Raw genomic sequence first — 57,671 nt, forward strand, 5'->3', positions numbered from 1 at the left:
CAACCGGACCATGAACCTGGGACTGGCGCTGCAGGTGCTGGCCCTGTCAATGCTGTTACTCCCTGCCGCGCTGCTGACGGTACCGTGGGTCATGGCTGCCCAGGCACTGTCGGGAATTGCCAAGGACCTGAACAAGATGAGTGCCAAGAGCGCCATCAAATTGCTGGTTCCGGACGCAGCACAGGGGACCCTGTACAAGTGGGTGGCCCTGCTGACGGGTTCCAAGAACGCACTGAAGGGTGCAGGCTTTTTCCTCGGGGCACTGCTACTGGGCTCCCTGGGTTTTACCGCAGCAGTGGGAACAATGGCCGCTGCCCTGTTTATAGTCTGGATACTGAGTATCTTTTTCCTGAAAGCTGATCTCGGCCGGGCAAAGCAGAAGGCGAAGTTTCGCGAGATATTGTCCAAGAGCCGCGCTATCAACCGCCTGGCCGCAGCGCGGCTTTTCCTGTTCGGAGCGCGCGATGTCTGGTTTGTGATTGCCCTGCCCCTCTACCTGGGTTCCCGGTTTGGATGGGATCACTGGCGTATCGGCGGTTTCCTGGCCCTGTGGATTATCGGCTACGGCCTGGTCCAGTCGCTGGCACCACGATTTACCGGCACGGCGGCGAGCGGCGCCAGAGCGAATCGCGTCGCGGCGATGTGGGCCCTGGTGCTGGCGGCCGTCACCGCCAGTATCCCGCTGGCCCTGCAGGCAGGTATCGCACCGCAAAGCGCACTGGTGTCGGGGCTGCTGCTCTTCGGCGCGCTGTTTGCGGTGAACTCCTCTCTCCACAGCTACCTGATTGTGCGCTATGCCCGCAGCGACGGCGTGTCACTGGATGTCGGCTTTTACTATATGGCCAATGCCATGGGTCGCCTCACGGGGACGCTGCTTTCGGGCTGGGTCTTCCAGGTATCCGGCATGGCCGCCTGCCTCTGGATTTCGGTAGGCTTTATCCTTCTGGCTGCATTATTCGCGTGGCTTATTCCTACCCCTGAGGGGCCCGTTTCCTCATAGGAGGGACAAGGCCCCGCAGCGCTGGCTGGGCTGGCAACGACACCGGCAGGACCTTCTCTGCAGCAACTCCCCCGGCCTCAGGCGTCCCCCAGCCAGCGTTCCAATGTCTCGCGGAGGGGTTCCTTGCTCAGGGGCTTGGTAAGGAAATCATCCATACCTGCTGCAAGGCAGCGCCCCTCGAATTGCTCTTCCGTGGTGCTTGTCAGGGCAACGATCGGAAGGCGGTCGTCGGGCGTATGCTCCGACTCCCAGTGGCGCAGCTGATCGATGATCTGGGCACTATGGGCGGTGTTTTGCTGGCAGTCCACCAGCAACAGGTCGAATCCCTTTTCTTGTAGCAGTTCCATGGCTTCCTCTACCGAGGAGGCTACATCCACCCGGTATCCCAGTGCGTTCAGCATTTCCTCGGTGACGCCCTGGTGCTGGCGGGATTCCTCGATCAAAAGCAACGAACGTTGGCGGGGATGGGCACTGACCGTGGAAACAATGCGCCGGCTGGCCTTTTTTGCGCCGCCAAACAGGCGGCTGATCAGCGCATCGTGCAGCTCCTTGCGGGTAACAGGCCGGCCGATGTATTCGGCATTGGGCAGCGACTGCAGCAGGGGTGCGAAATCAGCCTTGTGCCCCGGGGCCCCCAGGCAGACCAGTCGCGTGGACTCAACCTCGCCTTCGATCCCGCTGAAAGACCCGGCCACTTCGGTCAGCAGCTGCCGGTCCCCCATCGCCGGTGCCAACAGGAGCAATTGCTGCCTTTCCACCGCGCGCTGCACGGCTTCCGCTACCTCGGTCCGGTTGTCTGGCGAAAACCTGAGGCAGTCCACCTCCATGCCGAACGAGCGCAGCTGCTGCACGAGCCCCGAAACGAACAGCCCTTTCTGGTGCAACACAACTACTTCGCAATCCTGCAGGCGCCGGTCCGGGGTCAGGTAAACCCGCTGGTTGGGCTCCATCCCGAACTTGACCACCACTTCGTAGCGGTTGCCCTCCGGTGTTGAGTTGACCTGCAGATAGCCACCCATGGCCTCCGCCAGGCCCTTGGCAATGGAGAGCCCGAGACCGCTGGTTACCTGGTTGGTATCCAGGCGGGCAAAGGCACCAAAGAGTTCACTTTCATCGGGGAGGATCTCGCCCTGGCCGTCGTCATTCAGGTGAATGTTCATCTGGCCCTCGACGCTGGTGATGGGTGAGAAACTCACCTTGCCCCAGAGCTCTCCGCTCTGGGCGATCGCCGTGGCTGAGTCCACCAGGTTACGGATCATCTGCGCCGTCTTCCGGTTGTCGCCGATTACCATGACCGGGAGGTTATCATCGACCTGGAAATTGAACTCCAGCCCCTGGCGATGCGCGGTCTTGGCTGCAAACTTGAACGACTTCTCGATTGTCTTTACCAGGTTGAACGACCCCTGTCGTAACCGGATATCCTTCCGCGCCACGCGGGTGAAGAGGCCGACATTGTCCACCAGCTTGAGCTGCTGGCTTCCGGCGTTCTTCGCCAGTCTCACCCATTCGCGCTGGCGCTCGCTCAGCTCATCGGCCTCCAGCAGTGCCAGCGCACCGAGCGAATCCGACAACTGGCTGCGAAATTCCTGACCGATATTGGCGACGAACTCGTTCGTGAGTTCCACCGCTGCTTCGGAATGCTTGCGGGCAGCGGCCAGGTTGCTCGCACGCTGCTGTAACTCCTGCATCGCCGAAAGGCGGTCCCAGTAGTTCTGGGACTCCCGCTGGGCCTGGTGGGCCGTCAACCAGATAAAGGCGAAGGTCAGCGCCCCATAGATAGTGCCCAGGACTTCGCCAGAAAGTACGGCCTTGATTGCCGCCGGTACCAGGCTGGCAGAGACAAACCAGATCAGGAAGCGGTGGTAGGGTGCAAACACCGAGGCAACGCTCGAGCAGAACACCACGGTGTAAAGCCAGAGGAAATGGGTCACCGGGGCAAAGCCGAGCAGCCACTCATGGCAGAGAAGGATCACGCCCCACCAGGCTGCGGCGAGCGTGGACACGAAGAAATAGCGGCGCCGCCAGCGCGCGGGCCCGGTGGCGTACAGGTGCTGGAACCGGAACACGAAGTAGCCACGCACCAGTGTGACCAAGACCAGCCCCACGCCGAGCGTCAGCAGCAGGCGGGGTGCCTGCATGCGAAGGTCGCTCAGCGCTGCAGCGACTGAGAATGCCAATAAAGTCAGCAGCATTCCCCGGCGACTGTACTTGGCAATTCGCGTGTCGGTGGCCCGACACACCCGCCGGTCTTTCTGCACTTTAAGTTCTGGGCGATCAAAAATTGGCATTATGCCCTTCCCTGCAAAACCCCGGCCAATCGCTTGCGCGCATGAAGCATCCCCTAGCCGACACCCATCACTTCCACCAGCACCGTCTTGATAATGAAGCCGAGCAGTCCCAGCCCAAGGGCGAGGAACAAAATGAAAGTACCGAAGCGACCGGCCTTCGACTCTTTCGCCAGGTCCCAGACGATAAACAGCATAAAGAGGATCAGGCCTCCAATACCCAGCCAGAGCGAATACTCTTCAAATTGCGCAAACGTCATGGGAAACCACGGATCAAAATTTGGCGCGCATTTTACAGTTATCGGGAAGCTGCTGCGAGTCCTTTACCACGCTGCCCGCGAGATTCCACGGTGCGGGGCACTCGCGGGCACTTCACGCTCCCTGATAGTAGTCGCCGTCCTCTGCGCGGGTACCGCACTTCAGGCGCCGCACTTCCCGGTCCCGGTAGCGGCTGTCGTGCCAGCAGCGCGGCAACGGCTCCCCGGAAAGAAAGCTGAGCTGGGTCTTGTCGAAGACCTCGGGGTCCTGGACCTCCTCCCCCCACAGGAAACGGCCAACTACCGTAAGCTCGTAGGGATTGGCGAGTGTCACTATGTCGGCGACCTCGACCAGGTGATTGGTGGATGTTTCTCGAAACAGCATTTTGGCACCCTATTCATCGCCTCTACCGCAAGTATAGGGGCATTCCACGCCAGCACAGGGGGGAGCCGCGGAAAATTCGCAAACGCTGGAAGCCAGAAGCCTTTCGCTTTATTCGAATTAAGGGCACAAAACCCATGGCTGGCGACCCAAAAAATAGAACTGCTGCATCTGGTAGCGCTCTACGGGATCGAATTGAATATCTTCACCCCCGAATTGCTAGCCCTCCAGCGTGAGGCGTGCGGACACCATCCCCTCTTCCGGCAACGCATCCAGGTTGACGGTCTGGATGATAAAGCGCTGTTCGATCAGGGTATTGAACCACGGCTGGAGATCCTCATAGCGCGCGCGCTCGATCCACAGGCGAATACGGTCCTGTCCCTCGGGCTCGAAGCGCTTGATGGTAATCCCGTGCCTGTCGGCCGCCGCGGTCACTCGCTGCAGCAGCGTGCCCTCCGATTCCCGGGTACCGGCGCCAGAGACAGGATCGATGCGCTCCAGTACCGGTCGCTGGGACTCGATCCAGGAAACCAGCTCGCGGGAGGCCTCTGCTTCCGCGCGGGCCCCATCGAAAAAGTGCTTGGCGGGCAGGAACAGCCCATAGACAAGGAACAGCCCTCCCAGGAACAGGGACAGCGCCCCCAGCGCGCGCTGGTCATTGCCCGGCAGCGCCTGCCACCAGCGCTGGAATTGCTCTAGATTATCTTTCATGCGTCACACTGCTTGACAAGTGAATCAGCCGGCGCCGTTTCAGCGCAGGCGTATCCGGCCGGATACCCCGTCCTCGAGTTCGTTGGCCCCAAGTAATTCCGCGCTGTACTCACCGGAGGAAAGGCGCCCGACAAAACCATCCAGTTCATTCAGGCTGGCCGCCTGCAACTGGATTACCATCTCACCCCTGTTGCCGTCGAAACGCAGGGACTGCAGCTTAAGGTTCTCCCCGCGTTGCTCCTCCCAGGCCCGGCTCAGAGCAGTCACCTGGCGGGCGAACCCGGCCCCACCGGAGCCGGCCTGGTTCAGGTACCCCTGGATCTGGCGCCTGATATCGACGCCAGCCCGGGCGCCGGGAAACAGCTCGGCAAACAGGGCCCGGGCTTCCTGCTCGTGCCGGCTCGCCTGCCAGCTGTAATAACTGCCCGCAGCGATGAACACCAGCAATTGCAGGACAAAGCAGGCCGCGGCGACCTGTGCCGGCTTGACCCACCAGCGCCCCTCTTCAGTCCCACTGGTAAGGCGATAGTCACCGCTGAGCAGGTTGACCAGGGCCGGTATGCGCAACCGTTCGAGCAGGGCATCAGGCGCCCTGCCCGGCAGCTGTTGCAGGTCCTCGCCAAAGAGGGACTCGAGCTCCGCAACTGCCATCCGGTCGTCCTCGCCCGCACCGAGGAGGGAAAGCCTCGCGGATTCATCCACCGCCTCTTCCTCACCGGTGGCATCTGCCGCTCCCAGCGAGCCCAGCAGTGGCTGCAGGTGCTGGCGGCGCACGGTAAGGCCGTAGCCCTCTGCGCGCCAGATATGGGCGTGTTCACCATCGAGCCACAGGGCTGAGTCGTCCCCCAGCAGCTCGAGAAGCTGGTATTCCGGCAACATTGCAACGACGGGCCACTGAAGCCGCATCAGTTCGTTGTACAGCGCCCGCATCTTGTCATGGCGAATCGCATACACCGAGCAGAGATCGCCCCTGCGTGGCTGGCAGGCAAAATGCAGCTCCTCCACATCCTCCGCCAGCCGTTCCTCGACCATGTAGCCGACTGCGGTGCTCTGCTTGCGTGCAGCCCGCGGGATAGCCTCCACTCCGCTCCAGACCCAGCTGCCGGGCAGGAGAAGTACTGCCCTGGTGCCAGCGAAGTCTGCTTTCAGGGCCTCGCTGCCCTGCGGAGAGAGTCGGGGTTCCGCGCCGGCTGGTGCAAACGCCCGCGAAAACTCCTCATCAACGGCCACCGGCCGCCAGCCGCTGGCCGTCCAGCAGGCCAGGCTCACCGTTCCGGTGCCGTCGGGCGCCTCCTGCAGGCGCAAGAGTGCCACCCTTTCCGACTGCCCTTCCCGGGCGACTGACACATCACTCACGCTTTCAGTCATAACTAGTTGTTTTTGTTGTCTTTTCCATTAACTTCAGTCTCTACCTCAAGTAGCTCCCGCAGGTGACTGCCGGCAAACATCCGGCGCTGACGCTGGATCAACCGGGCTTCGCCGCGCCCTTCGTCCAGCTGGAAATGCGCCTCCCAATACTGCCGGTGGTCTGCCTGCGGACCAAGTTGCACGGCAATCTGGGCCACGAAATACTGGCTGTGGAAAACCAGGCCCGCTACCCCTTCCAGGCCAAAGGGGGCCAGCTGGGAGCGTTCGCTGAATACGCCGTCGGACTCACGGAACGCCTCGACCTGGGCCACCTGGGCGGAGGGCGCCATGGCCTGCAGCAGCTCCACCGGGGCAAAATTCACGTTGATCATGGTACCCGGTTCGGGCAGCGCGCATAGATATGGGCGCAACGCCTTCCAGTCCTCGGCCTCCATCCCCTGCACTGCCGAGAGCTCCGAGATATCCGTAATCGGTATGTCGGGGGTACGATGGGCAATTTCGCGCCCGAGATAGCCATTGTCCTCGGTACCCGGCGCCACCGGTGTGTCGCCGCTGTCGATCCAGTCCAGCATCGCCGCGGCCAGATCGGCCTTGCCGCTCACGTTGCGCACAAGGCGCTCGAAGATCGCCCGCTGCTCCGCCGGGGGCTGGGCGGCACCGGCCAGGTTATTTACATTAAAACAAGAATTTAAGTCCTTGATTTTAATGCGCATCTTGCCATTGTCCGGGTTGAACTGCAGCGCCTCCGCAGCCCAGCTGTCGAGCCGGGAATCGGCCGACGGTGTCTGGTCCCGATCCTGCTGGTGATCCCGTTCCAGCGCAATTTTCGCCCAGGCTTCCGCACCCTGCACGAACTCAGCCATCTGGGTATTCGCAAGCAGGGCGCCCGTACGGGAAATGGCGATGCGGTTGCGGGTAATGGCGTGGCTCACCGCTGCGATGGCGATCACCATCACCAGCAGTACCGTGATCAGCGCAACACCGCGCTCTGCCCCTGGCGACTTACGAGGCATCGGCGTCCTCCCGGCGACCGCCGTCCTCCGCCGGGGCCTCGCGGTCTCGCTCGCTGTCTTCCGCACCGGTATCGCCGGGCTCCGGGTCCGGCTCACTGTCGGCATCCGTGCCCCCGCCTGCACTGGCGGACAGGCCGGCTACCGGCGCCTCTGGTAGTGCATATACCCTTCGCAGCTCACCTGCCCCGAGGGTCGTGATCCTTATTTCCACTGCCCGGGGCAACCTGCTGTCGGGGGCGCCGGTGGTGGTGGCGGTACCGACGGGTGGCCACTGGTCGAGCCACGCCTCAGTGTCGCCATCGTAATAGCGGAACGCCAGGTTCTCGATGCCGTCGAGCAGTGGCTCGGCGACAGCCTCCGAGTCGGGTGCGCGGTCCAGCACACGCCAGCGACTGCGGAGCAGCAGGCCACCGGCCTCCTCGCCGGAGATGGCTTCCGGCTGCTCGGGGAAACCGAGGCTGTAGCCGAGTCGCTGCAGCTCACCGCGGGGATCGCCGGTGAGATTGGCGGCGCCCAGGCGGGTGAACTCGATTTCGTCCGCGTCGCCGCGCATCGCCGGCTCGAATCCTGTATAGCCATTTTTGACCGGGCGCGCTGTCACCTGGCGGAAGTCGTCGTCGATGCGATACATCGCCATCGACAGGCTGCGCATCCGTTCAGCCCTGGCGGCCAGCGCACTGTCGGTAGCCTGGAAGGAATCCAGCAGTGCGAAGGAGCCAATGCTGATGATCGTCACCAGCACCAGGACCACCATTACTTCTATCAGCGTGAAGCCCCGGGCCAGTGCCATCTGGGGGCGACGTGATCCGATCATCACTGGCGGCCCTCTTCCCTGCCCCTGGATGGGTTATCCCCTGGTTGCGCCCCGGCCGCCCGTGCAGCCTGTGCCGCCCAGGCATCGAGGGTGAGACTGGGCGACTCGGCGTCGGGGGCCGCCACCTCGATGACGATATGGCGCAGGCGCTCTTCGCTGGTGCTCTCCACCCGGGCCGTGACCAGCCACTCGCGCGGCCCCTCCGATACCCGCTCGCTCTTTTCTCCCAGGGGCGGCCACTCCTTACGCAGCCGAATTTCTGCCAGTGCCTGCTGTGCCACCCAGTTGGCCGCCAGTCGCTCTTCCATCAATGCCTGCTGGCGCACACTGTCCTGCATGGTCTTGAGGACACTCGCTGCGATCACGCCGAAAATAACCAGCGCCACCAGCACTTCCACGAGCGTGAAACCACGCTCCCTGTGCATACCGCTAGAATTCATCGGACTGCCATTCGAGTTCAAGCCCGCGCAGCGAGCTGTAGGAGATGGTGGCGGCGCGGGCAGAATCGCCGTCTTCCACGAGGACCATTGCCATTTCCACCGGCAAGACCTCGCCGCTGGAAAGGGCGACAAACTGGGGAATCTCATCCTGGCCCTCTTTCCCGTCCCCGGGCGAGAATGCCGACGCTCCGGCGCCCGGCATCTCGGGCTCCTCGAGCACTTCCAGGCGGATGTTGTCGGGCAACCTGTGCTCGGCAAAACGCCTCGCAGCCGACCCGGTGCCCACGGAGTCGAGCCCCTGCCAGCGCAGGGTTTCGGGGTCGAAACGCATCACGGTGTAACCATGCCGCTCGACGCGCACGCCGTAGTGGGCCTTGTCGATTACCGCCCTGTCCGCCACCAGGCGCAGCAGGCCGGCAAACCGCTGCACCTCGCCCGCCCACACGCGATCACCAGCGCCACCGAGCGAGAGCACCGCCATGCCGGCCAGGGTGGCGATGATCACGATCACCACCAGCAGCTCGATCAGGGTGAAGCCCCGACTGTGGGAAAGGCGGCTGCGCATGAAGGCTTGCCCGGAGCCCCTCGGGCCGATCAGAGGTCGCTGACGGAGATATCGGCGGCCTCGCCTTCGCCACCGGGCTTGCCATCGGCACCCAGGCTGTACAGGTCATAGGGGCCCTCGGTACCCGGGCTGATGTACTGGTATTCATTGCCCCAGGGGTCCTTTGCCTCCCGCTTCAGGTAAGGCTGTGTCCAGTTCTTGGCCTCCGGGAAACCGGACGGCTTGCTCACCAGCGCCTGCAGTCCCTGCTCCGAACTCGGGTAGACGAAATTGTCCATCCGATACATGTCCAGCGCCGTCTCGATCGCGCGCAAGTCGGTAACAGCCGCCTTGACCCGGGCTTCTCCCGTGCGCCCCATGATATTCGGCACCACGAGCGCTCCCAGCACGCCGAGGATCACGATCACCACCATGATTTCAATCAGCGTAAAGCCGCCGTTTCTAGCCATTGTTCTCATCTTACTCACCCTCTAGATTCGCCGGTCCGTTCGCGCAAGGCGCGACAGCTCCCGGTCGTTATACCACCATCTGGTTCATGCTCATGATCGGCATCATGATGGCCATGACAATAAACAGCACGATTCCGGCCATCACCAGCAACATTGCCGGCTCGAACAGGCTTACGAATGCCGTCACCGCACCCTGCAGATCCTGCTCCTGGGATTCGGCCGCCCGCCCGAGCATCTCGTCCAGCGTACCGGACGACTCCCCGCTGGCGATCATGTACACCATCATCGGCGGGAAGTATTCCACCTCCTCCAGCGCGCGCCGGAGGCTGCCTCCCTCGCGCACGAATTTCTGCGCACTCTTCAGGCGCTCCTTGAGGAACTCATTGCTCATCACGCCGCTGGCGATACCCATCGCCTGTACCAGCGGCACGCTGCTGCCGGTCAGGATGGCCAGGGTACCTACATAGCGGGCGCTCTGGCTGCCGCGCACCAGCCACCCGACCAGGGGTAACTCCAGCAGGCGGCGGTGGAACCGGTAACGAATGGCCGGGCGCCGCAACAGGGCAATCGCAATACCCACCAGCGCCGCCAGGGCGGGCGGTACCAGCCAGCCCCAGGCAGAGATAAAGTCGCTCATGGCCACCAGTATGCGCGTCGGCAACGGCAGCACCTGGCCGGTGCCGGTAAATACCTCGATGACATCCGGCACCACGTAAACCATCAGGCCCGTCACCACCAGCACGCAGATGAATACCAACACGATCGGATAGATCAGGGCCAGCTGCACCTTCTGGCGGAATTTCTGCTGGTTCTCGGTGTAATCCCCGAGCCGCTCAAGTACCGCGTCCAGGTGCCCGGAGTGCTCGCCGGCCTCCACTGTTGCCCGGTAGAGGCCGGGAAATGCGCGGGGGAAACTGCCCAGTGCCTGGGCGAAGCTGTGCCCCTCGAGTACCTTGCCACGGACTGCAAGCACTATTCGGCGGATCTTGTGGTTGCGCGTCTGGTTGGCGATAGCTCCCAGTGATTCCTCCAGCGGGATGCCGGCGCGCAGCAGGGTCGCCAGCTGGCGGGTGAGCAGCGCAAGATGCTTGATACTCAACCCAGGGCTGCCGGACAGGAGGCGTCCGCCCTCCGATGCCGGACCAGCTGCCGGCTCTACTTCCAGTGGTACCAGCCCGCGTGCCCGCAACTGCTGGCGGGCCGCTCGCGCACTGTCGGCCTCAAGAGTACCCCGGTTCTTGCGACCGGCATCGGTCAGGGCGATATATTGAAAGGCGGCCACGTCAGGACTCCTGGGTTACCCGCAGAACTTCTTCCAGTGAAGTGACCCCGGCGAGCACCTTGGCGATCCCGTCCTCGCGGATGCTGGAAGCCACCTTGCGCGCCTCTGTCACCAGGGCACTCTCGGAGGCACGATCGTGAATCAGCTGCCGCATGGTCTCGTTGACCGGCACCAGCTCGTAAATGCCGACGCGCCCCACATAACCGCTGTGGTTGCAACTGTCGCAGCCAGCAGGACGATAAATGGTCGTATCACGGTTTTCATCGACGCCTAGCAGGCGACACTCGCCAGCATCGGCCAGGTGGGGCTGTCGGCACTCCTGGCACAGCACCCGCACCAGCCGCTGCGCCAGCACCCCGATCAGGCTGGAGGAGAGCAGGAACGGCTCGATACCCATATCCACCAGCCGGGTTACGGCGCCGAGCGCGGTATTGGTATGCAGCGTCGACAGAACCAGGTGGCCGGTCAGGCTCGCCTGGATGGCAATCTGCATGGTTTCCAGGTCACGGATTTCACCCACCATGACCACATCAGGGTCCTGGCGCAGGATCGCCCGCAGTCCGCGGGCGAAGGTCATATCGGCCTTGGTATTGACCTGGGTCTGGCCGACTCCCTCGAGGTTGTATTCGACCGGGTCTTCTACCGTGAGGATATTCTTCTCGCGGTTGTTGATGCTGCCGAGGCCCGCGTAAAGAGTGGTGGTCTTGCCCGAGCCGGTCGGCCCCGTAACCAGCAGGATACCGTGGGGGCGCCCGAGCAGCTCTGTCATCACCGCCAGGTCGTGCTCGGCCATGCCCAGCTGGCGCAGGTCCATCTTGCCTGCCTGCTTGTCCAGCAGGCGCATCACAACCCGCTCACCGGCGCTGGAAGGCATGGTGGAAACGCGGACGTCCACCTCCCGCCCGGCCATCAGTAACGAGATCCGGCCGTCCTGGGGTACCCGTTTCTCGGCGATATCCAGCTTCGCCATTACCTTGATACGGGACACCAGCAAGGGCGCAAGGGCGCGGCGGGGCTCCAGCACCTCGCGCAATACGCCGTCCACCCGGAAGCGTACCACCAGGCGTTTTTCGAACGTCTCGATATGGATATCCGAAGCCCCCTGCTTCAGGGACTCGGCAAAAATGGCGTTGATCAGCTTGACGATGGGCGCGTCGTCTTCCTGCTCCAGCAGGTCCTCGGTCTCGGGCAGCGCATCCACGACTGCCGCCAGGTCCAGCTCGTCACCGAGCCCCTCTACATCCGAGAGGTTGCCGCCCTCCCGGTTCTCATACAGGCGCTGCAGCGCCGCCTGGAAATCGCTCTCGGGGACCGCCTCGATATCCACGGTCGCCCCGGTGATCCGCTGCACCTCAGCGAGTACGGACGGGTTCAGCGGTGCCACATACTGGCATCGGGGGCAGCCATCCACGTCGACCAGCAGCACCCGGTGGCGCTTGGCGAAAGCGTAGGGAAGGCGCCGGGTCGACGCAGCCATGGATACCGCTCCGGCTGTCATTTTTCCGCCTCGATCTCTTCCGCTTCCAGCACTTTCACCGGCGCCGCATCGGAATCGTCATAGGAGCCGGTGGGCGGCAGCAGGTCCGGCAGGACGTCGCCGCGGTGCCAGTCCCAGATGTAGCTGGTGTTATCCCTGATGCCGAGTTGCTTGCGCTGCAGGTCCAGGTAGCGCCTGCGGGTTTCCTCGTAGCCGGCGCGGCGGGTGGTGAGGATCTTCGGGCGCAGGAACACCATCAGGTTGGTCTTGGTGACATCCTTGAAGCTGGAGCGGAACAGGCGACCGATACCGGGGATATCACCCAGCAGCGGCACTTTCTCCTTCCGCTCGGTGACCTGGTCCTCGATCAGGCCGCCGAGCACCAGCATGGCGCCGTCGTCGATCAGCACCCGCGTGCGGATTTCCCGCTTGCTGGTCACGATATCAGCCGCACCCTCGCTGGTCGGCAGGACATTCTCGACCTTCTGCTCGATATCCAGGGTGACCGAGTTGTTGTTGTTTACCCGGGGTGTCACCTTGAGCGTGGTGCCGATGTCCTGGCGTTGAATGGTGGTGAACGGGTCATTGTTGCTGCCCGACAGCAGCTGCTCGCCGGTAATGAACGGCACGTTCTGGCCCACCAGGATCTCGGCTTCCTCATTATCGAGGGCCATGATAGTAGGGGTGGAGAGGATGTTGGCGTTGGTCTCGGAGGCGATAGCGCTGATCGCGACGCGGATATCGGTACCGCTCAGGTATCCCAGGTTGAGGGCTCCGGGGGTCAGCAGGCTGGAGGGATCCAGGGAGAAGGGATTGAAACCCTCGCTGACGACGTTACCGTCGTCGTCCAGCACATCCGAGCGCGCCGCGTTGTTGCGGAAGCCCGCCACCGCGTTGTCGCCGGCCCCGGCGATCCAGCGGATGCCCAGGTCGTTACCGGTGCCCTCGGTCACCTCGACAATGATCGCCTCGATCAGCACTTGGGCACGGCGCACGTCGAGCTTGGCGATTACGCCCTTCATGGTTTCCAGCAATGACGGCGGTGCGGTCAGGACCAGTGAGTTCAGGGACTCGTTGACCTGGATGCTCACCTCCACGTCGGCGGCTTGCTGGTCCTTCTCGGTCTTCTGGATACTGCCGCTCATGCCCTCGAGAATCGGCTTGAGGTCTGCAGCATTGGCATACTGCACGTAGACCACCGCCGTATTGCCGTCTCCCTCGAGGGGCTGGTCCAGCCGCAGGATTACGTTCTTCAGTTGCTGGCGTGTAACCGGGTCACCGGTAAGCAGCACGGAGTTGGAGCGCTCGTCGACGGCGATGCGCAGCGGCTGCGCTTCGTTGGCCTGCTTGCCGCCGGATTGCAGCAATTCCGACAGGACCTGCTTCACCTCTTTGGCGGAGGCGAACTGCAGCGGTACCAGTTCGATATCGATGGCCCCGGCGCGGTCGAGCTGCCGGACGAGGCGTACGATCTGGTCGATGTTCGCGGCACGATCGGCGATGATCAGCGTATTTGTATCGGAGTATGCGGCCAGGTGCCCGGTCTGGGGGATCAACGGCCGCAACATGGCAATCAGCTGGGTGGCCGAGATGTTCTCCACCCGCACCGTGCGGACCACCAGGGATTCAGCCGGAGCCCGGGTTCTGTCGTCGGCGACGGGAATGGCCTGTTGTTTTGCCAGCGCATCCGGGACTACCTTCCAGGTCCCACCCTGCTCCACCAGGCTGAAGCCATTGACCTGCAGCACCGACATGAAAACGTCGAACGCCTCTTCGTGGGTCATGGGGTCGCCGGCGACCACCGTGACTTTCCCCTTCACATTGGGATGCACGATGATGTTCTTGCCGGTGAAATCGGCTGCCCAGTTGATCAGGTCGCGGATATCGGCGTTATCCAGCGAGAGGGTCACCCTCTCCGGGGGTTGGGCTATAGCTGACACCGCCAGCATTACCCCCAAGCATGCGGCAAGCAGCCGCCGATGAAACATCCTGATCATTGAATATCTGGCTCTTATGTAATTCGTAATGCGAAATAGCTCGTTGTTCTTATTCACTGGCTCTGCCGCTGCAGCCTGCGCTCTTTCGCCAGGCGCCGCAGCTCTTCGAGGCGTTCGCGAACCGACGCCCGCGTCTGCTCGGTATTGGTCCGGGAACGGGCAGCGGCCTCGCCCCCGCGCCGGTCCGGCGTATAGCTTGAATACCGGCGCTGTGGGACAGACGGACGCCCATCGGCATCCGGATAGGTAAGCTTTTCCATCTGCCCACCCCTTTCCAGCACAATATGGTCTACCGCTACCGAGTGCAACTTGGCGCCACCCGGAAGGGTTTCGCCCACAAATACCCGCTGGGCCGGCTTGCCGCGCTCGGCAACCAGTGCACTTGCGCGATCCTTCTGGCTGCTGTCCAGCACGCCAGACAGGACCAGGTTTAACTGGGTAATGGGGATATTGGCGAGATCGACCTCCGGCGTTTCGGCGGTTGATTCTACTGCGGCTCGCCCGAAGAAGGCCGTTGCGGGAAGACGGGCTGATTGGCGCGCCATCTCGCGGGGCGCAGTACGGTCTGCAAGCAGGGAATCCTGGGGCGCGGAGGGTATGAGCAGCTCGCCATAGGCGACCGAATTGAGCAACAGCCAGCCGCCGGCCACGGCAGCCGAGGCCAAAGTACTACGCGGAAGCGGTCCGGACGCATTGTTGCGCGCAAACAGGCCGCGAAACGGGGCGAAGACCCGGTTAACTGCCGTCATGAAATACCCTGTGAGCCAATAACGAGATCGACCTAACATTCTATTGTTGACGCCTATTGTCTTTCCTCACATCCAGAAAGGCAATGTTCCCTGATTTGGCGCCAGCTGCATCCCTTCCCCACAGGTATAACGACTGTCGGAGGAGCCTTGGTTACTGCGCGGCGGTACCTGGCTGGTATGAAGCGGAGGGCGGCCCTGGGCCGCCCTCCGAGTGAATGCCGGGCAGTATATTAAGCAGAAATTACAACTTCGTTTCCAGCTCGGGCACGGCATCGAACAGGTCAGCCACCAGGCCATAGTCAGCTACCGAGAAGATCGGCGCTTCCTCATCTTTGTTGATGGCGACGATGACCTTGGAGTCCTTCATGCCCGCCAGGTGCTGGATGGCACCGGAGATACCGACGGCTATATAGAGGTCCGGCGCGACGATCTTGCCGGTCTGGCCAACCTGCATATCGTTGGGCACGAATCCGGCATCGACAGCGGCCCGGGATGCGCCCACGGCGGCACCGAGCTTGTCCGCCAGCTTGTACAGCATCTCGAAGTTCTCGCCGTTCTGCATGCCGCGGCCACCGGAAATGACCACTTTCGCAGAAGTCAGCTCCGGGCGATCTGACTTCGCCAGCTCTTCACCAACAAAGCTGGAGATGCCCGCATCTTCGGCGATATCTACAGATTCGACGGAAGCGGAACCACCCTCGGCGGCAACGGCGTCGAAAGCAGTAGCGCGAACGGAGACCACCTTGATAGTGTCCGAGCTCTGCACGGTCGCTACCACGTTACCGGCATAAATCGGCCGCTTGAAAGTGTCAGCAGACTCGACGCCGATAATATCGGAGATCGGCTGCACATCCAGCAGGGCTGCCGCCCGCGGGAGCATGTTCTTACCGGTGGTGGTGGCCGGGGCGAGGACGTGGCTGTAGTCCTTGCCCAGGTCCGCGACCAGCTTGGCTACATTCTCTGCCAGCTGGTGCTCGTAGGCAGCATTATCGGCCACCAGGACCTTGCTCACCCCGTCAAGCTTCGCTGCAGCATCGGCCACTGCGCCACACCCGGCGCCTGCCACCAGTACGTGGATATCGCCGCCGATGGCCTTGGCCGCGGCGATGGTGTTCAGTGTCGCGCCCTTCAGTTCGGCATTGTCGTGTTCTGCAATAACAAGGATGCTCATCAGATTACCTTCGCCTCGTTTTTCAGTTTTTCCACCAGTTCCGCTACGTCGGCGACCTTGACGCCAGCCTGGCGCTCGGCCGGCGGCTCAACGTTCAGGGTCTTGAAGCGCGGGGTGATGTCGACGCCCAGCTCGGAGGGGCTGGTGGTGTCGAGGGGCTTTTTCTTCGCCTTCATGATATTCGGCAAAGAGGCGTAGCGCGGCTCGTTCAGGCGCAGGTCGGTGGTGACAATCGCCGGCAGCTTCAGCTCGACAGTCTGCAGGCCGCCATCGATCTCGCGGGTAACCTTCACGGCCCCCTCTTCTACCGCAACCTCAGAGGCAAAGGTGCCCTGCGGCATGCCGGTGAGCGCGCCAAGCATCTGGCCGGTCTGGTTGTTGTCGCCATCGATGGACTGCTTGCCCATGATGACCATCTGCGGCTCTTCTTTCTCAACGATGGCCTTCAGGCACTTGGCCACGGCCAGGGGCTGCAGCTCGTCGTCGGTCTCAACCAGGATGCCGCGGTCGGCGCCCAGTGCCAGCGCAGTGCGGATCTGTTCCTGGCACTGCTTGGGGCCCATGGAAACGGCGACGATCTCACTGACAACGCCCTTCTCCTTCAAGCGCACCGCCTCTTCCACGGCGATTTCGCAAAAGGGGTTGATCGACATTTTCACGTTGGCGGTATCGACGTCGGAACCGTCCGCCTTGGGGCGAACCTTGACGTTGTAATCCACAACGCGTTTCACAGCTACAAGAACTTTCATGGAAATCCCGTCTCGCTAATCTATTTTGGAGCCGCGACTGACAGGTCATATCGCGAACAAATACGGTTCTGGGGTCAAACAGTTGTTTGAACGCGGTGTATGTTGAGCCTTCTATTACTCAAAATCAATAGCCTGATAACCCTTCCCGCGCCTATTCATATGACTGATATCCAGCTATCGGACGCCCTCATTAAAGGGCGCAAGCCGTTGAATTCCGGCATATTTGCCACGGGAAATGAATACTCCTGCAATTGGTAGGGCTGTTGAAACACCGATATAATCGGCGCCCAATATAAGAAACCGGGCCCCCGGGCCGTTCATTTGTCGAGTGCAACCAGCGGAGGAGAGCGCCGTGGAACGCGAATCAATGGAATACGACGTAGTTATCGTGGGTGCAGGCCCGGCGGGCCTGGCAGCGGCCTGTCGTATTCGCCAGCTCAACGAAGACATCTCGGTGTGCGTGGTGGAAAAAGGCTCCGAGGTGGGTGCCCATATCCTCTCCGGCGCAGTATTCGAGCCCACCGCCCTCGACGAACTCTTTCCTGACTGGAAAGAGCGCGGCGCACCGCTGAACACCCCCGTCAAGGGCGACGACATCTATGTGATGGGCGGGGCCGAGAAGGCCACCAGGGTACCCAACCTGTTCGTGCCGAGCACGATGCACAATGAGGGTAACTACATTATCAGCCTGGGCAACCTGTGCCGCTGGCTGGCCGACCAGGCAGAAAACCTCGGTGTCGAGATCTTCCCGGGCTTTGCAGCCGCCGAAATCCTTTACAACGACGACGGCTCGGTCAAGGGCATTGCCACCGGTGACATGGGTGTCGGCGCCAACGGGGAGCACAAGGACGCCTACATGCCGGGCATGGAGCTGCACGCCAAGTACACCCTCTTCGCTGAAGGCTGTCGCGGCCACCTGGGCAAGCAGCTGATCAGCCAGTTCAAGCTCGACGAGGGCAAGGACCCGCAGCATTACGGCATCGGCATCAAGGAAATCTGGAAAGTCGCCGATGACAAGCATGAGCAGGGCCTGGTGGTTCATACCGCCGGCTGGCCACTGGACGAGAGCGGCTCCCACGGTGGTGGTTTCCTCTATCACCTGGAAGACAACCAGGTGGTAGTGGGCCTGATTACCGACCTGGCCTACAGCAACCCCCACGTCAGCCCGTTCGACGAGTTCCAGCGCTACAAGCATCACCCGGTGATCAAGCAGTACCTTGAGGGCGGCCAGCGTGTGGCCTACGGTGCGCGTGCCATCACCAAGGGTGGCTTGCAGTCCCAGCCGAAAATGACTTTCCCGGGCGGCCTGCTGATCGGCGACAACGCCGGTACCCTGAACTTCGCCAAGATCAAGGGCAACCATACCGCCATGAAGTCCGGCATGATCGCCGCCGAAACCGTGGCCGAGGCCCTTGAGGCAGATCGCTCCGGCGACGAGCTGACCGAATACAGCGAAAAATACCGGGAAAGCTGGGCTTGGAAAGAACTGCACAAGCAGCGGAACTTCGGTCCCGCACAGCACAAGTGGGGCAACATCCTTGGCTCGGCCTACGCGTTTATCGATATCAACATCTTCCAGGGCAAGCTGCCGTGGACCCTGTCCGACAGCAAGGCCGACCACGCCCAGCTGAAGCCGGCCGCGGACTGCAAGAAAATCGATTACCCCAAGCCGGACGGCGTGCTCAGCTTTGACAAGCTCTCCTCGGTGTTTATTTCCAACACCAACCACGAGGAGGACCAGCCCTGTCACCTGACGCTGAAGGACGACGAGATCCCACTGAATCATAACCTGCCAATCTATGACGAGCCGGCCCAGCGTTATTGCCCTGCCGGCGTCTATGAGGTGGTCGAGGAGGCGGGCGGCAAGCGCTTCCAGATCAACGCGCAGAATTGCGTGCACTGTAAAACCTGCGACATCAAGGATCCAACCCAGAATATCGTCTGGGTGGCACCGGAAGGTGGCGGCGGTCCCAACTACCCGAATATGTAATGGTTTCCAGGCGCCTTCGGGCGCCTTTTTTCTTCCTGCGGCCCTTCCCTTTCCCCGGCGCAAAGCCACCTGCTCGTGCCACTCCCAGCACTGGAGGAAAGCTTTTTTGCGAAAATATCACTTTCCTTAGCTTTAAAATCAACTTTATGGTTTATCGCCAGAAAGGCGAAATTTTTACACTTGTGTTGCAGCAAGGTTTCAGGCGATCGCTCCTTAAACTGCTGGAAATAATTTAGCGGCAAGCAATTCGAAGATGAGAAGCCTGCAAACCAAGACTGGAAGTGTATTGAGATAAAGCTTGGAGCTTATTTGCTATCGGCAACAAATGCCCGGCTGGGGGCCAGCAAGAAAATCAGCACGGGTAGATACAATTAAATGGGTAAAATTGAAGCTGTGAAATCAGTAGCGTCCCAGTAACACGCGTTGCCCCGCGCTCTCTATATAGAGGGCATTGGGATCCGCGGAGCCCTGCTCACCGGAAGCGGCCCAGCCAACCAGTTCATAATAGACGTCACGGGAAACCCGGGCGAAAAGCCCGTCACGCACTTCGATGTAGGGAACTGGCTGTGACGGCCGCCCAAAGGGACGCAACTCCCAGGCACGATCACTGTCCAGTGGGACAATGTCGCCCGTACTGGTGGTGAAAAGAAGCTTTTCCTCGCCTTGATCAGTACCCCGGGCGACCTGGGTGGCGAGAAAAGGGACATCCTCAACCCGGATGCGCCATTTCTCGACCGGTGTCACCAGGAAATAGTCATCCCCCTCCCGCCGGAGAATGCTGGCAAAGAGTTTCACCAGCGGTTTCCGCTGTATGGGCGTCCCCTCATGGACCCAGCTACCGTCCTTGCGGATAACCAGGTCCATATCCCCGCAGAGTTCAGGGTGCCAGTCCCCCACTGGCGGATAACCGCGAAACTCCTCCTGTAACTGCTGCAACTGCTGGAAGAGCGGCTCAGCCAAAAGAGGAACCCGTGTTGCTGCCAGAGGACTCGGGGGTATCCTCGGAACGCCGCCCGGAAATGTCACCGATGTGGACGCCCACATCCATGATGAATTCCATCAGGCCTTCCCGGTCTTCGATCACGTCGGCAAAGGAGCGCGAGTGATAGAGCTCGACAGCCCCCTGCACAAGCGCCCAATAGGCGGAATAATAGTAATAGGCCGGGACCTTCTTGAGCAGCCCCTGCTCCATGCGGCGCTCAAACACACGATTGAGCGCCGAGGCGTTGGAGTTGCGCACGGCGTGGAGCTCGGCAATCATCTCCGGTGCCAGGTTGAGGGCGATGATTTTCTCTTCCAGCCGCTGGAACAGTCGGTCCTTGGCCGGGTCCGCCATGCGTGACTCGAAGTAGGCACGGGCCGGGGCAGTAATGTCGCCCTGCTCTGCCTTCGCCAGCGCGGACTTGAGCCTGTCAGTAAGGGCCCTCTCGTAGTCCATCAGCAGGCGCATGTAGATCTCTGTCTTGGAGACGAAGTGCTTGTATATGGTGCCCTTGCCGATATCCACGCGCTCGGCAATCTGCTCTACGGTGACCTTTTCCTCGCCATGCTCGAGAAGCAGCTCAAGGGCCGCGTCCAGGATTCGCTGTTCCCGGGCGCGAAAGCGCTGAACTTTCTCCTTTGCCTTATCCATACTTCCGACCTTCGGTGCCATGCGGTTTTGAGACTGAAATTGACTATCCATTCATGAATGATAGGCAATTAGTGGTAATTGGAAAAGCACTGCGGAAAACTTTGTGTGGATTGGGCCGCTCCCGGGAAACCGACGGCCGCCGGCCCGGGCGCCCCGAGACATGTGTCAGCCCCCAGGCAATGAACCTCGCGCCAGTCCGAACAATCATGCTGATAGTTTCTGTAATGCCCCCGACAGGGCTGGTTGTTATCATGCCGCTCTGGTACGACTCCCGCCGGTGATTAATACTCAGTTACCGGGTCAACGGATTACAAAGAAAGTAAGGCACAGAATGGAAAAATTGAGCAAACTGCTGGATGTCGAGGAACTGGATAGCAACCTGTTCCGCAGCCGCCAGCATGTTGAAAATTACCGCAAGGTATTGTTTGGCGGGCAGGTTCTCGGCCAGGCCCTGATGGCCGCCACCCGGACCGTAGAGGGCCGCCTGCCGCACTCGCTCCACGCTTATTTCCTGCGCCCCGGCAGCAGTGACCTGCCGGTGATCTACGACGTGGACCCGATCCGCGACGGCGGTAGCTTCACTACCCGCCGGGTGGTCGCCAAACAGCACGGCCGGGCCATATTCAACATGTCTGCCTCGTTCCACATCCAGGAACCGGGATTCGATCATCAGGCTGACATGCCCACAGGGGACATTCCTGAGCCCGAATCCCTCAAGAACACCCAGCAGCTGGCGGAAGAGGCCGGTATGGACACCGAAGCCAATGACCAGCGACGCTACATGATCGATTTCAGGCCGGTTGATCCGGAGAGCTATTTCGATCGCGAGGTACGGGAGGCCCGATGCATGTTCTGGCTCCGGGCCGAGGGAGAGATGTCCGACGACCCGCTGGAACATCGATGTGCCCTGTCTTATGCCTCGGACATGGCCCTGTTGGGCACCGCCCTCCAGCCACACCCCATCTCCCTGTTCGACCCCCACCTGATGCCGGCCAGCCTGGACCACGCCATGTGGTTCCACCGCGACTTCCGTGCCGACGACTGGCTGCTCTACGTCACCGACAGCCCGTCCGCCAGCGGCGCCCGTGGCTTCTGTCGTGGCCAGTTGTTCACCCGTGATGGGGTGTTGGTGGCCTCCACCGCCCAGGAGGGGCTCATCCGGCAAATTAAAAAGTAAATCAATGGTTTACAAGTCGCGAGCGGCTGCTATAATGCCGCTCGCTTCATTGATGAGGCACCGCAATTCGGTGAGTAGCGCAGCCTGGTAGCGCACTTCCTTCGGGAGGAAGGGGTCGGAGGTTCGAATCCTCTCTCACCGACCAATTCCAAAAAAAAGCCCGCTCCTGCGGGCTTTTTTTATGCCTGTCCGGGCCGCCCGACGGCACCATTCCCTGACCGTACCCACAGCGATGCCGACTTGCCACCATCGCCGGGGCACCGGTACCCTCTTTTGCTGTCCAATCCCCGTGTTCAACCCCATAAAAGCAAGCACTCAACGATGTTACGACAGCTGTATACCCTGATAAGCCCGGCCATGCTCTGCCTGGCCTTCGCCGCAGCCGCGCCCACTGCATTTGCCAGCTCGTTTGACCTGCTGTATCGCGCAGAGATAAAGCCGGAGACCGGTCGTGCGCATGTGGAGATCCGCCTGGCGGGGCAGCAGCTGCCGGGCAAGCTAAAGCTGCACCTGGACCCAGACCGCCACCTGGAGCTGGAGACCGACGGTGACCTGGTGCTGGACGGGGACAAGGCGGTATGGCGGCCTGAGGGAGAGTCTGCCAGCCTCCACTACCAGTTTGTGATCGACGAACAGAAGGGCTCGGGCAGCTACGACTCCCGGGTTACCGACAAATGGGCCATCCTCCGCAGTGACAAACTGGTGCCACCGATCTCCGCCACCATGAACACAGACCTAAAAGCTGATACCAGGCTGGAGCTGGTGCTCCCGGACGGCTGGTCTTCCGCCCTGCCCTATGAGGAGATTCGGGACGAACTCTATCGGGTAAAGGACCCGGGCCGGCGATTCAAGCGCCCTAAGGGCTGGATGATCGTCGGGCAAATCGGTAGTCGCCAGGACATTATCGACGGCGTGGACACCACCGTTGCCGCCCCCCTCGGCCAGAACGTGCGCCGGCAGGACACCCTGGCTTTCCTCAACTGGACCCTGCCCGAATTGAAGAAAGTCTTCACCGGCTTCCCCGACCACCTCCTGATCATCAGTGCGGACGACCCCATGTGGCGCGGCGGCCTCTCCGGCACCCGCTCACTTTTTATGCACTCCGACCGTCCGCTGGTCAGCGGTAACAGGACCAGCAGCATGATCCACGAGCTTGTCCATGTAGCCACTGGCATCCGTGGTGATCACCAGAGCGACTGGATTGTCGAAGGCCTGGCCGAGTTTTACTCGCTGGAAATCCTGCGACGCACAGGCGGGATCAGCGAGAGGCGTTACCAGGGGGCGGTAGACGAACTGGAGGAGTGGGGCAAGGAGGCTCCCACGTTGCTGGTAAAACGCTCGTCGGGTCCGATCACAGCCCGTGCAGTTGGCATCATGCGCCAGCTGGATCGCGAAATCCGGTCTGCCAGTGGCGGCGAGGCCAGTATTGATGACGTGGCCCGGGCCCTGGCCGAAGACCGGGGCAAGGTGACGCTGGAGCGGTTCCGCAAGCTTGCCGAGGAAGCCGCCGGCCGCCCCGTGAAGGCCCTGGACAAGCACAACCTCCGCGACGCGAATCAGTGAGCAAATGACAGGCAAAAAAAAGCCCTGACGACGGGGGGGGGGGGAGAGCGTCAGGGCCAAGACCATTAGGAGTGAAACTTGGAGGATTTCATCCTTGCTACACAGCGGACGAGTGCCTTCGCGGCGCGTCCTACCGGCATTACCGAGCACCTTGGGGGGTATGTGCTAGCCAGTTATTGCAAGTATTGAACAACCCATCGGGATTGCCAGCACGCTAGGGTAAAAATTTAGAACAATTGGCAATAGATATGGCGACCATCCATAGCCAAGCTGATTAACCGCCTACGCAGATCGCCAGTTAAGGCAGATTGCCCGGTTTCCCGGCAGCACTTCAATAGTTGGTGAGACGGTGCTTGACTAATCCCGGCCAGTCCATAGAATAGCGCCTTCCTCGCGCCCCTGACGGAGCGTAAGTATAAGAAAACGCTAGGATTTTTCGGCTGTTTCCGATAGAATCCGACCCGTTTTCGCGATCCGCCAAGGCGGACGCCCTGTGGCCAGGTGGCAGAGTGGTTATGCAGTGAACTGCAACGCCAGCGCCAGCGGCCAGAAAAAGTGCCGGTGACATCGAACCGGCGGAGCGAAACCTCTGAATTCGATGATATGGCTAGGTGGCAGAGTGGTTATGCAGTGAACTGCAACTCCAGCGCCAGCGGCCAGAAAAGTGCCGGTGACATCGAACCGGCGGAGCGAAACCTCTGAATTCGATGATATGGCTAGGTGGCAGAGTGGTTATGCAGCGGACTGCAACTCCGTGTACGCCGGTTCGATTCCGACCCTAGCCTCCATTTTCCCCACACCGGCGTCACCTGTGCCGCCGGTGATCCGCGAGAGTCAGCGCCCCAGGCTCGGTTAGCGCTGGGACCATACAACTCTCGCCCCCTGCCCGGGTGGTGGAATCGGTAGACACAGGAGACTTAAAATCTCCCGGCCTTACGGCCGTGCCGGTTCAAGTCCGGCCCCGGGCACCACTTCCAGCCTTTGACTACTTTATCCTCGCCGGCAATCATCTGGCCATGCGCAACAGGCCCCCTCCCCTGTCCTGCAGCAGTTCAAATTTAGGACGTTAGCATCCCCGCTGGATTTCCTGCCGCAGCCCCTGCTCCTTGCCCCGCTCAAAATGAGATAAGTGAAAATGATTTACCTATCGATCAGAATGAGCGCCGCGCCAAAAATAAAAAAACATCCTATTTGCCTGGGCTTTTTGAACAAACCCTTGTTTTTTTAATCCGTGATGTTTACTCCGGTGCCGAGCGCCGATTAGATGGAGGCAGCGGTACTGCCACAGCAGACCCTGTTTGCCCTGAGGTCAGTAGTAGGGAAAAGACTGAACAAAATGCAAAAAAAGGGAATTGTATGCTTCGTAAACACACCATTGCGTTTTTCTCCATGCTCTCCGTTGGGAGCGCCCTCTCCGCGAACGTCCAGGCCGACCCATGGCTAGTGGTCGTGCACGGTAATGAGGTCCGACAGGAAACCCTTAACCAGATCGCCGCCGCCGGCGGCCAGGTGACCAGGAATATTTCCCAGATTGGGGTCCTGCAGGTCGAGGCGGATGAAAACTTCGGGCAGGCCGCGCGCGCCATTGCCGGGGTCAAGCATTTGAGCAGCGATTCAACCTTCCAGTTTTATCACCCCGTCACCGAGGATGGAGTCTCCCTGGAGTACGCAAGCAATCCGCCCGGCAGTGGTGATGATGATTTCTTTTTTGACCTGCAGTGGGGGCACGATGCCGTCAATGCACCGGAAGCCTGGAACAACGGCATTACCGGCAAGGGTGTGCGGGTGGCAGTGATTGATGGCGGCTACGACCTGGATCACCCGGACCTCGCTCCCAACATCTACCTGAAGGCGAGCAAGGACTTCACTGGCGAAGGCCTGGATTACAGCATCGACGACACCTTCAGCCACGGCTCCCATGTCGCCGGAACCATAGCTGCCGCGGACAATGGCTTCGGGACCATCGGCGTTGCCCCCGAGGCAACACTGATACTCCTGAAGGCACTGCGCGATGAGGGCTCAGGTTCTTTCGGCGACGTGGCTGCCGCGATTGTGCATGCGGCCGATTACGGTGCTGATGTCATCAACATGAGCCTGGGTGCTTCTTTTCCTGCGAGCGCGGAGGGTGCGGCGGCGCTGAAGGTCATGATGTCCCGGGCAACCACCTACGCGCATAATGCCGGCTCGACCATCATCACTTCAGCTGGCAATGACGCGCGCGACGGGGACAAGGACACCGACACCGTGACGCTGCCGGCAGACTCGCCGCATGTCATCTCCATTTCAGCGACTGGCCCCCGTGGCTGGGCCGCCGGAAGTGACGACCTCAATGAGCTGGCAGTCTACTCAAACTATGGCCAGTCCCTGATCGACTTCGCGGCACCCGGCGGTGACTACGAGTATTACCTGACAAATGGCACTGCCAACTGCGAGGTCGCCGGGCTGCTGCGGCCGTGCGGTGTGTTCGACTTTGTATTCAGCACTGGCAACGGCGGCTGGTACTGGTCGGTGGGCACCAGCATGGCTGCCCCGCACGCTGCCGGCGTAGCCGCCCTACAACTTCAGGCCAATGGCGGCCAATTGAAGCCAGCCCAGCTGGAGTCGGAGCTTGCCCACGAGGCCCTCGACCTGGGCAAGCCTGGCAATGACGACGACTTCGGCGGCGGCCTGGTCCAGGCACCCCGCTAATCAGGAGCCCAAAAAAAGGCCCGTGCGTCCAGCGCACGGGCCTTTTGCGTCCAGCATATCAGGCGGTTCTTCAGGATTCGCCTTCAGAACTCTCGCCGCTGTCCATCAGGGCCGGCCATGCAGCGCGGAGGTAGATAAACATCGACCAGAGCGTGAGTGCTGCCGCGGTATACAGCAATATGTAGCCCAGGGTCTCCATCAGCGGGAATTCCCGCACATCGAAGGCCAGCAATACAATGATTGCGGCCATTTGTGCGGTGGTCTTTACCTTGCCGATAAAAGAGACCGCGACACTGCTGCGCAGGCCCAATCCCGCCATCCATTCGCGGAGCGCCGAAACCGCGATCTCGCGCCCGATAATGACCGCCGCAGCAATGGTAAACCAGGCATTCTGGTGCAGGCCCACGAGCAGCACCAGCGCAGTGGCGACCATCAGCTTATCCGCGACCGGGTCCAGGAAAGCCCCGAATGGTGTGCTCTGGTTCATCTTGCGGGCAATGTACCCATCCAGCCAGTCAGTGATCGCAGCGAGGGAAAAAATAACAGCGGAAGCCAGGTAGCTCCACTTGTACGGCAGAAAGAAGACCAATACCAGAACCGGTATCAGTGCGACCCGGAAAAGGGTCAATTGATTGGCGAGTGTCATGCTTTTCCCTGTACTTATGGTGGGCGTACGTTACCAACTTGTCGGCCAAAAAGAAACTTTACGCGCCCGGCTAGCATTGCCAACAGTGCGGTCAATGACTGTGTAAAGCCGAGTATATATCCTGTGCGAGCTTGCGGCTTACCCCCTCCACGGACGCGATTTCCTGCACCGTGGCACGCTTGATCTCCTGCAAGCCGCCAAAATGACGCAACAGCGCGCGTCGCCGCGCTGGCCCGACGCCGGGAATCCCCTCCAGGGGCGACTCACGCCGTTTCTTGTCGCGGCGTTGCCGGTGGCCGGTGATGGCAAAACGGTGGGCTTCATCGCGAACCTGCTGGATCAAGTGCAGGGCCGGAGAGTCTGCGGACAGGACCAGCTCACGATCACCCGCCACCACATAGAGAGTCTCGAAACCTGCCTTACGCGTGGTCCCCTTGGCGACCCCGACAATCTGCACCCCGACCACACCCAGGGCATTGAGGCTCTCCACAGCCTGGCGCACCTGCCCCTTACCGCCATCGATCAACAGGATGTTGGGGAACTTGCCCTCCCCGCTCGATAGTCGGGTGTAGCGCCGCTTCAACGCCTGGGCCATGGCCGCATAATCGTCCCCGGCCTTGATGCCCTCAATATTGAAGCGGCGATAATCCGACTTCACCGGACCCCCGGTGTCGAAAACCACGCAGGATGCCACCGTTGCCTCGCCGCTGGAGTGGCTGATATCGAAGCATTCAAGCCGCTCGGGCAGCTGCTCGAGCTCAAGTGCTTCCTGCAGGGCCCCAAACCGGTCCTGCAGTTTTTGCTGCGCGGCCGTCCGACTGCCGAGGTTCTGCACCGCAGCCTGTTGCGCCATGGAGACCCAGGTGGCCCGGCTACCGCGGAGCCGGTAGGATATGGTTACATCGCGGCCCGCCTGCTGGCTGAGTGCCTGCTGCAGGGCCTCGTGGTCGCCGATCTCTTCTGAGGCGAGGACTTCCCGCGGTATCTCGCGCTGGCTGCCGAGGTAAAACTGGGGAATAAAGGCTGACAATAACTCGGCGTTGCTGAGACCCAGGCGCTCCTCCGGGAAAAAGCTGCGACTGCCCAAAATCCGGCCCTGGCGCACGAACAGCACATGGACACAGCAGGACCCACCCTGCGTGGCCACACCCATGACATCCGCATTGCCGCTCGCTTTCTCCGCCACCTGGTCGGCCTGCAGTCGCCTCAGGTCTGCTATCTGGTCGCGCAAGCGTGCAGCCCGTTCAAAGTCGAGATCACGCGAGGCCCGTTCCATCTGGTCGGCCAGCTCGCGCATGATCTTGTCGCTCTTGCCTGCGAGGAACATTTCAGCGTGCCGCACATCGGTGCGGTAATCGTCCTCGCTGATAAACCCCACACAGGGGGCGGTACAGCGCTCTATCTGGTATTGGAGGCAGGGGCGGGAGCGGTTACGGAAGACACTGTCTTCGCAGGAGCGGATACGGAAAGTCTTCTGCAGGAAATTGAGACTGTCACGTACGGAAGCCGCGTTTGGGTAGGGACCGAAGTACTGCCCCTTCTTACGCTTGGCGCCACGGTGCAGGGCGATGCGCGGGTAGGTATCAGTACTGGAAAGGAAGATATAGGGGTAACCCTTGTCGTCCCGCAGCATGACATTGTATGGCGGGCGCTGGGACTTGATCAGGCTCTGTTCGAGTATCAGCGCCTCGGTTTCACTGCGAGTGACTGTGACCTCGATGCTGTTGATGCGCTGGACCAGCGCCATCGTCTTGGCGGTGAGGCCGGATGCACGGAAATAGCTGGACAGGCGATTGCGCAGGTTCTTCGCCTTGCCCACGTACAGGATGCGCCCCCCTGCATCAAACATCTGGTAGACGCCGGGTTTGCGCGTGACCGATTGCAGGAAGCGCTTGCTGTCAAACGAGTGTACAGTGCCCGGGACGTCGCTATCTGTCATGGATTACGCCAATTACTTCTGAGCGGAATACATCGTGGCCCGGCCCCGCAATCGGGGGCTCAGAGCACTGCCTCGGGATCCAGGACCTGATATTTCACCGCAAGCAGGGTCAGCTCAACATCACTCTGGATACAGAGCTTTTCAAAGATGCGGTAACGGTAACTGTTGACAGTTTTCGGGCTGACCGCAAGCGTCGAGGCAATCTCCGCAACCTTGCTCCCATTGACGATCATGATCGCTGTCTGGAGCTCCCGCTCCGAAAGGTCGTCAAATGGGGAAGATTTCTCGGCCTTGCCGTTTACGTTGCGAAGCGCCAGCTTTGTAGCCATGGAGCTACTAAGGTAAACGCTTCCCGAGTGCACCGTCCTGATGGCCTTCACCATCTCTTCGAGGTCGGCACCCTTGGTGACGTAACCGGAAGCACCGGCCTGCATCAGCCGGCCGGGAAACAGGTCATCGTCCAGTGCGCTCACGGCAATAACCCGCGAATCCGGCACACGGGCCAACAACTTGCGAGTTGCCTCCATACCACCCATACCCGGCATTTTGACATCCATCAGGATGACATCCGCGGGCTGCTGGCGGACAAATGCGAGCGCCTCTTCGCCGCTGCTGGCCTGGCCAACAACTTCAATATCCGGGACGTCACTGAGCATGCGCGAAATTCCCATCCGCACAAGGTCGTGATCGTCAACCACCAAGACTCTAATCAAATTAGCTCCAACTACGGATTGTGGGGACAGCGAACTATTCCATTATTTCGGTCCCGCACACTTTTTTACGTGTTCTTGTACCCGGTGCACCAAAGCTTCCGGGCAAATCCACAGAGCCTCGAACCAAAATACCAGACAATCGCGGCAGTGCAAAGAGACTATCACCCCACAGGCACGGCGACGCCCATGACGTTGGATTCTCAACCCCGGATATAACCAAAAGACATGAAAGGTCGCCAGCACGAGGGGCTTCCGGGAACCGGTTCTATCGTGTCGTTCGCACGCTCATGATGGGAACATACGAAACGTGAGGCTGACCCGCTCCCCCAGCTGGCGCCGGCTTTTCGCTACCTGGTGCAGCCAATGGTGCTGGACAGCCCCGGACGTGAGAAGCAGGGAGCCCTTGCCCAGCGACAGTGCCAGCCGCCCTTCCCCGCTGCGGCGCTTGAAGGAGAGCCGGCGCGGCTCGCCAAGACTCAGGGTGGCGATTACCGGGTGGTCACCGAGTTCACGCTCGTCATCAGCGTGCCAGCCCATACTGTCCTCGCCCCCGCGATAATGGTTGGCCAGCACCGAATTGAAGCAAAAACCGGCTTTTGCCAGGCGCTGCCGGATACGGAATAGCTCCACAGGCCAGGGCTGCCCGACCTGCGCGAGGCCTGACCAGCGATAGGTGATTCCCGGATCGGCAACAAAGGCGTGTCGCCGCGGAATCGGGTGACTGCGCCCAAACATGCGGATACTGGGCTGCTCCCACGACAGCCGCGTAAACAGCGACTGCATCAAGGCAAGGTCCTCCCCCGGTCGCAGCCAGTCCGGAACCAGCAGCGCGCTCCCCGGAGAGAGATCCACCCACTCTTGGTCAGCAACATTAGCGGCCAGCGCCTCTGCCCTGGCCTGGAAAGCCGCCTCATCCATGGGAAGTGTCTCGGGTCCGACTGAACCACCTGCTGCCATCAGGGGTAAAAGCGGGGTTCCGGCTCCAGCTCTACTCCGAACCTGGCCCTGATGTCGTCAGCGATCTCGCGCGCCAGGCCAGTCACCTCCGCGCCGCTGCCGCGCCCGGGGTTGACCAGCACCAGCGCCTGGCGCTCATGCACACCCACCGGACCGTGCATCCTGCCGCGCCAGCCGGCGCGATCGATAAGCCAGCCCGCGGCCAGTTTCCAACGGGACCCGACCTCGTAAGCCACCAGGTCCGGGTGATGGCGCTTGAGCTTCTGGTACAACTCCGGCGACACCACCGGATTCTTGAAAAAGCTGCCGGCGTTGGGAATCGTCTGCGGATCGGGAAGCTTGCTCTGGCGCACCGCGATCACCGCATCCGCCACGTCGCGCGGGGTAAGCCCGGAAGAGTCAACCTGGTGATCCCGCAAATACTGCTGCAGTGCGGGATAGTCCACCCGGGGGTACCAGTCTTCCGGGAGCCGCAGCCGCACTTCGGTGATGATGTACTGGTCGCGCGCCCGCCCCTTGAAAACGCTGTCGCGGTAACCAAACTCACATTCGCTGGCGGAAAAGGTATGCATCTCGCCCGTGGCGACATGCAGCGCTTCCAGGCTGTGGAAGGTATCGCGGAGTTCAACTCCGTAGGCGCCGATATTCTGGATAGGCGCGGCGCCGATCCGGCCGGGAATCAGGGCGAGGTTCTCCAGCCCCCCGTAGCCGCGCTCCACCGTAGCCATCACCAGCTGGTGCCAGTTTTCCCCAGCCCCCGCGACCACCTCAACAGCGCCCTCCTGCTCATCGAGTTCCAGGTGCCGGATGTCCAGGTGAACCACCAGCCCCGGGAAATCTTCGGTCAACACGATGTTACTGCCACCCCCCAGAGGGAGCACCGGCAGGCCGCGACTGCGGGCGAATGCGACCACTTCGAGCAACTGGTCGCGACTCTCCACCCGGGCAAAGTGCGCTGCGCGGGCCGCAATGGCCAGCGTGTTGTACTGCTGCAGGTCTACATCGGCCTGGATCATGTCATTCAGCCAGGAGTTCACGCATGCGCTGGAGGTCCTCTTCCGTATCCACCCCGCCGGGAACCTCCTCGCAGGCATCTTCAACATGGATATCCTGGTCGTGGTAGAGGAAGCGGAGCTGCTCGAGGGATTCCAGGCGCTCGAGCGGTGCCTGGGGCCAGCCGACAAACTGCTTCAGCAAGCCGGCCCGGTAGGCATATATCCCGATGTGGCGACGTGGGGCAAAACCTTCGGGCAGGCGGCTGCGGTCGATGGCAAAGGCATCCCGCGGCCAGGGGACCGGCGCCCGGGAAAAGTAGCGGGCCAGGCCCGATTCGGCCGCGACCACCTTGACGATATTCGGGTTGAGGAAGTCCTCCACACTCGAGATTGGCTCCGCCAGCGTGGCCACACCCGCGCGCCGTTCCCCGGCGAGATTGGCCGCAACCTGGTTGATGACGGACGCCGGAATCAGTGGTTCATCGCCCTGCACGTTTACCAGGATGCGGTGGTCCTCCAGCCCCAGGTTGGCCGCCACCTCGTGTAGCCGGTCGGTCCCGGAGGCATGCGTGGGCGCGGTCATGCAGACCTCACCACCAAACGCGCGCACAGCCTCGGCCACGCGCATGTCATCGGTGGCGACGATGACACGCTCCGCAGCACTGTCACTCGCCCGCTCGTATACGCGCTGGATCATTGGCTTGCCGGCAATATCCGCCAGGGGCTTGCCCGGCAGGCGGCTGGAACCGTAACGGGCCGGAATCACGACATCGAACGTAACTTGATCACTCATCGGCGGAAAAATCTTGCAGGTGTTGGTGAATTCTCTGGTAAAAGTCATCTGGCAGGGAAGCCCGGACTTCCAGCGCCCACCAGTGGCTCTGCCAGAAATCGCGGCACTTGACCGCGTCCTTCATGGTCATGACCACCGGGGTCTCACCGTCGAACTGGAGCTCCTGCGGGCTGAACTGGTGGTGGTCGTCAAATGCCTGCTCCATCACCTGGTAGCGCATGTCGCGCAGCTCGCGGAAGAATCGCTGCGGGTTGCCTATCGCCGCAACCGCATGGCAGGGGCCGATTTCCGGCCCGGAAGACAGCTTCAGGGTCGAAGTCTGGTCCAGGTTGAACTGGTGCCAGCTGGCCGGCTCCAGTTTCATCGTGAAGTCTACCTGGTCACCGCACTGTTCGCGGACACCGGCCTCCGGCTCCCCGTTCGCAACCACCAGGTCCACGGACTCGAGCCGCGACGCTGGCTCGCGCAGGGGCCCCTGGGGCAGCAGCTTGCCGTTACCGAGTCCCCGATGGCCGTCAACGACGCAGATTTCCATACTGCGCCACAGTTTGTAGTGCTGCAGGCCATCGTCAGCCAGGATGACATCACACTGGTGATAATCGATCAGTGCCTGCGCTGCCTCACGCCGGTCCGGAGAGACCATGACCGGCAACCCGGTTATCAGGTGCAGCATCAATGGTTCGTCGCCGGACTCAAGAGAGTGCGACTGGGCTGTAACCTGGTAAGGGTACTCGCGGGCACGGCCACCGTGACCGCGACTGACAATGCCGGGATTCCAGCCTCGCTTGTGGAGCCAGCGGGCCAGTTCGGCCACCAGTGGCGTCTTGCCGGCGCCGCCTACAGTGATATTGCCCACCACGATGACCGGGACCGGCAGGGCCTCGGGCGGGTTGTCTTCATAGGCGCGCCGCCGGTGCCGGCTCACAACCCCATACAGGGACGACAATGGCGACATCAGCGCCAATGCCGAGCTCTTGTCATCTTCTTCCGGGTACCAGCGCTTGTTGAACCAGTCTTCCATCGACATCGGTCAGATTACCCTGCCGTCTGCTGTTGCAATAGTGTTGCGTAGCGGCCACCGCGCTCGATCAGGGACTGGTGGTCACCGCTCTCTACAATCCTGCCCTGCTCCATCACCAGGATCCTGTCAGCCCCCTCAATGGTACTGAGACGGTGCGCGATCACGAAAGTCGTGCGGTCCTTCATCACCTCGGTCAGGGCTGCCTGGATGCTTCGCTCGGACTCGTTATCGAGCGCGGAGGTGGCCTCATCGAGAATCAGCACCGGGGCATCCTTCAACAGTGCCCGCGCGATCGCAAGGCGCTGCCGCTGCCCGCCTGAGAGAATCTGTGCGTTGTCACCGAGCACCGTATCCAGGCCCTGGGGCAACTCCGCAACAAAGTCGGTGGCGTGGGCCAGCCGCACCGCCCGCTCGACCGCCTCCCGCGGACTGTCTGCCAGTTCACCGTAGGCGATATTGTTGTAGACCGTATCGTTGAAGAGGACGATATTCTGGGAAACCATACTGATCTGGCGCCGCAGTTCCTCCAGCGGCAGGTCCGCGGTATCGACGCCATCGAGCAGGATGCGACCGCTGGTCGGGTCGTAGAACCGCGCCAGCAGGCTCACCAGGGTACTCTTGCCGGAGCCGGAGGCCCCTACCAGGGCCACCGTCTGCCCGGCCGCGACGTCGATATCGATATCCGTCAATACCGCCGGCGCACCCTCGTCGTAACGAAAGCCCACGTGCTCGAAGGTGATCGCGCCCCTGACCGGTTCCGGCAGTCTGGCAACCCCTCCGGATGGCTCCCGCGGGGAGTCGAGCACCTCGAAGATACTCTCGGCGGCGGCGATTCCCTTCTGGATATCGGCATAGACCTCAGAAAGGCTGCGCACGGGTTTGGCCAGGGAGGCAGCGGCACCGATGTAGGAGGCAAATACCCCGGCGGTCATTGCCTCGACCATGCCGGGCGCCAGTGCCAGCCAGACAATGGAGGCAGTAGCCAGGCCAACCAGGATCTGGATTATTGACACGCTGCCGTTGTTTGCCACCACCAGCTTCATGAACTGTTGGCGGTTGTTGTCGCTGGCGGAGGCGAAGCGGGCATTCTCGTATACCTGCCCCCCGTACATCCGCACCACCTGGTAACCGTTGATTGCCTCCTGGGTCACATGGGTGACGTCCCCCATGCTGTTCTGGATGCGGTGGCTCAGTTTCCGGAAACGCTTGCCCACAATACGGACGATAAACGCGATCAGCGGGGCAAAAAGGAAGAAAGTTAAGGTAAGTTTCCAGTTCACCAGCAACAGGTAGGTGAGCAGGCCAATCGCGGTAAAAGACTCGCGGATCATGACCTTCATCGCCTTGGTGATGGAGTTGGTCACCTGCTCGACGTTATAGGAGACCTTGGAAATCAGGTAGGCCCCGGTGTACCGATCAAAATAGGCGCTGGGCAGCTGCCCGATTTTCCTGAACAGGTCGGTGCGCAGCTGGTGAATCACCGCCCGCGCCACATAGGCCAGGCCGTAGCTGCCTACGAAATTGCCCACGGCGCGCAGGGCAATAATCATCAGCATTGCCAGCGGCACCAGCCAGCGCGCCGTCTCCTGGGGCATGACGCCACCCGGGAAATAGGGGGCAATCCACTTTGCCAGGAACCCCCTACCCTCCTGGATCCCTGAACCCACGGCATCCAGCAGCAGCTCCGTCACCGCGATGAGGCTGACATTCATGGTGGAAAACAGCAGGAAGCCAAACACCGCCAGGGCGAAAATCGGCCAGTGCGGCAGAGCGTAGGCGAGCAGGCGGCGGTAGGTCTTGGTCCCGCTTTGCGGGACCGCGGGGGTGTTATCCATAGATACCCGTGTCATACATCTGGCAGGGATTCTGGCAGGATGGCATCGCGCCCGGCAGCGGCTCCTGGCTATCCCCGCCCACAGGGGCGCGAATGGCCGCTGGCTGCGGCCCGGCAGCCCCTGGCAGTTAATTCTCTTCCGGTTGCCGCGTGGTAATACTCAGGTGGACAAAGCCCAGCTGGCCCGCGGCATCCATTGCGCGCACCACGGCCTGGTGCTGCGCTGTGGCGTCGGCAGTGATGATAAGGGGGCGATTGTACTCGCCCGCGGAAACTTCCGACAGGGCCGATTTCAAGGTAGTCAGTTTTTTGTTGATCAGCGCCCGCCCATCTACCGAGTAGGAACCGTCTGCGTTGATCAGCACTTCGATGCTGCTCGGCGGCTGTTCGGGCTGGGCACCTGCGGCTTCGGGGAGATCCAGCTTCAGGTGGCTCTCCTTCGTAAAGGTGGTAGAGACCATGAAGAAGATCAACAGCAGGAAAACCACATCAATCAACGGTGTGAGATTGACCCCGTCCTGCTCTGTGGCTTGGCGGCGGAACTGCATTACGTGCTACCCCGCTCAGGCCGTTTCGATACGGCGGTCACTGTGCAGGGCATCCACCAGCTTTACCGCTTCCTGCTCCATGGTGACCACGATCGTATCCACGCGGCGCTGGAAGTAGCGGTGGGCCATGAGCGCGGGGATGGCCACGGTCAGGCCGGCCGCCGTGGTAATCAGCGCCTGGCTGATCCCCCCCGCCAGCACACCTGCATTGCCGGTGCCCTCCAGCATGATGGCAGTGAACACCTGGATCATGCCGACCACTGTCCCCAGCAGGCCGATCAGCGGCGCCACCGCAGCGATGGTGCCCAGGGCACCGAGGAAACGCTCCAGGTCATGCACCACTTGGCTTGCCGCCTCCTCGATGCTGTCCTTCATCACGTCCCGGCCATGGCGGGAATTGGAAAGGCCAGCGGCAAAAATGCGGCCCAGGGGACTGGAGTCGCGCAGCTCCTTGAGCCGCTCGCCGTTGATCTGGTTGTTTTTCAGCCAACTCCAGACCTCACCCAGCAGGCTCCGTGGAGCGATCCGGCGGGGATTCAGCGTCCACAGGCGTTCGATGGAAATGGCGATAACCGCAACAGAACAGAGCAGGATCGGCAGCATCAGCCAGCCGCCGGATTTTATTATGTCTAACACTTTTCTTATGTACCCGTACTGCGAAAGGTAGTCCTGCACTCTACCACAGCTGGCTGCGGCAGCTAAGCCTCACCAGCGACGTCTTTTCCTTCAGTGTGACGCGGATTACATGTCCGCGCCCAGAGGCGACAGGATTGAATCCATAAAAAAAGCCGCCGGCAGAGCCGGCGGCTTTCGATCGACACCTGACAGTCGGGGACTGTCGATGCAATCAGCGTCCGGGACGCTCCGGGCGCTCAGGCTTCGCCGGGCGCTCGGGCTTCTCCGGACGCTCGGCTTTCATCGGCTTTACCGGGCGCTCGGGCCGCTCCATCTTGACTCGCTCCGCCTTGTCGACCTTCGGTCCGGCCGTTTCGGGCTTCATGGACTTCTCGGCGCGCATGTCCTTGCCGGTCATCTTGTCTGCCTTGGCTGCGCCTGCAGTTTCCGGGCGATTGGAGTGGATGCCGCTCATGATCTCGCCGAGATTGAAACCCATCTCCTTGGCGATCTGGCCCCAGCCCATGCCCTCTTCGACGCGCATGTACAGGACTTCGTTGATCGCGTCGTCGGCAGTCATGCCTGTCTCGCCTTCCAGGGCCTCGGCAGCTGACGCCATCGCCAGCTGTTCCGCCAGGGCCAGGGTAATAGTCACATTGCCATAGCCCATGCCAACGCTGGCTTCTTCACCCTCGACACCTTCCACTTCGTCGGTGTCCGCAACATCTTCCGCGGCATCACCTTCCGCGCCGCCCTCGGCATCTTCCGGGGGAACGTAGGTGATGTCACCGCTGCGCAGGCCTTCCACATAGGACTGGGAATCCTCGCCGAGGAAATCACCGAACATGCCGGCGACGCTCTCGGAAGAAACATTGGATACAGACTCGACCACCTCGGTATCGGTGGAATCATTATCCGGCAGGTCATCGTCGGCCCACACCGCGCCCGCGAGCATTGCCGAAAGTACAGCGGGAAGTACAGCCATCTTGAAGGGAATCTTCATCGCTTTTTTTCTCCTGGTAGTAAATTTTTACCGCTTATCACCGTCTATCAGCTACCCGGGCGGTAGCTCACTTGAAGGCCGAAACCGAAATCGGGGCTGCCATCAGTGAGGCCCTTGTAGCCGTAGAGCATGCCGCTCCACTGCTCGGTCAGCTTCTGGTTGAGGTACCCGAACAACTCAGCAGAATCCTCACTGCTATCAGTGCTGGCCTGCTGGTAATCGAGGGACAATCCAAGGCTGGTCTCGGGGGCCAGTCGGTAGCCACTGCCCACTGAGGTGTACCAGACGTCGTTCAGCTCCGTTTCGGGAAGGTCACCCTTGACCTTGCGCGCCAGGGTGGCAAAGGGGGTGAAATCTCCGGCGATGGTGAACACTTCCGCTTGCAGCGTGTAATCCACCTCTCCGGTACCCAGCCCCTTTTCCTCATCGGCCGTAGGCACCTTGAACTTGCCCGACAGGTCAACGAACCAGCGCTCGCCGATCGGTTCCAGGCTATAGGTGCCGGTCAGCCAGAGGTCACCGATGCCCGCTTCCTTTACGGTCTCGACCTCGGTCTGCCCACCGCCGTTGCCCGGCCCGAAACCACCGCCGGTGCCACCGTTACCACGGCCGACAACAAAGCCACCATCGCCGCCGGGCACAACGCCACCGGGGCCCTCGATCTGCACATAAGGCAGGGAGGCCTTGAAGGTCCAGCTGGTGGACGGCTTGTAGCTTACGGTGAACGGGGTGGACACGATCTCAGTATCGGCCGTATCGCCATAGTCACCGCTGCTGTAGTCGGTACCCAGCGTGTACTTCCACTCGCCCTCAGCCAGCGCCTGGCCGGAGGAGAGCATCGCGGCCGCCATGACGGCGCGGGAAATCAGTCTTTTATTCATGCAACTACTCACCACTTGACTGCAATGCGGAACCCCTGTCTTCTCGGTGGTTTTTCAACCAGGGGGCCGCCGTTAAAATCTTGACCAAAGAGTACCAATTATTAGGTGACCACTTTTGACCAACTTCACAAAAAAAGTTCCCTGCGCCGGTTGGTGTCGCAACTGGGAAGTATTTGGCAACCGGAACGCGAATCTCCTGCCGGACCCTGGCGCACTGGCCCAGAAGGTGGTCATTTTTTGACCGACTGGAGCAGCCAGAAACGGGGAAAGCTCCTCGCGGTTTTCACTGAAGGCTCGGCGTTCACGCCATCCCAGGAGAACTCCAGTGCACCGGTATCTGCGGTATTAAAGAGTTTCGCGCCCGCCTCACGGTAACGAGCCACTACGTCGGGGTGGGGATGCCCGAAATGGTGCCGAAACCCCGCACTGAAAACCACGCTGCGGGGCCTAGCCCAGTAAACGAATCCCGGCGATGATGATGTGCGCGAGCCGTGATGGGGCGCCACAACCAGGTCCACTGGCTCAAACCCCGGGTTAGATGCCAGCAGCTGTTTTTCCACCGCAGCAGAAATATCCCCAGCCAACAGGATACGGCGCGAACGCCACTCAAGCAGTAGCACGCAACTGTGGTCGTTTTCCTCACCGCTAACCGAAGGCGCCATGGGCCAGAGGACCCTCGCAGTGAGGCCACCCCGCCCTATCTCCTGCCCCGCGAGGCAGGCGGAGGCATCCGTTGCCGGCGGCGGTTCCAGGCGGTCGGCGAGGGTCCCCGGGGCCAGCAGGGTTGCCACTGGCACACCGGCCAGCACTCCCCCCAGGCCGCCGCGGTGGTCGCGATCGCCGTGGCTCACCACCAGGGTATCCAGTGCCCCCACCCCTTCCTCCAGCAGGTACGGCACCAAAATGGCCTCCCCGGCATTCCAGCCACTGCGGGAACTGGGCCCTGCGTCGTACAGCAGGTAATCGCCATCAGCCGCCACCAACACGGCCAGGCCCTGGCCGACATCGAAAATGGTCACCTGCAGCCCGCCGCCCCACTGCCGGGCTGGGAAAGTGGCGGGGACCGCGACCAGCAGGACAAACGTCCAGCCAATATGCCGGCCGGGAACGCCACGGGGTAAAGAAAGTATCAATAGCGCGATGGCGGATAACGCGAGCCCGGCCACACCGGCGACGAAGCCCATAGGCTGCCAGGCGCCGGCGCCATCAAGGTAGCCGAGGAGAGCCATGAGCTGGTCCAGTTGCTCCCCCGCCAGCCCCACCAGGGTGATCCCGATAACGGAATCCCCGAACAAGGTACCCAGCATCAACAAAGGCAGTATGCCAAACCCGACCCACGGGATGGCGACCAGGTTCACGCCAAGTGCGATCGCACTGGCGCCCGAGAACAGGTAGAGAGATGGGACCAGCAGGCCCAGGGTCACCGCCCACTGGCCGCGGGTCATGTCTGCGAGCCAGCGCAATCCACGCCGGACAGGACCGGGCTGCTTGCCCTGCCCGACCTTCCGGCGGCCGGCAAACGCCAGCATCAGTGCCGCTACCGCAATGAACGACAGCCAGAAGCCCGGGCTGAAAATCGCCAGCGGTTGCAATGTGAGAACCACTGCCAGTGCCAGCGCATACGCCAGCCAACCGCTGAGACGCCTGCGCCAGATTAATGCGAGCAGGAAGATCGCCGTCATTACCAGCGCGCGCTGAGCCGAGAGCGGCGCCCCCGCCAACAGGGTATACAGCCCGGCTGCCGCCAGGGCGCAGGCCGCGGGCAGGCCTGCAAAACAGCGCAGGCCCGCCGCCCCCAGCCCTCGCACCAGGATTCCGCTCGCCAGCAGGAAAAAACCGGCCACCATACCCACATGCAGGCCCGATATGGCCACCAGGTGGGCCGTGCCGGTGGACCGCAGCAGCCTCTGGTCCTCCCGGGCCAGGCCGCCCCGGTCGCCGAGCAGCAGCGCCGAAACCAGCTCCAGCCGCGGTGGACCCTGTCGCTCCAGGCGCTCGCGCAAACCCTGCCGCCAGGCGGCCACTCCCCGTCGCTGTCCCAGGAGGCGGGGTTCGCCATCGGCCGGGCGCACGTAGCCCGTGGCATAGATGCCCTCGCGCAACAGCCAGCCCTCGTAATCAAACGCGTGGGGGTTGACGGTGCCCCGGGGGCGCTTCAACCGGACCGGGAGCAGCCAGGCACTGCCGCCGGTTAGTTTGCCCACCACGTCGGGTGGCGCACGGTACCAGGTCAGCAGGAGCCGCTGTCCGGCGAATGAATCAGGGACGGGCCACGCAGCCTCCCTGGCGAGAACGCGAGCGGTAAACCGCAGGTCGGCCGGGCTGGCGGGAGCGCTATCCCGGGCGCCACCGCCTCCCCGCCGTGGCAGGGACACCACCTCCACAGGCAGCAGGAAGTCGGCGCTGTGCTGCGCCATGGGCAGGCGATCCGCCAAGGCCCGGTGATTGTGCCAGAGCGCCCAGCTGGCCCCCAGCACCAGGGCGAGCGCAAGCGGCAATAGGGATCGAAGGGGGCGCAGCAGCCAGGCCAGCAGGAGCAGGCTTCCCGATGCCAGCAGCCACAGGGGCCATTGTGGAAGCTCCGGCAGGCAGCCGGTCGCGCCCACGCCGAGCGAGTATGCCCAGAGGATGCCGGCCGGCGAGCCGGGTATAAGGTGCCTGTTTCCCTCGGCAGTCGAAGCCACGCAAGATCCCTTTGCCCGCTTGATTCCCCAGGGTGAACTTTTGCCACAAGGGCTACCGGCCTGCCAACCCCTGATGACTGATCACTTTTTGAGCGCCAGACTGCCAGCTTCGGCCTCTCCCGCTGTTCTGGGCCAGCATCGGGTCACATTTCTTTAAAAAAATGACTTCTTTAACCTTTTTGTAATATTGCGCCGCCAGAATGCGCGGCATCCCGAGGGACCGCTCGTACCAGAACAATCAGGCGGCCCTCCAGAATCTCAACAAAAACTGTGCGAGACCATCGATGAAAAAGACCGCTATCTCCCTGGCTATCGCCGCCGTGGTTCCGGCCCTGGCTAATGCGCAAGACGAATCAGAAGCCCTGGACCTGTATGGCAAGGCCAATGTCACCTTCCAGTCCGCCGACGAAGGCGAGGGCTCGACCACCGGCGTGAAGAGCAATGCCTCCCGCCTGGGCGTCAAGGGTAAGCTGCCTTTCGACAACGGCCTGACCGGCATCTACAAAATGGAATACGAGACCGATGTCGACGGCGACGCCGACGAGATCTTCAAGCAGCGCAATATCTACGCTGGTCTCGAGGGCGGTTTCGGCCAGGTGATCGGTGGCAAGTTCGATACTCCGCTGAAAGCTGCGCAGAAGAAGGTCGACCTGTTCGGTGACCTGGAAGGTGACATCAAGAGCGTCATCACCAAGAGCGACAACCGCGTAGCCAATATCCTGCAGTACACCACACCCTCCTTCGCCGGCTTCAAGGCCTCTGCTGCCTACGTAAGCAACGGCGACGAGGAGCTGACCGACAGCGACGGGCTGCCCCTGCTGGACGAGAACGGCAACGTCGTAACTCGTGAGAACGGCAGCTCGGTGTCCTTCGCCTACGATAATGCCGGCGTGTACATCGCCTACGCATTTGACCAGGACGTCGAGGCCAACGACTGGAATGTCCAGCGCCTGGTGAGCCAGTACAACATCGGCCCGGTCCAGGTAGGCGCCCTGTTCGAAGAGCAGGAAAAGGAAGACGGCAGCACCCAGGACGGCTGGATGACCTCTGCGGCGTACAAGATTAACGCCTGGACCATGAAGGCCCAGTACGGCCAGTCCGACATCGTGGTGGAAGATGCGGAAACCTACAGCCTGGGCCTGGACTACAAGCTGTCCAGCGCCGCCAAGGTATTCGCCTTCGCCACCGACGAGACCGCAGCCAACGACTACGAGCGGACCTACTTCGGCCTGGGTACCGAGTTGAAGTTCTGATTCCGAGCAGTCACCTCTGCCCCTGAAACCCGGCCCCGCGCCGGGTTTCTTTTTTTGGGGCTGAGCGGGCCCGGCGTCCCCCCGGCCTAGATCACCAGGCAATCCATGAACTCGCAGACCGGCATCTGCTCCAGGGACTCCCGGTCGCTGCAGAGGGCAAACAGCTCGTCACAGCGCGACTTGGGATAGCGCGTGGCCAGGTTGGCCCTGAATTTTTCCTCCAGCAGGGGTATGCCCTCTTCCCGCCGCCGGCGATGGCCGATGGGGTATTCCACCTCGACTTTATCGGTGGCAGTGCCGTCCTTGAAGAACACCTGCACCGCGTTGGCAATGGAACGCTTCGCCGGGTCCAGGTAATCGGCCGAATAGCGAGGTTCCTCCATTACCTGCATCTTTTCTCGCAACCTGTCGATCTCTGGGTGCGCCTCGTGGAAGCCGTCCTCGTAGTGCTCTGCGCGCAGGTCACCGAAAAGCAGTGGTACCGCGGTCATATACTGCAGGCAGTGATCCCGGTCGGCGGAGTTGGCCAGTGGGCCCTCCTTGGAGATGATGCGGATTGCCGACTCGTGCGTGCTGATTACCACCCGGTCGATCTCGTCGAGGCGGTCCCGTACCTGGGGGTGCAGGCTCACCGCCGCCTCGCAGGCGGTCTGGCTGTGGAACTCGGCGGGAAACGAGATCTTGAACAGGATGTTTTCCATCACATAGGTGCCGTAGTCCTGCGGGAACCTGAAAGACCGCTTCTCTTCAGCCTTTACCTTCTGGTCGGCATTCGTCTTGCTGAACAGCACATCGTAAAAGCCCCACTGTTTCGCCGTGAGCACCCCGGGAATGCCCATCTCGCCGCGCATGGCGATGTCGGCCAGCCTGACCCCGCGACTGGTGGCATCGCCCGCGGCCCAGGACTTGCGCGAGCCGGCATTGGGGGCGTGCCGGTATGTGCGCAGCGCCCCGCCGTCCGCCCAGGCATGGGATAACGCCGCCATCACCTGCTCGCGGTCGCCGCCCATCAGCTTTGCGGCCACAGCCGTGGATGCGACGCGCACAATCAACACGTGATCCAGTCCGACGCGGTTGAAGCTATTCTCCAGCGCCAGCACGCCCTGAATCTCATGGGCACGGATCATGGCATCCAGTACATCGCGCATCCTCAGTGACTCCCTCCCCTGCGCAACATTTTGCCGGGACAGGTGGTCCGCCACCGCGAGGATTGCACCCAGGTTGTCCGACGGGTGGCCCCACTCCGCCGCCAGCCAGGTATCGTTGTAATCCAGCCAGCGGACAATACAGCCGATATCCCAGGCCGCCTTGACCGGGTCCAGGCTGAGGCGTGTTCCGGGCACCCGCGCCCCGTGCGGCACCTGGGTACCGTCGACGACCGGCCCCAGCAGCTTGGTGCACTCGGGGAAGCCCAGCGCCAGCAGGCCACAGCCAATTGAGTCCATCAGGCAATAGCGTGCCGTATCCCAGGCTTCCTCCGACTCGATTTCGTAATCCAGGACATAGTCAGCGATATCCTGGATAACACGGTCGTAGTCCGGGCGGATATTCTGCTCGACGTTTCCGGCCATTACAGTATTCCTACCTCATCGGTTGATTGCGTTGCCTGTGCTTGCCGACCTGCCCTGTCGCGCAGCGGCGTCGCTTGACAGCGGAGTGATCAGTTGGATTTCGGCGGCGCTTGTGCAGGTTTTTTCGCGTCGAACAGGCCGGAGGTCGCGATCGGGCGTGCAAAGCGGTGGCCTGAGTGGTCGTCATTGCTGACGTTGAAGTAAACGATCACGAGGTCCCGCGAGGGAGATACGTAGAGGCCCTGGGTCATCAGGCCGCCTTTCCACATATCCCCGTCGGGCCAGATGACGTCCCACTGGCGGCTGTTGGCGATGAAGTCGTCCGAGCCGAGGTAATCGGCGAACACCGGACCGTCGAACCCCGCCATGACAAACTCATGCGTGCGTACCTCGTTGCGAATGCGATCGAGGATCTCGTCCGAAACAACCTTTTCGACGGCGATCTTGTCCCAGCTCGGCGTGTAAAGCATGCCGAAGCGGGCGAAGTCTCTCAGGTTGCTCGACACCAGCCCGTGCGCCGCTGCAATGCCGTCCGGCGTCAGGTGAATTTGCAACACGCCCTCGGCGCCAACCTTCGACCAGACACGGCGATCGAAGAGCTGCGGCCAGCGCTCGCCTTCCACCTCCTCGGCCAGCAACACCAGCATTTGTGTCAGCCCCGAGGCATACTCGAATGCCAGGCCGGGCTCTTCTTTTTTCGGTGTACTCCTAAGTACGTCGCGCAGTTTCTCGACGCCCCTGGTTTCATTCGGAAAACCAAACTCGGCTTCATACACACGGCGGGCAATGTTGTCGGGATCGAAGCGGGATTCAGACGTATCCTCAAGGTCCATGCCGGTGGCCATATCCAGCACATCGCCGGTGGTGACACCGTCCCAGTCGGTGCCCTTGAAGTCGGTCAGGTACTTTGTGATTGGCGCGCCTTCATCGATTTTGCCCTCACTGATTAGTTGGTCGATGACCAGGCTGGCAGTCGGTTTGGCCGAAGACATCCAGAGGTGATAATCCGCGGGTCGCATCCGCGGATACTTTTCGTAGACGATGTTGCCCTTGTGAACCACCAGAAACGCCTGGGCCCCATCGGACTTCTGCAGGAATTCGTCCAGCGTTAGCGGCCCTTTGAGTTTACTCTCAGAAGTCATCTCCGCTTTCACTTTGCCGACCTCTGGCATCGGCTTGCTACCCAGGGGCATCACACCCGGCCGCGACGGGAGTATGGCCGTCGGCATGAATTCCGACGCACGCATGTTGAAATAGGCGGAAGGATCGCCACCCCGGAACAGTTCGTTGTAATCGGCTTTTCGCGTCTGCTTCTCGAGGTCCAGCGGGAACCCATCGACGAACTCGCCAAGCGGCGTATTGTCCTGCGCCACGGCGACCGCAGCTGCCAAAGCGAAGACAGACGACACCAGTTTCCTTCCAGGCATGGCTTCACTCCTCCGGAGTATTTCTGTCGACAATGCCGCCATTCCTGATCCGGTCCCAGTGCTCATGCGGGTGAACGGCAAGGTGGGTACGCCCCACGAGGCCGACCTGGCGGGAGCGGCGATGCCAAAAACTACTGGAGTTTAGCCCAGTGCCCGCTCCCTACCGGTGGGCCAGCACGTACTCGATCGCCGCGCACACGGCGACGGCCTGCGCGGAATTACATTGTCCGGGCGTGGCACGGGGGCTGTCGGGGTAGACCTCGGTGGTGGTCCAGGGGACGGTGATGCTGGCGCACAGGCCCAGCATTTTGAGCGGGTATTCGATCACGCCACGCGCGACCAACGGCGAGCCGATGACCTCGTTGTTTGTCGTCGGCCGGGGCGATATGGGTGACCAGGCGCAGGTTCAGAGCACTGAAGCTGGCGGCTGCTATTGCCGCTACAGCTTTACCTCGATATCGGCAATCACCGCATTGGCGGTGTTGCGCGCAGTTTCGATATCATCGGCCCGCGCCAGGGCGACACCCAGGCGGCGCTTGCCGGCGACTTCCGGTTTGCCGAACAGGCGCAGCTGGGTATCGGGGCGGGAGAGCGCCGCACTCAGGTTGCCGAACTGCATCTGGGTGGAATCGCCCTCCACCAATAGCACCGACGAGGCGGATGCGCGGTGCAGCTGGATATTGGGAATGGGCAGCCCGAGAATCGCCCGGGCATGCAGGGCAAACTCGGAGAGATCCTGCGAGATCAGGGTCACCAGGCCGGTGTCGTGTGGCCGCGGCGAGACTTCACTGAAAATCACCTCATCGCCTTTGACAAACAACTCCACGCCAAACAGGCCGCGGCCACCCAGGTTGTCGGTCACCGCTTTGGCAATCTCCTGCGCGCGGCCCAACGCCGCTGCCGACATCGCCTGCGGCTGCCACGATTCCTGGTAATCCCCATCGGCCTGGCGGTGGCCAATGGGCGCGCAGAAGCTGGTAACAATGTTGCCATTGCCGTCATCGTGGCGAATGGTCAGCAGGGTGATCTCGTAATCGAAGTCGACAAAACCCTCGACAATCACCTTGCCCTTGCCGGCGCGACCGCCCTCCTGTGCGTAGGCCCAGGCTTCCTCAACCTGTGCGGCATCGCGCACCAGGCTCTGGCCCTTGCCCGATGAACTCATGATCGGTTTCACCAGGCAGGGAATGCCTATCTCGTCGATCGCGGCTTTGAATTCGGCCTCACCGGCAGCAAACCGGTAGCGGGAGGTGGGAAGCCCCAGGGTTTCCGCCGCCAGCCGGCGGATGCCTTCGCGGTTCATGGTCAACTGGGTGGCCCGCGCCGTGGGGATAATATTGACCCCCTCCCCTTCCAGCTTGGCCAGGGCGTCGGTGGCAATGGCTTCGATTTCCGGCACCACCAGGTGGGGCTGCTCCTGTTCAATCACGCCGCGCAGTGCATCACCATCGAGCATATTGATCACATGGCTGCGGTCGGCCACCTGCATCGCCGGGGCGTTGGCGTAGCGGTCCACCGCAATGACCTCGCAGCCGAGGCGCTGCAGCTCGATTACAACTTCCTTGCCCAGTTCGCCGGCGCCGCAGAGCAGCACGCGGGTCGCGGTAGAAGAGAACGGAGTGCCCAGGGTAGCCATAGAGTTTTTGCCTTATTGTGAATTTTTCTCGAGGGACGCTATCGCGGCCTATGATCCTTCCCAGGCCGGTGCCAGGCGCTCGGCCTCTTCTTCAAGCACATCATCGATGACGTCCATCAGGTCCCCGACATCGACGCTGGTCGTGTCATGCTCGAAATGCCCGGTAAGGCGGCTGTCCGGGTGCAGTTCACCCGCCTCATAAAGGGCCCAGATTTCCTTGCCGTAATCGGTGGTCAATAGCTCCGGGGCAAAGCGGCCGAAATAGGCCCGCATATTGTTGACATCGCGCTCCAGCATCATGGCGGCGTTGTTGTTGCCGGCGGCATCCACCGCCTGGGGCAAATCGATGATGACCGGGCTGTCGCGGTCCAGCAGCACATTGAACTCGGAAAGGTCACCATGCACCAGGCCGGCACACAGCATGCGCACCACGTCGGCTATCACCTGGCCGTGGTAATCCCGGGCCTGCTCCGGGGTCAGCGTGACGTCATCCAGCCGCGGGGCGGCATAGCCCTCGTCGTCGGCCACCAGCTCCATCAGCAGCACACCGTCAACGAAGCCGTATGGCCGGGGGACGCGCACGCCGGCCGATGCCAGCCGATACAGGGCATCGACCTCGGCACTCAGCCAGGCCTGTTCCTGCTCCTTCTGGCCGTAGCGGGTCTTCTTCGACATCGCCCGGGCACGGCGGCTGTTGCGCCCCTTGCGGCCTTCCTGGTACTGCACCGCCTGCTTGAAGCTGCGCTGCCTGGCCTCCTTGAAGACCTTGGCACAGCGCAAGCCGTCGCCACAGCGCACCACATACACCTGCGCTTCCTTACCGCTCATCAACTGGGCGATGACCTCGTCGATCATGCCGTCGTCGACCAGCGGTTGTAATCTCTTGGGTACTTTCATGCTTCTGCTCTGATCGTTGGCGGAGGCGGTCCGCTGGCCGGGTCGGGCCGCGCTCGGCCTGCAGCCGCCAACTCTCAGCCATATTACCGGTGCGCCAGCGCGTAGTCGATCGCCGCACACACCGCGACGGACTGGGCAGTATTGCACTGCTCCCGGGTGGTGCGGGGGGCGCTGGTGATACTGGCATAAAGGCCCAGCTGCTTGAGCGGGTACTGGATGACACCCCGTGCGACCACCACCGACGAGCCAATGGTCTCGCCGTTGTCATCGGCCGGGGCGATATGGGTGACCTTCTCCCCGGCCGCGATCACCGCCTGCTGGAACCCGGGCTGCGCGTTCTCGCTGTCGTCCACCAGGTAGAAGCCATCCGGAATCCCGCCGCTTCGAACGGCTTGCCGTCGCGGGCGGCCTGGTCCCCTTTATTTCTGGATGACTTGATCCTAATCAGGACGGGCGTTTTGTCTGACGGTACCGTTCATGCGGCGTTTCTCTTCAACCACTGATTAATGAACAGCCATGAGGCGTCAGGTGTTCGCGGTGACAATATCCCTCGCGTTATGCACTGCCGTGAATAGCCGCAGAGAGACGACGAGTCTACCCGGCATAAATCAATGACCTGATTGTAGGAGGTTTCGTGGACGCATTTCCCCACGAGTACAAAGTGGCCGCCAGTGCGGCGAGTGAAAGTGAAATCACCCTGACTGCTGAAGGGCTGGAGCCCCTCCCCTCTGCGGCACCGGCCCAGTTCGGCGGGCCCGGCGACCGCTGGTCACCGGAAGACCTGTTGGTAGCTTCCGTGGCGGACTGTTTCATTTTGACGTTCCGCGCCATTGCCAAGTTTTCCAAGCTTGAATGGACATCACTGGAATGCAGCGTCACCGGCGTTCTGGACAAGGTCGAACGCACACCCTGCTTCACCGCTTTCGAGGTGAACGCCAAGTTGCAGGTGCCAGAAGGCACCGATACGAACAAGGCGTACAAGCTGCTGGAAAAGTCTGAGGCGAGTTGCCTGGTGACAAATTCCCTCAAGTCGTCGATAACGCTGAATGCGGAGGTCACGGTTTCGTGACCTCCGGCATCACCTTCCGTTAGAGCGCGTCGCCGCCAACGCGCAACACGCCTTCTTACCGGTGTGCCAGCGCGTAGTCGACCGCCGCACACACCGCGGCCGCCTGGGCGGCATTGCATTGCTCGGGGGTCGCGCGTGGGCTGTCGGGGTAGACCTCGGTGGTGGTCTTGTAGGGGGCATTGGTGATGCTGGCACAAAGGCCCAGCTTTTTCAGCGGGTACTGGATGACACCCCGCGCGACCACCGGCGAGCCGATGATCTCGCCATTGTCATCGGCCGGGGCGATATGGGTAACCTGCTCCACCGCCGCGATCACCGCCTGCTGGAATTCGGGCTGCGGGCTCTCGCTGTCGTCCACCAGGTAGAAGCCATCGGGAATCCCGCCCGGCGTGAACGGCTTGCCATCGCGGGCAGCCAGCGCGGGGCGGAACTCGCTTTCGTCGGTATCGGTGGTCTCGTGCAGGTCGATGTGCATCAGCACACGGTCGCGGACCGGCGCCACCAGCCGCATCAGCGCCGCTGACTCCTGGGCGGGGCTGTCATCGTAGAAGGAGCGGTTCGGGTCGACTGCCTTGGCGTTCCAGCGCTGGATATGCTCATAGCCCCAGGGGCTGACACAGGGCGCGACCAGCAGGTTGACGCGGTCCGCGTACTCCGCGGCATGCTGATCCACGAACTGCAGCGCACCGTGCACGCCACTGGTTTCGTAGCCGTGCACACCGCCCGTCACCAGCACCACCGGCAGGTCGTCGTTCCAGTCTCGGCTGCGGATCGCCAGCAGCGGAAAGCGTTCGTCGCCGTATTCCAGGCGGCCGTATTCTTCCACGTCGAAGCGCGGGCGCAGGCCCTCGATTGCGCTCACCACTTCTTCTTTATAACTGCGCTGGCGGGCCTGGCGTGACAACCACTCGGCCCGCTCCGCGTCGCCCCAGGGCGTGCCGGGGGTGCCAATGGGATAGGCTTTAGGCGTCGTGTTCATGCGCTTGTGCTCCATTGATGGCTGATACTGGCGGGGATTCTACACCTGCAAAGCCACATCTTGGAGCCGGGCGCTATGGCGCAGCGAACGGTTACCGGGCTACATCCGCGGCAACCACATACCCATGGTCGCAGCAAAGATACCAATGGCCATAAAGGCCGTGAGCGGGACCATAGCTCCGACAAAGGCCAGCTGTGCGCCCTGCCCGGCTTCGCGCTTCTGGCAGTGGAAATACCATTCCAGCATGGCCAGGGGTAGCAGGTACTGGCCAAACCCCAGGGCGTACAGAAAGGGGCCGGTGAAGGAGTCCCAGTCGACTCCCCACCCACCGGTCAGCATCGCCCACCCCATCAGGGCCACACGAAAGAACCATACCGCGCTGGCAGCCATAAACAGGCGCAGGGCCCAGCGCCGGTGCTCGGCAAAGCGGCCGGCCATGGCGTTGCGCACTGCCAGGAACCCAAATACCAGGATCAGTATGCCGTCGATGGAGATGGTGACCTGGGACACCAGGTCGCCAATGGTGTGACGGGTCCAGGTCATATACAGCCCGCCGACACTGCTGATGACGGCAGCCAGCAGGTAGCTGCGTCCCAGCCAACGATGGAAGTTGGGTGCGTGCCGGCGCACGGCAGGTACCAGCTGCAAGGGACCGCCGCCGATCACTATCGCGGCCAGCAGGACGTGGGCCACCGCTGACAGGTTGCCCAGGGTATCGCCCTCGCGAAAACCCGCGGGCAGGTGCAGCCCCTGCAGGCCGTGCAGCCCGGACTGGGCAATGGGCGGATAGAACACGGCGAGGATGTAGGCCAGGAATATCCCGTGGCCAATCGCCGCTATGCAAAACCAGGTCTTTACCGATAGATTGACGGCCCGCCGGGCATCGAATGGGCGCAGCAGTGTGGGGCTGAGTACAGCATTGTTCATCGTTGTTCTCCATGCATTGATAAAGCGGGACGCACGACATACTTTTCTCCCGTGTGGTCCTCGCAGGCCTGGCCTGAATGTGCCTGCCGGGCATGGTCGGCCTTTTATAACCCCTGCACATCCGCCACAGGCAGGAATCCGGCCTCCCCCAAAAGGGGGAGGCCCCCTGCTGTGCCCTCCCCCATAAGTCCCATGACAGCCCGAAGGGCCTGGTTTAGCATGCAAGAATGAAATCGCCGTCCCCCACCCACCAGGCATCGATTGCATCTGATGCTAGCCCCGAGTTACCGAAGCTTCCGGTCTGGCAGCCCATCCGCGGGCCATTCGAGCGCTGGCCGCAGCTGACCGACCTGCTGATCGCCCTGTTCGCCTTTTTGCTGACGCTGCTGATGTGGTCGCGGGATGACGCGCACCAGGTGCTGGCCCTGCAAAGCATTTGGGATGTCGCCGCTTTCCAGTGCGCCTTCATCGGCTGTTTCGCCCTGCTGTGGCGCCGCACCCACCCCTGGCAGGTGCAGGCCGTTATTCTCGGGGCCACGCTGATGCTGGAGCTGGGCTTGCCGGCCGAGGGCATCGTTGCCCTGGCGTTTTCGCTTTACAGCCTTGGGCGCTATGAGGCCAACACCCGGGCCAGCTGGATCGCGATGCTCGCGACGCTGGCTTTTGTGTTGATCGACGAGAGGGTGCTGGTCAGGCCCACGGCCGGAGGCACCGTGGCAGTGATGCTGGCGTGGGCACTGTGGTATACCGGCCGCCGGTTGCGCTTTCGCGGCGAGTACCTGCGCTTGATGGGAGAGCGTGCCCGGTACCTGGAGCGGGAGCGCAACGCGGAGTCCGAGCGGGCTGTCGCGGCCGAGCGCACCCGGATCGCCCGCGAGATGCACGACGTGGTGGCGCACCAGGTGAGCCTGATGACGGTCCAGGCCGGTGCCGCACGGACCATCGGCCGCAATAACCCGGAGGCGGCCAGTGAGGCCATGGCCTCGGTGGAGGCCGCGGGCCGCCAGGCGCTGACGGAGATGCGCCACCTGCTCGGCGTACTGCGCCCGGCCAGTGATGCGGCCGCCCTCGCCCCGCAGCCGGGACTGGCGGACCTGCCCGCCCTGATCGACAAGGTCCGGGAGGTGGTGGCCAGGGTGGACTATGCCACCCACGGCGAGCTCGACGATGTGCCTGCCAGGGTCGCCCTTGCCGCCTACCGGATCGTGCAGGAATCACTGACCAACGTCATCAAGCACGTGGGTGCCGCGGCCAGCGTCCGTGTCAGCGTGAACGCCGAAGCGGACCATCTCGCCATCTGTGTGCGCGATGACGGCCAGGGCCCAGGTGAGACAGACCCGCGACGCTCTCAGGAGCAAAGCGGAGAGCAAGGCGGCTGTGGGCACGGCATCGCCGGCATGCGCGAACGCGCGGAACTGCTCGGCGGCTGGCTCAATGCCGGCCCCGCCGAAGGCGGTGGCTTTGAAGTGACCGCACAACTGCCCACCATGGAGAGGGGGAATTAATGATACGAGTGATGGTGGTGGACGACCAGGCGCTGGTGCGGCGCGGCTTTGCCCTGGTGCTGGATAACGAGTCCGATATTGAGGTGGTGGCCGAGGCCGGCACCGGCATCGAGGCAATAGAAGCGGCACGGGAGCATCAACCGGATATCATCCTGATGGATATCCGCATGCCCGAGATGGACGGGCTGGAAGCCACCGCGCAGATCTTAAAAGCCGGGGAGGCAGCCGAAGCCAGTGACACCCCCTGCCGGGTCATCATCCTGACCACCTTCGATCCCGATGAGTATGTGTTTCGTGCGCTGCAGGCGGGCGCCAGTGGTTTTATGCTGAAGGACATTCCGCCGGAATCGCTGGTGGAAGCGGTGCGCACCGTTGCCGATGGTGGTGCCATGCTCGCCCCCGGTATCACCCGCCGCCTGATCAGCCAGTTCGCGCAGAAGATGGGCACCGGCCGCAACCTGGCCGAACGCCTGGAGCGCCTGACCACGCGGGAGCGCGAGGTATTGGCAGCCATCGCCCATGGCAAGAGCAATGTCGAGATCGCCGAAACCCTGTTTATTGGCCCGGCCACCGTCAAGACCCACGTATCCAGCGTGCTCTCCAAGCTGGGCTTGCGCGACCGGGCCCAGGCCGTGGTGTTCGCCTACGAATGCGGCCTGGCCACCGCCGGAGGGCGCGATGTCGGTTTCTGATTCAAGGCAAGATCTGCAGCGCAATTCCCTGTATAGCCTCGCGGCTGTCGGTGCGGTGCTGCTGGGTGCCCTGCTCACCCTGGGCGCCTACGGCCATTTTTCCGCTGTCTGGGGGCAGATGATAAGTGAGGATACTGCCCTGCCCCGCCGCCTGCTGCTGATGTTGCCCGGGGTGACGCTCGCCGGTACCGCCGTGTTGAACATCCTGCTCAGCAAGCCGCTCTGGCAAGCCCGCGGCTACGCGCTTACCGCCACCCTGGTGGGCAACCTGGTTGCTACAGCCTATCTGGTCTACCTGCTTGTAAGAGGAGTACCGGGCCACCCCATTGGAATCTTTCTGGCCCTAGAAATGTCGCTCGTCATCCTGCTGGTGAGTATACGGGCGGGGCTGGTGTGGCCAGCGCTAGCTGATGCCAATATAAAAAAGTCATAGAGCTCCAGTATTTTTCCCTGCCCCCCAACATTCTGATGCTCAATCGGTCACTCCGAACAGCCCCAGCTGGCCATCCACCAGGCTGTCAAAATCCAGCTCTATGAATGGCAATATGGCATCGGCCACCGGCTTGAGCTGCCGGTCGATATAGTGCTGGTAATCAATCGGTGACTGGCGGTAATCCACTGGCTCCGGGCCATTGAGGGTGATCACGTAGCGAATCCAGCCCTTCTTCTGGTAGCGGGGCGACAGCCCCTGCTGGCGGCGGTGCTCATCGGCCATTCGCGCTGCGCGCACATGGGGTGGCACGTTTTTTACGTATTGCTCCAGCTTGCGCCTGAGCCGCTTGCGATACACCAGCTGCTCGTCCATGTCCCCGGCCCGGGTCCTCTCCACCGTCTCGCGGATATAGTCGGACGGATCCTCGCCGTGAAACACCATCCCGTAAAGTCGGGTCTGGAACTGTTTGGCCAGGGGCGTCCAGTCGCTGCGCACGGTTTCCAGGCCCTTGAAGACCAGCTTTTCCTCATCCCCGCTCACCACCAGGCCCGCATAGCGCTTCTTGGAGCCGGCCTCCGAGCCGCGAATGGTGGGCATCAGGAAGCGCTGGTAGTGGGTTTCGAATTCCATCTCCAGTTCGCATTCCAGCGCCAGCTCTTGCTTGAGTTTGTGCCGCCAGCGCGTGTTGATCTCGCTGGCCAGGCCCTTGCCGATCGCATCCGCATCTTCAACAGTGGGTCGGCCGCTCAGCCAGACAAAGGTTGAATCGGTGTCGCCGTAGATGACCTGGTGACCCAGCTCCTCGATCCAGCGGGCCGTCTGCTGCATGATCTCGTGACCGCGCAGGGTGATGGAGCTGGCCAGGCGCGTGTCGTAAAAACGGCAGCCCCCACTTCCGAGTACCCCGTAGAAAGAGTTCATGATGATCTTGATGGCCTGGGAGCGGGCGGCATCCTGCTCCTGCTTGGCGATGTCCCGCTGGGCCCAGAGATTGGTAATGATGTCCGGCAGGAAGTGCTCGTCACGGGAAAAGCGCGCGCCGCGAAAACCGGGGATGCTGGTTTCATCCGCCCGGTCATCCGCCGTGCCCTCTTCCGCTCCCTCTTCTGCGCCCTCGCCCGCCGCCTCAGCCAATCCCTCAATCAGGCCCATGGGGTCGATCTTGAAGGTGCGGATAATGCTGGGATACAGGCTCTTGAAGTCCAGCACCAGCACGTTGTCGTAAAGGCCCGGCCGGGAGTCCATCACATAGCCGCCCGGGCTGGCCAGGCCGCCGTCGGCCGGCAGGTTGGGCGCCACATAGCGGCTGCGGTGCAGCCTGGGCAGGTAGAGGTTGGTGAAGGCCGCCACCGAGCCGCCGCTGCGGTCGAGCTCCAGGCCCGTGAGCTGGGCCCGCAGGCGCAGGTAATCCAGCAAGCGGGTGTGCTGGAAGATATCCCAGACCAGGCGGCAGTCTTCCAGGTTGTAGGCGGCCAGCTTGGGTTTGTTATGGCGAAAGTCGTGTTCAATCACCGCCAGGCGGTTGTCCACGTCTTCGGTGTCCTTGCCCCGGCCCAGTAGGGTCTGGGCCACGAACTCCAGGCTGAAGCTTTCAAAGTTGTAGGTGGCGTTCTTCAGTCCGTCGATGCCGTCCAGCACCACCCGGCCCGGCAGCGTCACGAAGCCCTGGCTGCCTTCCCGGCCATCCCGCCAGCGGGCCTCGGTGCCACCGCGCCCCAGCTTCAGGCGCAGGCCATGGCGCCCGGCCCGTTTCAGCAACAGCCGGAAATCAAAGTCCACCACCGCCCAGCCGATGATGACATCCGGGTCCAGGCATTGGATCCTGGCCTCCAGGGCCTTGAGCAGGACCCGTTCGTCATCCACCCAATGGATGGTGGTGTCGGCGCCCTGCGCCTGCATTGGCCCCACCATTAGCACCTCTTCCACCCCATCACCGTAGAGACCGATGGAATACATCTCACCCTGGCCGGAGCACTCCACGTCCAGGGAAACCACCTTGAAGTCCGGCTGCACCTCGGCGCCCTTGAGGCGCACCAGGCGATATTCCGTATAGCCGTCCCTTGCCCGGGCCACACCTTCAAAGTAGAGGCCACCCCGGGCAAAGCGCTCCATCAGGTAACGGTCGTGGAGACGGAAATCCGCTTCAAATACCTCGATGCCGCGATTGTGCAACAGGGCCTGTGCCCGGCGGTGGGCGTCGATGGTGGGGAAATACAGCATGGCCGCCTCCTCGCGGCCAAAGGTCTGGAAGCCCAGCTGCTGCCAGTCACAGGGCACGCCGGCCAGCGCCTCTGTCACCTGGGGGCGGTCTGCCACCTTCACCATAAAGACCGGGCGCTCTCCTTCAATGACCAGCTTGACCGGGCCCTCTGGCGTGGCCAGCCAGTAGTGGATGCAGGTACTGCCGCGCTGGTCAAAGCTGTGGCGGGTGAGGAGAAATCCCTGGGGCAAGTGGCTGATCCGGGTTGAGGCTTGGGTTGGTGATGGGCGCCATTCTACTGGATAAATGCACAGGCGTCAGCAATCACCAGAACTGGACGAGCAGGGTCTGGAAGCCCACCCAAGCCAGGGGTGAGAGGGAAAAGCGCCCCCACTCCAATTAACGCCATAATGTTGATCTACCCCCATTTTAAGACAGCTCAATCGATCCGACGGCGTGCTTCATTGGAGCGGCGGTTAAGGCTCACGCACCAGGCGTTTCTGATCGCGCCTATCCGTTTTCTTTTTGGACTTTTTTTCCTTTTCCCGTTTCTTTTTCTTTGGTTGCTCGTTCTTCGGTTGCCCGCGCTCCTGGCGCGGAGCTGGCTTCACGGCAGTATTGCGCCGATCATTTGGCGCATTACGCTGGCGCTGGCGCTGGGGCTGCCCGTGCTGGGTCTTTGGCTTGGGCCTGTCGCGCACCGTGCGGCGATCAGTTGCCGGGTGCTCTAATACAGGAACAACTCGTGGGCCGCGAATGCCGGTGGGCTTGTCCGCGAGTTTAACTGCGCGCTCGTCCCGACTTGGATTCCGATGTGGCTTCCGGCGTTCATTACCGCGATCCCAGCTCCGGTTATCCATCGCAGACTCCCGCCGCTTTGGCTCGGCTGTGCCAGCAAACCCATGTTCACCGCCTCGGCCACGATGCTGGCGCTCTTCACGACGATTCTGGCCCTTCTCACGTTGATCCCGGCCCTTCTCACGACGATCCCAGCCCTTCTCACGACGATCCCAGCCCTTCTCACGACGATCCCAGCCCTTCTCACGACGATCCCAGCCCTTCTCACGACGATCCCAGCCCTTCTCGTGTTGATCCTGGCGCTTTTCACGACGATCCCAGCCCTTCTCACGACGATCCCGGCCCTTCTCGCGTTGATCCTGACCCTTCTCCCAGCGATCATCTCGATGCCCGTTGCTGTCATGCCAGTCCCGCCGATTATATCCGTCGTCATGACCGTGCCGGCGCGGCGGTCTGGGGTGGTGCCCTCCGGCATAGCGATGGCCATGGCGGCGCAAGCGCGTATGCCAGCGGTCATTGAAGCTTCCCGAGATATACAGATTCGGGGCCGGATACCAGGGGCCACGCCAGTGACTGGCACTGATCCAGTGGTCCTGATACCAACGATAGTAACGCCCCTGTCGATAGAAAACGTCGCTACGGTCGTAGAACACGTAAACGCCGAGTATATCGTCGTAGTAGCGATAGCCGGGATCGGTCATCACTGAATAGGAGTAGACCGGAGTAGCCTTCCGGACATAGGTTTTCTCGACGAACACCGGCGTAGCTGGGTAGGTGACACAGCCACCGAGCGTCAAAGTGATGGTGAGAGCGGCGAGTAATCGGTATGGGACTTGGCGCATGGTGCGTTTTCCTTGGATTCACACCTGCTTTTTAACCCGGCACAACTGAATCGCCGCTGAATCTCCTCAATGGGGTCAGATCAACATTGTGGCAGGAAAACCAACATTCACGGCAAAGCGATGCGCGGCTGACCCAGCGGAGCTTGCGTCACCCGCCGGGCAAACTGTTCCTCGATTTGCGCCTTGTGCTGGTCATTACCCAGCGCCAAGCCCCTGTTCAGGGCACCCCGGAGCTTGTCGAGAGCGGGCGTGCATCCAGCGCATGGCGGAACAGGGCCCAGTAGCGCTCCTGGCGCTGCTTCGGGTAGCGACCGAGCGCCAGATACTGCATATGAGGTATAAGCAGGCTGGATGACCTGCCCAGCCCATTGCAGCCATAGCTGGACCATACTCCCGGTTGAAGTAACGCACATAAATACGCCCAAGGGCCTGCATCATCCTGCTAACACCCTGATCAGACTGGGAGGTTACCAGCAGGTGGACGTGATTGGTCATCAACACCCAGGCATGTACCTGAATATCGAATTCCTTTGCATACTGTTTTAGCCAACAGGCGTAGGCGATCATGTCCTGTCCTGAACAGAAGCAAACCTGCCGGTTGTTACCCCGCTGTGTAACATGCTGCGGAATCCCTGCAGGCCCGAGGCGCGGCAATTGCTATGGCCATAGACTAATGAATGGAAAACTCAGTGGGTGCTAATGGGTGTCATAATGTTGATCTGACGCCATTTATTAGGAGAAAACCTTGAGGCAAGAGGCTGTACTGGGTTGGGTTGGGTTGGGTTGGGTTGGAAATTTGCGCCATTCTACTGGATAAATGCACAGATACCAGCATATCGACAGAGCTCGACGAGAGGGCGCTAGCGGCCTATTTAGGGCAAAGGAGAACTGAGCAAGGAAAAAAGGGTCAGATCATAGCTATGTCTCACCCTCGAGGCCATGCTTAATGCATTGGATCATAGTAACTACTAATGCTGCATCATGCGCCGAAACCATGGTTAATGAACCATGCAATAGCTTATTTCTGAGCCCCCTTAAAGCAGCGATATTGTC

General features: G+C 61.7%; 52 protein-coding genes, 3 tRNA genes and 1 pseudogene (2 of these 56 running past the window's edge). 13 read left to right on the forward strand and 43 right to left on the reverse strand.

All coding sequences use genetic code 11. The features are described 5' to 3' along the window. On the forward strand, window positions 1-1,000 hold the 3' portion of the coding sequence (arsJ, locus tag BLT26_RS08670) for an organoarsenical effux MFS transporter ArsJ (protein WP_245720654.1). The gene continues 242 nt to the left of window position 1, outside the view; the window shows 1,000 of its 1,242 coding nt (coding positions 243-1,242); its start codon lies beyond the left edge, outside the window; the stop codon is at window positions 998-1,000. Window positions 1,001-1,077: 77 nt separating this feature from the next. Here the strand turns inward: arsJ and BLT26_RS08675 are convergent, their stop codons facing one another. From BLT26_RS08675 to BLT26_RS08750, 16 genes are all read right to left on the reverse strand, one after another. Beyond that, window positions 1,078-3,288: a hybrid sensor histidine kinase/response regulator gene (locus BLT26_RS08675; RefSeq protein ID WP_091512163.1), complete on the reverse strand. Its 2,211-nt coding sequence runs from the start codon at window positions 3,286-3,288 to the stop codon at window positions 1,078-1,080. Between the two features lie 53 nt (window positions 3,289-3,341). Next, window positions 3,342-3,545 carry a DUF2788 domain-containing protein gene (locus BLT26_RS08680; protein WP_091512167.1) on the reverse strand — a complete coding sequence of 68 codons (204 nt, stop codon included), beginning with the start codon at window positions 3,543-3,545 and terminating at the stop codon, window positions 3,342-3,344. Between the two features lie 112 nt (window positions 3,546-3,657). After that, on the reverse strand, window positions 3,658-3,927 hold the full coding sequence (locus BLT26_RS08685) for an acetyltransferase (protein ID WP_091512170.1): 270 nt from the start codon (window positions 3,925-3,927) through the stop codon (window positions 3,658-3,660). 216 nt (window positions 3,928-4,143) lie between these two features. Next, complete coding sequence (gspM, locus tag BLT26_RS08690; RefSeq protein ID WP_091512174.1) at window positions 4,144-4,635, reverse strand: type II secretion system protein GspM; 492 nt, start codon at window positions 4,633-4,635, stop codon at window positions 4,144-4,146. Between the two features lie 39 nt (window positions 4,636-4,674). Then, on the reverse strand, window positions 4,675-6,003 hold the full coding sequence (gene gspL / locus BLT26_RS08695; protein WP_091512179.1) for a type II secretion system protein GspL: 1,329 nt from the start codon (window positions 6,001-6,003) through the stop codon (window positions 4,675-4,677). Window positions 6,004-6,005: 2 nt separating this feature from the next. Beyond that, window positions 6,006-7,016, reverse strand: a complete 1,011-nt coding sequence (gene gspK, locus BLT26_RS08700) for a type II secretion system minor pseudopilin GspK (protein WP_091512183.1) — start codon at window positions 7,014-7,016, stop codon at window positions 6,006-6,008. Next, the gene (gspJ, locus tag BLT26_RS08705; protein WP_245720676.1) at window positions 7,006-7,830 is read right to left on the reverse strand and encodes a type II secretion system minor pseudopilin GspJ; all 825 of its coding nucleotides are present in this window, start codon (window positions 7,828-7,830) and stop codon (window positions 7,006-7,008) included. Before gspJ ends, gspK begins: the two co-directional genes overlap by 11 nt. Further along, entirely contained in the window at window positions 7,830-8,255 is a 426-nt protein-coding gene (gene gspI, locus BLT26_RS08710; protein WP_245720655.1) for a type II secretion system minor pseudopilin GspI, read from the reverse strand. Before gspI ends, gspJ begins: the two co-directional genes overlap by 1 nt. 4 nt (window positions 8,256-8,259) lie before the next feature. Beyond that, a complete protein-coding gene (gspH, locus tag BLT26_RS08715) occupies window positions 8,260-8,835 on the reverse strand; it encodes a type II secretion system minor pseudopilin GspH (RefSeq protein ID WP_091512189.1) in 576 nt (191 codons plus the stop codon). 29 nt (window positions 8,836-8,864) lie between these two features. Next, window positions 8,865-9,284, reverse strand: a complete 420-nt coding sequence (gene gspG, locus BLT26_RS08720; RefSeq protein ID WP_175453065.1) for a type II secretion system major pseudopilin GspG — start codon at window positions 9,282-9,284, stop codon at window positions 8,865-8,867. Window positions 9,285-9,351: 67 nt separating this feature from the next. Beyond that, window positions 9,352-10,566, reverse strand: coding sequence for a type II secretion system inner membrane protein GspF (gene gspF, locus BLT26_RS08725; RefSeq protein ID WP_091512196.1), 1,215 nt, complete (start codon window positions 10,564-10,566; stop codon window positions 9,352-9,354). Window position 10,567: 1 nt separating this feature from the next. Beyond that, window positions 10,568-12,043: a type II secretion system ATPase GspE gene (gene gspE, locus BLT26_RS08730; RefSeq protein WP_281245467.1), complete on the reverse strand. Its 1,476-nt coding sequence runs from the start codon at window positions 12,041-12,043 to the stop codon at window positions 10,568-10,570. Between the two features lie 17 nt (window positions 12,044-12,060). Next, window positions 12,061-13,992 carry a type II secretion system secretin GspD gene (gspD, locus tag BLT26_RS08735; RefSeq protein WP_245720677.1) on the reverse strand — a complete coding sequence of 644 codons (1,932 nt, stop codon included), beginning with the start codon at window positions 13,990-13,992 and terminating at the stop codon, window positions 12,061-12,063. A 101-nt stretch (window positions 13,993-14,093) separates the two neighbouring features. Further along, a complete protein-coding gene (locus BLT26_RS08740; protein ID WP_175453066.1) occupies window positions 14,094-14,789 on the reverse strand; it encodes a type II secretion system protein N in 696 nt (231 codons plus the stop codon). A gap of 241 nt (window positions 14,790-15,030) precedes the next feature. Next, entirely contained in the window at window positions 15,031-15,960 is a 930-nt protein-coding gene (locus BLT26_RS08745) for an electron transfer flavoprotein subunit alpha/FixB family protein (protein ID WP_091512210.1), read from the reverse strand. After that, a complete protein-coding gene (locus tag BLT26_RS08750; RefSeq protein ID WP_091512212.1) occupies window positions 15,960-16,709 on the reverse strand; it encodes an electron transfer flavoprotein subunit beta/FixA family protein in 750 nt (249 codons plus the stop codon). The genes BLT26_RS08745 and BLT26_RS08750 overlap by 1 nt, the downstream gene beginning before the upstream one ends. 352 nt (window positions 16,710-17,061) lie before the next feature. On the opposite strand from BLT26_RS08750, the gene BLT26_RS08755 reads away from it, so the two are divergent. Further along, the gene (locus tag BLT26_RS08755; protein ID WP_091512215.1) at window positions 17,062-18,699 is read left to right on the forward strand and encodes an electron transfer flavoprotein-ubiquinone oxidoreductase; all 1,638 of its coding nucleotides are present in this window, start codon (window positions 17,062-17,064) and stop codon (window positions 18,697-18,699) included. Window positions 18,700-19,098: 399 nt separating this feature from the next. On the opposite strand, the gene BLT26_RS08765 is transcribed toward BLT26_RS08755, so the two are convergent. Both BLT26_RS08765 and BLT26_RS08770 read right to left on the reverse strand, forming a co-directional pair. Then, on the reverse strand, window positions 19,099-19,659 hold the full coding sequence (locus tag BLT26_RS08765; protein ID WP_091512221.1) for a DUF1285 domain-containing protein: 561 nt from the start codon (window positions 19,657-19,659) through the stop codon (window positions 19,099-19,101). Continuing rightward, window positions 19,652-20,332, reverse strand: a complete 681-nt coding sequence (locus BLT26_RS08770; RefSeq protein ID WP_091512224.1) for a TetR/AcrR family transcriptional regulator — start codon at window positions 20,330-20,332, stop codon at window positions 19,652-19,654. Before BLT26_RS08770 ends, BLT26_RS08765 begins: the two co-directional genes overlap by 8 nt. Before the next feature lie 331 nt (window positions 20,333-20,663). On the opposite strand from BLT26_RS08770, the gene tesB reads away from it, so the two are divergent. From tesB to BLT26_RS08800, 6 genes are all read left to right on the forward strand, one after another. Then, on the forward strand, window positions 20,664-21,509 hold the full coding sequence (gene tesB, locus BLT26_RS08775) for an acyl-CoA thioesterase II (protein WP_091512228.1): 846 nt from the start codon (window positions 20,664-20,666) through the stop codon (window positions 21,507-21,509). Between the two features lie 68 nt (window positions 21,510-21,577). Beyond that, a tRNA-Pro gene (locus BLT26_RS08780) sits at window positions 21,578-21,654 on the forward strand. Window positions 21,655-21,830: 176 nt separating this feature from the next. Continuing rightward, entirely contained in the window at window positions 21,831-23,072 is a 1,242-nt protein-coding gene (locus tag BLT26_RS08785; RefSeq protein ID WP_091512231.1) for a hypothetical protein, read from the forward strand. Between the two features lie 714 nt (window positions 23,073-23,786). After that, a tRNA-Cys gene (locus BLT26_RS08790) sits at window positions 23,787-23,860 on the forward strand. A gap of 96 nt (window positions 23,861-23,956) precedes the next feature. Continuing rightward, window positions 23,957-24,043: transfer RNA gene (locus tag BLT26_RS08795), tRNA-Leu, on the forward strand. A gap of 385 nt (window positions 24,044-24,428) precedes the next feature. Then, complete coding sequence (locus BLT26_RS08800) at window positions 24,429-25,760, forward strand: S8 family serine peptidase (protein WP_091512235.1); 1,332 nt, start codon at window positions 24,429-24,431, stop codon at window positions 25,758-25,760. A 70-nt stretch (window positions 25,761-25,830) separates the two neighbouring features. Here BLT26_RS08800 and pgsA read toward each other — a convergent pair whose 3' ends face one another. The 13 genes from pgsA to BLT26_RS08865 all read right to left on the reverse strand — a co-directional run bounded on the left by pgsA (window position 25,831) and on the right by BLT26_RS08865 (window position 40,389). Then, entirely contained in the window at window positions 25,831-26,406 is a 576-nt protein-coding gene (gene pgsA / locus BLT26_RS08805; RefSeq protein WP_091512238.1) for a CDP-diacylglycerol--glycerol-3-phosphate 3-phosphatidyltransferase, read from the reverse strand. Between the two features lie 91 nt (window positions 26,407-26,497). Beyond that, the gene (gene uvrC, locus BLT26_RS08810; protein WP_091512242.1) at window positions 26,498-28,345 is read right to left on the reverse strand and encodes an excinuclease ABC subunit UvrC; all 1,848 of its coding nucleotides are present in this window, start codon (window positions 28,343-28,345) and stop codon (window positions 26,498-26,500) included. A gap of 59 nt (window positions 28,346-28,404) precedes the next feature. Further along, entirely contained in the window at window positions 28,405-29,058 is a 654-nt protein-coding gene (locus tag BLT26_RS08815; RefSeq protein ID WP_091512245.1) for a response regulator, read from the reverse strand. A 285-nt stretch (window positions 29,059-29,343) separates the two neighbouring features. Continuing rightward, window positions 29,344-29,976 carry an alpha-ketoglutarate-dependent dioxygenase AlkB family protein gene (locus BLT26_RS08820; RefSeq protein ID WP_175453067.1) on the reverse strand — a complete coding sequence of 211 codons (633 nt, stop codon included), beginning with the start codon at window positions 29,974-29,976 and terminating at the stop codon, window positions 29,344-29,346. A 38-nt stretch (window positions 29,977-30,014) separates the two neighbouring features. Continuing rightward, window positions 30,015-31,052: a UDP-N-acetylmuramate dehydrogenase gene (gene murB / locus BLT26_RS08825; RefSeq protein ID WP_245720656.1), complete on the reverse strand. Its 1,038-nt coding sequence runs from the start codon at window positions 31,050-31,052 to the stop codon at window positions 30,015-30,017. Further along, window positions 31,033-31,803: a 3-deoxy-manno-octulosonate cytidylyltransferase gene (kdsB, locus tag BLT26_RS08830; protein ID WP_091512252.1), complete on the reverse strand. Its 771-nt coding sequence runs from the start codon at window positions 31,801-31,803 to the stop codon at window positions 31,033-31,035. The genes murB and kdsB overlap by 20 nt, the downstream gene beginning before the upstream one ends. Next, complete coding sequence (gene lpxK / locus BLT26_RS08835; protein WP_091512255.1) at window positions 31,796-32,830, reverse strand: tetraacyldisaccharide 4'-kinase; 1,035 nt, start codon at window positions 32,828-32,830, stop codon at window positions 31,796-31,798. The genes kdsB and lpxK overlap by 8 nt, the downstream gene beginning before the upstream one ends. Window positions 32,831-32,838: 8 nt before the next feature. Then, the gene (gene msbA, locus BLT26_RS08840; protein WP_245720657.1) at window positions 32,839-34,659 is read right to left on the reverse strand and encodes a lipid A export permease/ATP-binding protein MsbA; all 1,821 of its coding nucleotides are present in this window, start codon (window positions 34,657-34,659) and stop codon (window positions 32,839-32,841) included. Between the two features lie 127 nt (window positions 34,660-34,786). Next, complete coding sequence (locus BLT26_RS08845) at window positions 34,787-35,206, reverse strand: ExbD/TolR family protein (RefSeq protein WP_091512262.1); 420 nt, start codon at window positions 35,204-35,206, stop codon at window positions 34,787-34,789. A gap of 15 nt (window positions 35,207-35,221) precedes the next feature. Beyond that, entirely contained in the window at window positions 35,222-35,809 is a 588-nt protein-coding gene (locus BLT26_RS08850; protein WP_425435281.1) for a MotA/TolQ/ExbB proton channel family protein, read from the reverse strand. A gap of 244 nt (window positions 35,810-36,053) precedes the next feature. Next, on the reverse strand, window positions 36,054-36,824 hold the full coding sequence (locus BLT26_RS08855) for a hypothetical protein (protein WP_091512267.1): 771 nt from the start codon (window positions 36,822-36,824) through the stop codon (window positions 36,054-36,056). Window positions 36,825-36,871: 47 nt separating this feature from the next. Then, window positions 36,872-37,705 (reverse strand): hypothetical protein, encoded by an 834-nt coding sequence (locus BLT26_RS08860; protein WP_091512270.1) that lies wholly within the window; start codon window positions 37,703-37,705, stop codon window positions 36,872-36,874. 230 nt (window positions 37,706-37,935) lie between these two features. Continuing rightward, entirely contained in the window at window positions 37,936-40,389 is a 2,454-nt protein-coding gene (locus tag BLT26_RS08865; protein WP_175453068.1) for a DNA internalization-related competence protein ComEC/Rec2, read from the reverse strand. 284 nt (window positions 40,390-40,673) lie between these two features. On the opposite strand from BLT26_RS08865, the gene BLT26_RS08875 reads away from it, so the two are divergent. After that, entirely contained in the window at window positions 40,674-41,642 is a 969-nt protein-coding gene (locus tag BLT26_RS08875) for a porin (RefSeq protein ID WP_091512281.1), read from the forward strand. An 86-nt stretch (window positions 41,643-41,728) separates the two neighbouring features. Here BLT26_RS08875 and prpD read toward each other — a convergent pair whose 3' ends face one another. The 6 genes from prpD to BLT26_RS08905 all read right to left on the reverse strand — a co-directional run bounded on the left by prpD (window position 41,729) and on the right by BLT26_RS08905 (window position 47,526). Continuing rightward, window positions 41,729-43,213, reverse strand: a complete 1,485-nt coding sequence (gene prpD / locus BLT26_RS08880; RefSeq protein WP_091512284.1) for a 2-methylcitrate dehydratase — start codon at window positions 43,211-43,213, stop codon at window positions 41,729-41,731. An 89-nt stretch (window positions 43,214-43,302) separates the two neighbouring features. Next, window positions 43,303-44,640, reverse strand: a complete 1,338-nt coding sequence (locus BLT26_RS08885; RefSeq protein ID WP_175453069.1) for a serine hydrolase domain-containing protein — start codon at window positions 44,638-44,640, stop codon at window positions 43,303-43,305. Window positions 44,641-44,800: 160 nt separating this feature from the next. Further along, a complete protein-coding gene (locus BLT26_RS08890; protein WP_217631408.1) occupies window positions 44,801-44,968 on the reverse strand; it encodes a hypothetical protein in 168 nt (55 codons plus the stop codon). 111 nt (window positions 44,969-45,079) lie between these two features. Beyond that, entirely contained in the window at window positions 45,080-46,276 is a 1,197-nt protein-coding gene (gene purT, locus BLT26_RS08895) for a formate-dependent phosphoribosylglycinamide formyltransferase (RefSeq protein WP_091512291.1), read from the reverse strand. 48 nt (window positions 46,277-46,324) lie between these two features. Next, window positions 46,325-47,173 carry a PA4780 family RIO1-like protein kinase gene (locus BLT26_RS08900; protein ID WP_091512295.1) on the reverse strand — a complete coding sequence of 283 codons (849 nt, stop codon included), beginning with the start codon at window positions 47,171-47,173 and terminating at the stop codon, window positions 46,325-46,327. A gap of 83 nt (window positions 47,174-47,256) precedes the next feature. After that, entirely contained in the window at window positions 47,257-47,526 is a 270-nt protein-coding gene (locus BLT26_RS08905; protein ID WP_217631409.1) for a hypothetical protein, read from the reverse strand. 281 nt (window positions 47,527-47,807) lie between these two features. Between BLT26_RS08905 and BLT26_RS08910 the strand changes: the two genes are divergently transcribed. After that, the gene (locus BLT26_RS08910; RefSeq protein WP_091512299.1) at window positions 47,808-48,242 is read left to right on the forward strand and encodes an OsmC family protein; all 435 of its coding nucleotides are present in this window, start codon (window positions 47,808-47,810) and stop codon (window positions 48,240-48,242) included. Window positions 48,243-48,297: 55 nt separating this feature from the next. Here BLT26_RS08910 and BLT26_RS08915 read toward each other — a convergent pair whose 3' ends face one another. Next, window positions 48,298-49,221: a M14 family metallopeptidase gene (locus BLT26_RS08915; RefSeq protein ID WP_091513344.1), complete on the reverse strand. Its 924-nt coding sequence runs from the start codon at window positions 49,219-49,221 to the stop codon at window positions 48,298-48,300. A gap of 99 nt (window positions 49,222-49,320) precedes the next feature. After that, window positions 49,321-50,148 (reverse strand): DUF2306 domain-containing protein, encoded by an 828-nt coding sequence (locus BLT26_RS08920; protein WP_091512302.1) that lies wholly within the window; start codon window positions 50,146-50,148, stop codon window positions 49,321-49,323. 227 nt (window positions 50,149-50,375) lie between these two features. Here BLT26_RS08920 and BLT26_RS08925 point away from each other — a divergent pair, with 227 nt between their 5' ends. Genes BLT26_RS08925 through BLT26_RS08935 form a run of 3 tightly spaced genes read left to right on the forward strand, consistent with a single transcriptional unit; the run spans window position 50,376 to window position 52,778 of the window. Further along, window positions 50,376-51,653, forward strand: a complete 1,278-nt coding sequence (locus BLT26_RS08925) for a sensor histidine kinase (RefSeq protein WP_091512306.1) — start codon at window positions 50,376-50,378, stop codon at window positions 51,651-51,653. Next, window positions 51,653-52,345 (forward strand): response regulator, encoded by a 693-nt coding sequence (locus tag BLT26_RS08930; RefSeq protein WP_091512310.1) that lies wholly within the window; start codon window positions 51,653-51,655, stop codon window positions 52,343-52,345. Before BLT26_RS08925 ends, BLT26_RS08930 begins: the two co-directional genes overlap by 1 nt. Further along, on the forward strand, window positions 52,332-52,778 hold the full coding sequence (locus BLT26_RS08935) for a hypothetical protein (RefSeq protein ID WP_091512313.1): 447 nt from the start codon (window positions 52,332-52,334) through the stop codon (window positions 52,776-52,778). Before BLT26_RS08930 ends, BLT26_RS08935 begins: the two co-directional genes overlap by 14 nt. 39 nt (window positions 52,779-52,817) lie before the next feature. Here the strand turns inward: BLT26_RS08935 and BLT26_RS08940 are convergent, their stop codons facing one another. The 4 genes and pseudogenes from BLT26_RS08940 to BLT26_RS16270 all read right to left on the reverse strand — a co-directional run. Continuing rightward, window positions 52,818-55,229: a DNA polymerase II gene (locus tag BLT26_RS08940; protein ID WP_091512317.1), complete on the reverse strand. Its 2,412-nt coding sequence runs from the start codon at window positions 55,227-55,229 to the stop codon at window positions 52,818-52,820. A 225-nt stretch (window positions 55,230-55,454) separates the two neighbouring features. After that, window positions 55,455-56,618, reverse strand: a complete 1,164-nt coding sequence (locus BLT26_RS16265; RefSeq protein ID WP_139169453.1) for a hypothetical protein — start codon at window positions 56,616-56,618, stop codon at window positions 55,455-55,457. Window positions 56,619-57,050: 432 nt separating this feature from the next. Continuing rightward, a pseudogene (locus BLT26_RS16615) lies at window positions 57,051-57,185 on the reverse strand (transposase); the annotation flags it as partial. Window positions 57,186-57,536: 351 nt separating this feature from the next. Further along, window positions 57,537-57,671 carry the end of a hypothetical protein gene (locus tag BLT26_RS16270; RefSeq protein ID WP_139169455.1) on the reverse strand. The gene runs 558 nt beyond the window's last position, so the window shows 135 of its 693 coding nt (coding positions 559-693); its start codon lies beyond the right edge, outside the window; it ends in the stop codon at window positions 57,537-57,539.

Origin of the sequence: Microbulbifer yueqingensis, from assembly GCF_900100355.1 — a bacterium.
Taxonomy (GTDB): Bacteria; Pseudomonadota; Gammaproteobacteria; order Pseudomonadales; family Cellvibrionaceae; genus Microbulbifer; species Microbulbifer yueqingensis.

Bases quoted from the DNA above. Each gene is read 5' to 3' on its own strand.
- BLT26_RS08675 (WP_091512163.1), bottom strand. From the start codon at position 3,288: ATGCCAATTTTTGATCGCCCAGAACTTAAAGTGCAGAAAGACCGGCGG.
- BLT26_RS08680 (WP_091512167.1), bottom strand. From the start codon at position 3,545: ATGACGTTTGCGCAATTTGAAGAGTATTCGCTCTGGCTGGGTATTGGA.
- BLT26_RS08685 (WP_091512170.1), bottom strand. From the start codon at position 3,927: ATGCTGTTTCGAGAAACATCCACCAATCACCTGGTCGAGGTCGCCGAC.
- gspM (WP_091512174.1), bottom strand. From the start codon at position 4,635: ATGAAAGATAATCTAGAGCAATTCCAGCGCTGGTGGCAGGCGCTGCCG.
- gspL (WP_091512179.1), bottom strand. From the start codon at position 6,003: ATGACTGAAAGCGTGAGTGATGTGTCAGTCGCCCGGGAAGGGCAGTCG.
- gspK (WP_091512183.1), bottom strand. From the start codon at position 7,016: ATGCCTCGTAAGTCGCCAGGGGCAGAGCGCGGTGTTGCGCTGATCACG.
- gspJ (WP_245720676.1), bottom strand. From the start codon at position 7,830: ATGATCGGATCACGTCGCCCCCAGATGGCACTGGCCCGGGGCTTCACG.
- gspI (WP_245720655.1), bottom strand. From the start codon at position 8,255: ATGCACAGGGAGCGTGGTTTCACGCTCGTGGAAGTGCTGGTGGCGCTG.
- gspH (WP_091512189.1), bottom strand. From the start codon at position 8,835: ATGCGCAGCCGCCTTTCCCACAGTCGGGGCTTCACCCTGATCGAGCTG.
- gspG (WP_175453065.1), bottom strand. From the start codon at position 9,284: ATGGCTAGAAACGGCGGCTTTACGCTGATTGAAATCATGGTGGTGATC.
- gspE (WP_281245467.1), bottom strand. From the start codon at position 12,043: ATGGCTGCGTCGACCCGGCGCCTTCCCTACGCTTTCGCCAAGCGCCAC.
- gspD (WP_245720677.1), bottom strand. From the start codon at position 13,992: ATGCTGGCGGTGTCAGCTATAGCCCAACCCCCGGAGAGGGTGACCCTC.
- BLT26_RS08740 (WP_175453066.1), bottom strand. From the start codon at position 14,789: ATGACGGCAGTTAACCGGGTCTTCGCCCCGTTTCGCGGCCTGTTTGCG.
- BLT26_RS08745 (WP_091512210.1), bottom strand. From the start codon at position 15,960: ATGAGCATCCTTGTTATTGCAGAACACGACAATGCCGAACTGAAGGGC.
- BLT26_RS08750 (WP_091512212.1), bottom strand. From the start codon at position 16,709: ATGAAAGTTCTTGTAGCTGTGAAACGCGTTGTGGATTACAACGTCAAG.
- BLT26_RS08770 (WP_091512224.1), bottom strand. From the start codon at position 20,332: ATGGATAAGGCAAAGGAGAAAGTTCAGCGCTTTCGCGCCCGGGAACAG.
- tesB (WP_091512228.1), top strand. From the start codon at position 20,664: ATGGAAAAATTGAGCAAACTGCTGGATGTCGAGGAACTGGATAGCAAC.
- BLT26_RS08785 (WP_091512231.1), top strand. From the start codon at position 21,831: ATGTTACGACAGCTGTATACCCTGATAAGCCCGGCCATGCTCTGCCTG.
- BLT26_RS08800 (WP_091512235.1), top strand. From the start codon at position 24,429: ATGCTTCGTAAACACACCATTGCGTTTTTCTCCATGCTCTCCGTTGGG.
- pgsA (WP_091512238.1), bottom strand. From the start codon at position 26,406: ATGACACTCGCCAATCAATTGACCCTTTTCCGGGTCGCACTGATACCG.
- uvrC (WP_091512242.1), bottom strand. From the start codon at position 28,345: ATGACAGATAGCGACGTCCCGGGCACTGTACACTCGTTTGACAGCAAG.
- BLT26_RS08820 (WP_175453067.1), bottom strand. From the start codon at position 29,976: ATGGATGAGGCGGCTTTCCAGGCCAGGGCAGAGGCGCTGGCCGCTAAT.
- kdsB (WP_091512252.1), bottom strand. From the start codon at position 31,803: ATGAGTGATCAAGTTACGTTCGATGTCGTGATTCCGGCCCGTTACGGT.
- lpxK (WP_091512255.1), bottom strand. From the start codon at position 32,830: ATGTCGATGGAAGACTGGTTCAACAAGCGCTGGTACCCGGAAGAAGAT.
- msbA (WP_245720657.1), bottom strand. From the start codon at position 34,659: ATGGATAACACCCCCGCGGTCCCGCAAAGCGGGACCAAGACCTACCGC.
- BLT26_RS08845 (WP_091512262.1), bottom strand. From the start codon at position 35,206: ATGCAGTTCCGCCGCCAAGCCACAGAGCAGGACGGGGTCAATCTCACA.
- BLT26_RS08850 (WP_425435281.1), bottom strand. From the start codon at position 35,809: ATGCTGCCGATCCTGCTCTGTTCTGTTGCGGTTATCGCCATTTCCATC.
- BLT26_RS08855 (WP_091512267.1), bottom strand. From the start codon at position 36,824: ATGAAGATTCCCTTCAAGATGGCTGTACTTCCCGCTGTACTTTCGGCA.
- BLT26_RS08860 (WP_091512270.1), bottom strand. From the start codon at position 37,705: ATGAATAAAAGACTGATTTCCCGCGCCGTCATGGCGGCCGCGATGCTC.
- BLT26_RS08875 (WP_091512281.1), top strand. From the start codon at position 40,674: ATGAAAAAGACCGCTATCTCCCTGGCTATCGCCGCCGTGGTTCCGGCC.
- prpD (WP_091512284.1), bottom strand. From the start codon at position 43,213: ATGGCCGGAAACGTCGAGCAGAATATCCGCCCGGACTACGACCGTGTT.
- BLT26_RS08885 (WP_175453069.1), bottom strand. From the start codon at position 44,640: ATGCCTGGAAGGAAACTGGTGTCGTCTGTCTTCGCTTTGGCAGCTGCG.
- purT (WP_091512291.1), bottom strand. From the start codon at position 46,276: ATGGCTACCCTGGGCACTCCGTTCTCTTCTACCGCGACCCGCGTGCTG.
- BLT26_RS08900 (WP_091512295.1), bottom strand. From the start codon at position 47,173: ATGAAAGTACCCAAGAGATTACAACCGCTGGTCGACGACGGCATGATC.
- BLT26_RS08915 (WP_091513344.1), bottom strand. From the start codon at position 49,221: ATGAACACGACGCCTAAAGCCTATCCCATTGGCACCCCCGGCACGCCC.
- BLT26_RS08920 (WP_091512302.1), bottom strand. From the start codon at position 50,148: ATGAACAATGCTGTACTCAGCCCCACACTGCTGCGCCCATTCGATGCC.
- BLT26_RS08925 (WP_091512306.1), top strand. From the start codon at position 50,376: ATGAAATCGCCGTCCCCCACCCACCAGGCATCGATTGCATCTGATGCT.
- BLT26_RS08930 (WP_091512310.1), top strand. From the start codon at position 51,653: ATGATACGAGTGATGGTGGTGGACGACCAGGCGCTGGTGCGGCGCGGC.
- BLT26_RS08935 (WP_091512313.1), top strand. From the start codon at position 52,332: ATGTCGGTTTCTGATTCAAGGCAAGATCTGCAGCGCAATTCCCTGTAT.
- BLT26_RS16265 (WP_139169453.1), bottom strand. From the start codon at position 56,618: ATGCGCCAAGTCCCATACCGATTACTCGCCGCTCTCACCATCACTTTG.